At 57.3% G+C, this 57,092-nt stretch carries 55 protein-coding genes and 1 riboswitch (1 of these 56 cut by a window edge); of the genes, 15 read left to right on the top strand and 40 right to left on the bottom strand.

Translation table 11 applies throughout. The annotated features are described in order from the left end of the window. The 5 genes from AC2FFB_RS15345 to AC2FFB_RS15325 all read right to left on the bottom strand — a co-directional run. A protein-coding gene (locus tag AC2FFB_RS15345) for an MGH1-like glycoside hydrolase domain-containing protein (protein ID WP_496875133.1) crosses the window boundary here: on the bottom strand, nt 1-1,021 show its 5' portion. The gene continues 257 nt to the left of window position 1, outside the view; 1,021 of the gene's 1,278 nt are visible here — the first part of the coding sequence; the start codon lies at nt 1,019-1,021; its stop codon lies off the left edge, out of view. A gap of 12 nt (nt 1,022-1,033) precedes the next feature. Next, a complete protein-coding gene (locus AC2FFB_RS15340) occupies nt 1,034-2,074 on the bottom strand; it encodes an ABC transporter ATP-binding protein (RefSeq protein WP_496875132.1) in 1,041 nt (346 codons plus the stop codon). 23 nt (nt 2,075-2,097) lie between these two features. After that, nucleotides 2,098-2,934: a carbohydrate ABC transporter permease gene (locus tag AC2FFB_RS15335; RefSeq protein ID WP_117871523.1), complete on the bottom strand. Its 837-nt coding sequence runs from the start codon at nt 2,932-2,934 to the stop codon at nt 2,098-2,100. Beyond that, nucleotides 2,931-3,776, bottom strand: coding sequence for a carbohydrate ABC transporter permease (locus AC2FFB_RS15330; protein ID WP_496875131.1), 846 nt, complete (start codon nt 3,774-3,776; stop codon nt 2,931-2,933). Before AC2FFB_RS15330 ends, AC2FFB_RS15335 begins: the two co-directional genes overlap by 4 nt. 77 nt (nt 3,777-3,853) lie before the next feature. After that, entirely contained in the window at nt 3,854-5,122 is a 1,269-nt protein-coding gene (locus AC2FFB_RS15325) for an ABC transporter substrate-binding protein (protein ID WP_496690237.1), read from the bottom strand. A gap of 212 nt (nt 5,123-5,334) precedes the next feature. On the opposite strand from AC2FFB_RS15325, the gene AC2FFB_RS15320 reads away from it, so the two are divergent. Continuing rightward, nucleotides 5,335-6,345 carry a LacI family DNA-binding transcriptional regulator gene (locus AC2FFB_RS15320; RefSeq protein ID WP_496875130.1) on the top strand — a complete coding sequence of 337 codons (1,011 nt, stop codon included), beginning with the start codon at nt 5,335-5,337 and terminating at the stop codon, nt 6,343-6,345. 614 nt (nt 6,346-6,959) lie between these two features. Here AC2FFB_RS15320 and AC2FFB_RS15315 read toward each other — a convergent pair. The 5 genes from AC2FFB_RS15315 to AC2FFB_RS15295 form a co-directional block, all read right to left on the bottom strand. Beyond that, nucleotides 6,960-7,973 carry an alpha/beta fold hydrolase gene (locus tag AC2FFB_RS15315; protein ID WP_496690236.1) on the bottom strand — a complete coding sequence of 338 codons (1,014 nt, stop codon included), beginning with the start codon at nt 7,971-7,973 and terminating at the stop codon, nt 6,960-6,962. A gap of 9 nt (nt 7,974-7,982) precedes the next feature. Then, complete coding sequence (locus AC2FFB_RS15310; protein WP_496690235.1) at nt 7,983-9,422, bottom strand: glutamine synthetase family protein; 1,440 nt, start codon at nt 9,420-9,422, stop codon at nt 7,983-7,985. A 103-nt stretch (nt 9,423-9,525) separates the two neighbouring features. After that, nucleotides 9,526-9,924, bottom strand: coding sequence for an AraC family ligand binding domain-containing protein (locus AC2FFB_RS15305; RefSeq protein WP_496824192.1), 399 nt, complete (start codon nt 9,922-9,924; stop codon nt 9,526-9,528). A 4-nt stretch (nt 9,925-9,928) separates the two neighbouring features. After that, nucleotides 9,929-10,363 (bottom strand): lactoylglutathione lyase, encoded by a 435-nt coding sequence (gloA, locus tag AC2FFB_RS15300; RefSeq protein ID WP_085823161.1) that lies wholly within the window; start codon nt 10,361-10,363, stop codon nt 9,929-9,931. A gap of 19 nt (nt 10,364-10,382) precedes the next feature. Beyond that, a complete protein-coding gene (locus AC2FFB_RS15295; protein ID WP_142637313.1) occupies nt 10,383-11,474 on the bottom strand; it encodes an aromatic ring-hydroxylating oxygenase subunit alpha in 1,092 nt (363 codons plus the stop codon). Nucleotides 11,475-11,908: 434 nt separating this feature from the next. Here AC2FFB_RS15295 and AC2FFB_RS15290 point away from each other — a divergent pair, with 434 nt between their 5' ends. Further along, on the top strand, nt 11,909-12,445 hold the full coding sequence (locus AC2FFB_RS15290; RefSeq protein ID WP_282027507.1) for an Lrp/AsnC family transcriptional regulator: 537 nt from the start codon (nt 11,909-11,911) through the stop codon (nt 12,443-12,445). Between the two features lie 196 nt (nt 12,446-12,641). Here AC2FFB_RS15290 and AC2FFB_RS15285 read toward each other — a convergent pair whose 3' ends face one another. The 5 genes from AC2FFB_RS15285 to AC2FFB_RS15265 form a co-directional block, all read right to left on the bottom strand. Continuing rightward, nucleotides 12,642-13,271, bottom strand: coding sequence for a tyrosine-type recombinase/integrase (locus AC2FFB_RS15285; RefSeq protein WP_496875129.1), 630 nt, complete (start codon nt 13,269-13,271; stop codon nt 12,642-12,644). Nucleotides 13,272-13,383: 112 nt separating this feature from the next. Further along, nucleotides 13,384-13,830 (bottom strand): Arm DNA-binding domain-containing protein, encoded by a 447-nt coding sequence (locus AC2FFB_RS15280; RefSeq protein ID WP_496824187.1) that lies wholly within the window; start codon nt 13,828-13,830, stop codon nt 13,384-13,386. 288 nt (nt 13,831-14,118) lie between these two features. Next, complete coding sequence (locus AC2FFB_RS15275; protein ID WP_496824185.1) at nt 14,119-14,517, bottom strand: (deoxy)nucleoside triphosphate pyrophosphohydrolase; 399 nt, start codon at nt 14,515-14,517, stop codon at nt 14,119-14,121. Further along, a complete protein-coding gene (gene argJ / locus AC2FFB_RS15270) occupies nt 14,514-15,740 on the bottom strand; it encodes a bifunctional glutamate N-acetyltransferase/amino-acid acetyltransferase ArgJ (RefSeq protein ID WP_496690230.1) in 1,227 nt (408 codons plus the stop codon). The genes AC2FFB_RS15275 and argJ overlap by 4 nt, the downstream gene beginning before the upstream one ends. A gap of 4 nt (nt 15,741-15,744) precedes the next feature. Next, on the bottom strand, nt 15,745-16,593 hold the full coding sequence (locus AC2FFB_RS15265) for a peptidylprolyl isomerase (protein ID WP_496824183.1): 849 nt from the start codon (nt 16,591-16,593) through the stop codon (nt 15,745-15,747). Between the two features lie 176 nt (nt 16,594-16,769). Here AC2FFB_RS15265 and secA point away from each other — a divergent pair, with 176 nt between their 5' ends. The 3 genes from secA (at nt 16,770) to AC2FFB_RS15250 (ending at nt 22,096) form a co-directional block, all read left to right on the top strand. Continuing rightward, nucleotides 16,770-19,487 carry a preprotein translocase subunit SecA gene (secA, locus tag AC2FFB_RS15260; protein ID WP_496875128.1) on the top strand — a complete coding sequence of 906 codons (2,718 nt, stop codon included), beginning with the start codon at nt 16,770-16,772 and terminating at the stop codon, nt 19,485-19,487. A gap of 100 nt (nt 19,488-19,587) precedes the next feature. Further along, the gene (locus AC2FFB_RS15255) at nt 19,588-20,514 is read left to right on the top strand and encodes a hypothetical protein (RefSeq protein ID WP_142637323.1); all 927 of its coding nucleotides are present in this window, start codon (nt 19,588-19,590) and stop codon (nt 20,512-20,514) included. A gap of 25 nt (nt 20,515-20,539) precedes the next feature. After that, entirely contained in the window at nt 20,540-22,096 is a 1,557-nt protein-coding gene (locus AC2FFB_RS15250; RefSeq protein ID WP_496875127.1) for a phosphate ABC transporter substrate-binding/OmpA family protein, read from the top strand. A gap of 3 nt (nt 22,097-22,099) precedes the next feature. On the opposite strand, the gene radC is transcribed toward AC2FFB_RS15250, so the two are convergent. The 13 genes from radC to dnaK all read right to left on the bottom strand — a co-directional run bounded on the left by radC (nt 22,100) and on the right by dnaK (nt 33,700). Continuing rightward, nucleotides 22,100-22,855, bottom strand: coding sequence for a RadC family protein (gene radC / locus AC2FFB_RS15245; protein ID WP_496875126.1), 756 nt, complete (start codon nt 22,853-22,855; stop codon nt 22,100-22,102). 35 nt (nt 22,856-22,890) lie between these two features. Beyond that, nucleotides 22,891-23,625: an ABC transporter permease gene (locus AC2FFB_RS15240; RefSeq protein ID WP_496875125.1), complete on the bottom strand. Its 735-nt coding sequence runs from the start codon at nt 23,623-23,625 to the stop codon at nt 22,891-22,893. Next, complete coding sequence (locus AC2FFB_RS15235) at nt 23,622-24,350, bottom strand: ABC transporter ATP-binding protein (RefSeq protein ID WP_496692625.1); 729 nt, start codon at nt 24,348-24,350, stop codon at nt 23,622-23,624. Before AC2FFB_RS15235 ends, AC2FFB_RS15240 begins: the two co-directional genes overlap by 4 nt. Continuing rightward, a complete protein-coding gene (tenA, locus tag AC2FFB_RS15230; protein WP_496875124.1) occupies nt 24,347-25,021 on the bottom strand; it encodes a thiaminase II in 675 nt (224 codons plus the stop codon). Before tenA ends, AC2FFB_RS15235 begins: the two co-directional genes overlap by 4 nt. Then, nucleotides 25,018-25,953, bottom strand: a complete 936-nt coding sequence (locus tag AC2FFB_RS15225; protein WP_142637333.1) for an ABC transporter substrate-binding protein — start codon at nt 25,951-25,953, stop codon at nt 25,018-25,020. Before AC2FFB_RS15225 ends, tenA begins: the two co-directional genes overlap by 4 nt. A gap of 19 nt (nt 25,954-25,972) precedes the next feature. After that, nucleotides 25,973-26,938, bottom strand: a complete 966-nt coding sequence (locus tag AC2FFB_RS15220) for a ThiF family adenylyltransferase (protein WP_496875123.1) — start codon at nt 26,936-26,938, stop codon at nt 25,973-25,975. Then, nucleotides 26,935-27,531: a thiamine phosphate synthase gene (locus AC2FFB_RS15215; protein ID WP_496875122.1), complete on the bottom strand. Its 597-nt coding sequence runs from the start codon at nt 27,529-27,531 to the stop codon at nt 26,935-26,937. Before AC2FFB_RS15215 ends, AC2FFB_RS15220 begins: the two co-directional genes overlap by 4 nt. Beyond that, nucleotides 27,528-28,292, bottom strand: coding sequence for a thiazole synthase (locus AC2FFB_RS15210; protein ID WP_496875121.1), 765 nt, complete (start codon nt 28,290-28,292; stop codon nt 27,528-27,530). The genes AC2FFB_RS15215 and AC2FFB_RS15210 overlap by 4 nt, the downstream gene beginning before the upstream one ends. A gap of 2 nt (nt 28,293-28,294) precedes the next feature. Beyond that, nucleotides 28,295-28,489 (bottom strand): sulfur carrier protein ThiS, encoded by a 195-nt coding sequence (gene thiS / locus AC2FFB_RS15205; RefSeq protein ID WP_496875120.1) that lies wholly within the window; start codon nt 28,487-28,489, stop codon nt 28,295-28,297. Further along, the gene (locus AC2FFB_RS15200; RefSeq protein ID WP_281995830.1) at nt 28,473-29,450 is read right to left on the bottom strand and encodes an FAD-dependent oxidoreductase; all 978 of its coding nucleotides are present in this window, start codon (nt 29,448-29,450) and stop codon (nt 28,473-28,475) included. The genes thiS and AC2FFB_RS15200 overlap by 17 nt, the downstream gene beginning before the upstream one ends. Next, nucleotides 29,447-30,250 carry a bifunctional hydroxymethylpyrimidine kinase/phosphomethylpyrimidine kinase gene (gene thiD, locus AC2FFB_RS15195; RefSeq protein ID WP_281995829.1) on the bottom strand — a complete coding sequence of 268 codons (804 nt, stop codon included), beginning with the start codon at nt 30,248-30,250 and terminating at the stop codon, nt 29,447-29,449. Before thiD ends, AC2FFB_RS15200 begins: the two co-directional genes overlap by 4 nt. A gap of 47 nt (nt 30,251-30,297) precedes the next feature. Then, nucleotides 30,298-30,404: riboswitch (TPP riboswitch) on the bottom strand. Between the two features lie 165 nt (nt 30,405-30,569). Further along, nucleotides 30,570-31,718: a molecular chaperone DnaJ gene (gene dnaJ / locus AC2FFB_RS15190; protein WP_142637347.1), complete on the bottom strand. Its 1,149-nt coding sequence runs from the start codon at nt 31,716-31,718 to the stop codon at nt 30,570-30,572. A 74-nt stretch (nt 31,719-31,792) separates the two neighbouring features. Next, a complete protein-coding gene (gene dnaK, locus AC2FFB_RS15185; RefSeq protein WP_281973405.1) occupies nt 31,793-33,700 on the bottom strand; it encodes a molecular chaperone DnaK in 1,908 nt (635 codons plus the stop codon). A 211-nt stretch (nt 33,701-33,911) separates the two neighbouring features. Here dnaK and AC2FFB_RS15180 point away from each other — a divergent pair, with 211 nt between their 5' ends. Then, a complete protein-coding gene (locus AC2FFB_RS15180) occupies nt 33,912-34,514 on the top strand; it encodes an alpha-ketoglutarate-dependent dioxygenase AlkB family protein (RefSeq protein WP_142637351.1) in 603 nt (200 codons plus the stop codon). Here AC2FFB_RS15180 and AC2FFB_RS15175 read toward each other — a convergent pair. Continuing rightward, nucleotides 34,511-35,332 carry an ABC transporter permease gene (locus AC2FFB_RS15175; RefSeq protein WP_142637353.1) on the bottom strand — a complete coding sequence of 274 codons (822 nt, stop codon included), beginning with the start codon at nt 35,330-35,332 and terminating at the stop codon, nt 34,511-34,513. The two genes, AC2FFB_RS15180 and AC2FFB_RS15175, sit on opposite strands and share 4 nt — an antisense overlap. Nucleotides 35,333-35,454: 122 nt before the next feature. On the opposite strand from AC2FFB_RS15175, the gene cysQ reads away from it, so the two are divergent. The 7 genes from cysQ (at nt 35,455) to AC2FFB_RS15140 (ending at nt 43,420) form a co-directional block, all read left to right on the top strand. Beyond that, nucleotides 35,455-36,252: a 3'(2'),5'-bisphosphate nucleotidase CysQ gene (gene cysQ / locus AC2FFB_RS15170; protein WP_281995827.1), complete on the top strand. Its 798-nt coding sequence runs from the start codon at nt 35,455-35,457 to the stop codon at nt 36,250-36,252. Continuing rightward, on the top strand, nt 36,252-37,052 hold the full coding sequence (locus AC2FFB_RS15165) for a 3-deoxy-manno-octulosonate cytidylyltransferase family protein (RefSeq protein ID WP_281973403.1): 801 nt from the start codon (nt 36,252-36,254) through the stop codon (nt 37,050-37,052). The genes cysQ and AC2FFB_RS15165 overlap by 1 nt, the downstream gene beginning before the upstream one ends. A gap of 48 nt (nt 37,053-37,100) precedes the next feature. Further along, nucleotides 37,101-38,084: a UDP-glucose 4-epimerase GalE gene (galE, locus tag AC2FFB_RS15160; protein ID WP_496690223.1), complete on the top strand. Its 984-nt coding sequence runs from the start codon at nt 37,101-37,103 to the stop codon at nt 38,082-38,084. Continuing rightward, nucleotides 38,044-39,138, top strand: a complete 1,095-nt coding sequence (locus AC2FFB_RS15155) for a glycosyltransferase family 2 protein (RefSeq protein WP_496875119.1) — start codon at nt 38,044-38,046, stop codon at nt 39,136-39,138. Before galE ends, AC2FFB_RS15155 begins: the two co-directional genes overlap by 41 nt. 146 nt (nt 39,139-39,284) lie before the next feature. After that, a complete protein-coding gene (locus AC2FFB_RS15150) occupies nt 39,285-40,271 on the top strand; it encodes a glycosyltransferase family 2 protein (RefSeq protein ID WP_496690221.1) in 987 nt (328 codons plus the stop codon). Next, a complete protein-coding gene (locus AC2FFB_RS15145) occupies nt 40,268-41,968 on the top strand; it encodes a DUF5927 domain-containing protein (protein ID WP_496875118.1) in 1,701 nt (566 codons plus the stop codon). The genes AC2FFB_RS15150 and AC2FFB_RS15145 overlap by 4 nt, the downstream gene beginning before the upstream one ends. Before the next feature lie 6 nt (nt 41,969-41,974). After that, nucleotides 41,975-43,420, top strand: coding sequence for a nodulation protein NodH (locus AC2FFB_RS15140; RefSeq protein ID WP_496875117.1), 1,446 nt, complete (start codon nt 41,975-41,977; stop codon nt 43,418-43,420). Here the strand turns inward: AC2FFB_RS15140 and AC2FFB_RS15135 are convergent. The 8 genes from AC2FFB_RS15135 to hslO all read right to left on the bottom strand — a co-directional run bounded on the left by AC2FFB_RS15135 (nt 43,404) and on the right by hslO (nt 52,630). Further along, nucleotides 43,404-43,922, bottom strand: a complete 519-nt coding sequence (locus AC2FFB_RS15135) for a L,D-transpeptidase family protein (RefSeq protein ID WP_142637369.1) — start codon at nt 43,920-43,922, stop codon at nt 43,404-43,406. The genes AC2FFB_RS15140 and AC2FFB_RS15135 overlap by 17 nt on opposite strands. Nucleotides 43,923-43,980: 58 nt before the next feature. Beyond that, a complete protein-coding gene (locus tag AC2FFB_RS15130; protein ID WP_271950705.1) occupies nt 43,981-44,766 on the bottom strand; it encodes an ion transporter in 786 nt (261 codons plus the stop codon). A gap of 20 nt (nt 44,767-44,786) precedes the next feature. Beyond that, the gene (locus AC2FFB_RS15125) at nt 44,787-46,016 is read right to left on the bottom strand and encodes a class I SAM-dependent RNA methyltransferase (protein WP_496694362.1); all 1,230 of its coding nucleotides are present in this window, start codon (nt 46,014-46,016) and stop codon (nt 44,787-44,789) included. 38 nt (nt 46,017-46,054) lie between these two features. After that, nucleotides 46,055-47,887, bottom strand: coding sequence for an ABC transporter ATP-binding protein (locus tag AC2FFB_RS15120; RefSeq protein ID WP_496824153.1), 1,833 nt, complete (start codon nt 47,885-47,887; stop codon nt 46,055-46,057). After that, a complete protein-coding gene (locus AC2FFB_RS15115) occupies nt 47,884-49,722 on the bottom strand; it encodes an ABC transporter ATP-binding protein (protein ID WP_496875116.1) in 1,839 nt (612 codons plus the stop codon). The genes AC2FFB_RS15120 and AC2FFB_RS15115 overlap by 4 nt, the downstream gene beginning before the upstream one ends. Nucleotides 49,723-49,912: 190 nt before the next feature. Continuing rightward, a complete protein-coding gene (locus AC2FFB_RS15110) occupies nt 49,913-51,064 on the bottom strand; it encodes a CCA tRNA nucleotidyltransferase (protein ID WP_496875136.1) in 1,152 nt (383 codons plus the stop codon). Then, nucleotides 51,064-51,669: a CoA pyrophosphatase gene (locus tag AC2FFB_RS15105; protein WP_496690243.1), complete on the bottom strand. Its 606-nt coding sequence runs from the start codon at nt 51,667-51,669 to the stop codon at nt 51,064-51,066. The genes AC2FFB_RS15110 and AC2FFB_RS15105 overlap by 1 nt, the downstream gene beginning before the upstream one ends. Beyond that, entirely contained in the window at nt 51,653-52,630 is a 978-nt protein-coding gene (gene hslO / locus AC2FFB_RS15100; RefSeq protein ID WP_142637378.1) for an Hsp33 family molecular chaperone HslO, read from the bottom strand. Before hslO ends, AC2FFB_RS15105 begins: the two co-directional genes overlap by 17 nt. A gap of 76 nt (nt 52,631-52,706) precedes the next feature. Here hslO and AC2FFB_RS15095 point away from each other — a divergent pair, with 76 nt between their 5' ends. Continuing rightward, a complete protein-coding gene (locus AC2FFB_RS15095) occupies nt 52,707-53,150 on the top strand; it encodes an NUDIX hydrolase (protein ID WP_271950593.1) in 444 nt (147 codons plus the stop codon). On the opposite strand, the gene AC2FFB_RS15090 is transcribed toward AC2FFB_RS15095, so the two are convergent. Then, complete coding sequence (locus AC2FFB_RS15090) at nt 53,147-54,418, bottom strand: PP2C family protein-serine/threonine phosphatase (protein WP_246097238.1); 1,272 nt, start codon at nt 54,416-54,418, stop codon at nt 53,147-53,149. The two genes, AC2FFB_RS15095 and AC2FFB_RS15090, sit on opposite strands and share 4 nt — an antisense overlap. 156 nt (nt 54,419-54,574) lie before the next feature. Between AC2FFB_RS15090 and AC2FFB_RS15085 the strand changes: the two genes are divergently transcribed. Continuing rightward, on the top strand, nt 54,575-54,898 hold the full coding sequence (locus tag AC2FFB_RS15085) for an Hpt domain-containing protein (protein ID WP_496694365.1): 324 nt from the start codon (nt 54,575-54,577) through the stop codon (nt 54,896-54,898). A gap of 125 nt (nt 54,899-55,023) precedes the next feature. Here AC2FFB_RS15085 and ilvA read toward each other — a convergent pair whose 3' ends face one another. Together ilvA and AC2FFB_RS15075 are read right to left on the bottom strand one after the other, a co-directional pair. Beyond that, the gene (gene ilvA / locus AC2FFB_RS15080) at nt 55,024-56,250 is read right to left on the bottom strand and encodes a threonine ammonia-lyase IlvA (protein WP_496690213.1); all 1,227 of its coding nucleotides are present in this window, start codon (nt 56,248-56,250) and stop codon (nt 55,024-55,026) included. Between the two features lie 57 nt (nt 56,251-56,307). After that, nucleotides 56,308-57,033, bottom strand: coding sequence for a hypothetical protein (locus AC2FFB_RS15075; RefSeq protein WP_281973390.1), 726 nt, complete (start codon nt 57,031-57,033; stop codon nt 56,308-56,310). Nucleotides 57,034-57,092: the final 59 nt, after the last annotated feature.

Below are 57,092 nucleotides of genomic sequence, written 5' to 3'. Positions count from 1 at the left end.
CATCTATTGGGTCGTGACTGGGCACCAGATAGCCGCATTGCTCGGCCAACAAAGCGATCCTCCGTGCGAGCGCATCAGCTCGAACATGAGGGACATCGGCAATTGCAGCGAGCAACCCACCAATCGTGGGTGTGTCTTGCAGGCGACCGGCGGCACGATTGTAACACGTGTATTGCCCCAGCGCCGGGTTCCAGAGGCTTTCCAGCGCCGCGCGGCCATTTGCGGCCATCTCACGCGCCTCCGAAGCCATCGAAGATTCGCCTAAGAACTCGGCCAAATCCGCAACATCGTCGCAAGACCGTATCAGGATGCCGTTAAAGCCCGGATCAACGAGGCAAAAGGGCGAGGCATCGTGGAGCTTCGCATTATCCCATCCAAGCCCTCGGAAGTACTCGACCAGCCAGATATAGCACTTGTATTGCTCGTCCGACGGGCGGTGATCTGGGTTGGCGTGTGTCGTATCGCGCCGAGTAAATGGCGCGACACCCTCAATCGGCACGGCGTCCAGCCCTTCATCCCAATCCACCGAGTTGTCTCTGCCAGACTCCCACGGGTGAATGATTGCGACCAATCCCGTGCTTTTGGGATCGCGGTCGCGGTAGAACCATTTGTGCCATGCATGGACCTTGGGCAGGAGCTTGGCCAGACGCTCACGCGCGACCGCTTTGTCTTCAGTCCGATCATAAAGCTTGCGCAACGCAAAACCCGCAACCGCTGGCTGGGTAATTCCAGTCGTGGGCACATCTCGACCTGTTTGCCAGACGTCAGGACCCGGGAAATACCCATCATCAGGTTCGTGGAAAATGATATGGGGCACCATACCGTCGTCCCACTGATGGGCCATAAGAGTCTCGACCTCGACCCAGGCCCGATCCATGTCGAAATGCGAAAAGCCAAGCGCGGATAAAGCACTGTCCCAGTTCCATTGGAAAGGATAGAGGCCATGGGTAGGAACGGTGTAGGTGCCCCTATCATTTCCTTCCATGACGCCTCGGGCCTGATCGATCAGAGCTTGGCTCATCCTGTTTCCCCCTTAAGCGACGGCCAGAGTGGTTTCGGGGTCAAACCAACGCCCCCTTCCCTCTTGCGGTGCCAGGGTAAGTACATCACCAGGTTTCACGCTGAGCTCACTGTCCAGAACTGCACGGAACTGGTGCCCGTCTACATCACAAGTCACAAGTAAATGTGCGCCCAAAGGTTCTACAACCTTGGCTCGCGCTCCAAACCCCTGATCCGCAATGCGTAGATCTTCCGGGCGGATGGCCCATTTCAGATCCTTACCATTTGCCGGACCGTCAAGGTTCTGCCCGGCCACTGTCCAGCGACCAGAGCCCGCAGCTTCAGCGGGGAGGAAATTCATAGGCGGATTGCCGATGAAACTGGCCACAAACTCGGCCGCTGGATCCCGATACACCTCGATGGGCGAGGCTGCCTGAACAATTTTGCCCTGATGCATAACGCTGATCCGATCAGCCATGGACATTGCTTCAACCTGATCGTGGGTTACATAGATGGCTGTGGTCTTGCTTTCAGCCAGAACACCCTTCAGCTCGGCACGCATTTCCATCCGCAGCAGTGCGTCAAGGTTTGATAGGGGCTCGTCCATCAGAATTACGTCCGGCTCCATCGCCAAGGCACGTGCGACCGCGACCCGTTGGCGTTGACCACCTGACAATTCGCCTGAATAGCGCTTAAGGAGCTGCTCGATGTGCATTAACCCAGCAGTTCTCTCCACTCGACGTTTAACTTCATCATCGGGCAATTTTTGCATCCGCAGACCAAAGCCAATGTTCTCGAACACCGTTAGGTGCGGAAACACCGCATAATTCTGGAACACCATCGAGATGCCGCGATCCTTGGGCGATAGGTGATCCACACGACGCCCTCCGATCCAGACTTCGCCGGTTGTAGCCGTCTCAAGTCCGGCGATGATACGCAGAAGCGTAGACTTACCGCAGCCCGATGCCCCCAGAAGGACCATGAATTCCTGGTCTGCGATGGTCAGGTTGATGTCATGCAGAGCTTGGTAGGACCCAAAGTTCTTGGCGACGTTTTTGATCTGTATTTCAGCCATTTCAGTTTCCTTTCAGCCACCGCTCAGCGGTTGGCGATGCCCCACATGGCAAAGAGATATTTGCGCACTGCGAAGATGAAGATCAGCGCAGGCACCACGAGGATGAATCCGCCTGCAAACTTCAGGTGTAACGGAGCCTCACCCAGGGTTTGCAACAGGAATGCGGGCAATGTCCGGTTCTCGATCGTCAGCACAGCGGCTGCGAACACTTCGTTCCACGAGATCACGAATGCAAAGATCGCTGAGGCTGTAATCCCTGGCAGAACCAAAGGCAGGATCACTTTGGTGAAGGCGGTCAGCCGCGTGCAGCCCAGCGTCCAGGCTGCCTCTTCGAGCTCCAGCGGGATACCCGAGAAGAGCGAAAAGGTGATGAGCACTGCGAATGGGATCGCCAGGGTCGTGTGGACCAGCGCCAGACCGAAGGCCGTGTCATCCAGACCTGTGCGGATAAAGAGAACCGCAAGGGGCAGCGCCAGCAAGGGCAGCGGAAAGGCCCGGGTCAGCAGGATCAGCAGCCGGAACAGCTCTTTCCCACGGAAGTCGAACCGCGATAGGGCGTAGCCCGCGGGGGCTCCGATGGCGATGGACATCACCATCGTCATCAAAGCCACCACAACCGAGTTCCACAGCGCCCTCAGCATTCCCTGGAACCCCATGAAGAATTCCAGGGATCCCATATTGAACTCCGGGATGAAGCTCTTGGGGAAACTGTTTACCGTATCCGGTGAGGACATTGTGTTCACGAACAGTAAGTAGAGCGGTATGATCACCCAGGCACACAGCAAGATCACGCCTGCTCGATAGAGCCCCCTACCCGCCTTGCGGGCGTCAGGGGCCACAACGTCTGCTACAGCCGTCATATCGTGGCTCCTTTCGGGACGCGCAGCGCGCGCATGATGATCAGAGTGAAGACGATCGAGATAATCAGAACGATGATCGCCAGCGCTGCTGCTGCTCCACCATTTTGCAGGTCAAACTGATAAGCGTAGATCTCGCCCATAAGCACCGGGAAGATCGTGCCCCCAAGAGCTGCAACCACGGCGAAGACCTCGAAGGCCAGGATGACGCGCAGAACCAGGGCCGTTTGCAGCGACGGGCGCAATAGCGGCAGGGTGATACGCGTGAACTGTTTCCAACGCGAGGCGCCAAAAACATCCGCAGCCTCGTAGTATTCCTTGGGGATCAGGCCGATGCCCGCCACAAGGATCACAAGCATGATCGCAGTTGCGCGCCAAATCTCGGCAAGCATAATCGCCAGGAACACTACCCACGGTGTTTGATAACTCAGCAAACTTATAGGCTGGTCAGTGACACCAAGCCCGACCATCATCGAGTTCAGAAAACCCGACTGCTCGAAGATCGCCAGCCAGATGATACCGGCTGCAAGGTCAGAAATTCCCAAAGGAATGGTCCATATATACAGAACCAGATCGCGGCCCTTTTGCATCTTCGTGACCATCGTGGCCATCAGAAGTGACAGCGCCAGCTGAATTGGCACCACGGCCGCGGCCAGAAGGAAAGTGTTCTTCATCGAGATCGGGAACTTCCAGTAGCTCACGACCTCGCGAAAGTTATCCAGTGAAAAGCCGTTCCCGGTTCCAAAAGCCTGCTGCGCAACCAGCGCAAACGGATAGAGGAAAAACAGGCAAAGAAATAGCGTCACCGGGAGGATCAGAAAATAGGGCAAAAGCCGCGCTTCCATCGGACCACTCCTTTAAATTGGGATTTTGCTGGGGGAGCCGGGCCACAGCTTCGGCGGCCCGGCAGTCAGGGAAGGTCTTATTCGACCGGGCAAGCACCTTCCGATGGTGCATCTGGTGCCCAGCAAGGCGCGCCAGTTTCAGTCATGATCTTTTCCAGCTGTTTCTTTTGATCTTCCAGAACCCGCTCGATGGGCTGACCAGCCAGAACAATGCGCTCGAACGCATCTACGTAAACACGATTGAAATCCCCACCCATGCTACCCAGACCTGCAGGCAGCAGGCCAGGATTAGCATCTGGTGAGCCGCTCATCGTGGCAACCGCTTCGCCGGCAGCTTTGACCGAAGGCGGCAGATCGTCTGGCAGTTCGACTTCAACCACAGGGAAGAAGTTTGTGGCCTTCAGGGTCGCAATCTGTGTTTCGGGCTGCATCAAATAGGTCACCAACGCTTTGGCACCTTCTGCATCTGGCGCGGTGCGTGGGATGGCAACACCTGCCAGAACAGGCATGAAGCCACGGCCGGTCGGACCAGCAGGCGCCGGGAAGGCAACAAAATCGTCAGGACGCTCATTAAACGCCTGTGCAAGGCGCGAGGTGTGGTCGAAGACGATCCAGGCATCGCCGTTCAACAGCTGTTCCTGCATGAACGAGAAGTTGGTCGATGCAGGGTTTGTATGGCTCCACAGCTCTTTGAACTTCTCCCATGCTGTCACAGCCTCGGGCGATGCAAATGTCCGCACGACACCATCAGTGTAGGACGGGTAGAGGTAGCCTTGGAAGAAGCGGTGTTTTAGACCCTTGGGTCCTGCAGGAAAGCCGAATTTCTTCTGGCCAGTTGCTTCTTCTACATTCGCCGCCCATGCGATCAACTGGTCATAGGTCAGCGCATTGATGTCCGCACCTTCAGGCAGGTATTGCAGCGCTTCCTTATTGGCGGCCATGATGTAGCTCGCTTGCATCCAAGGCATGTAGTGCAGGCCGTCAGTTCCCAGCTTGGCCAGATCATTGAAAGTGTCTGAGGCCGACATGACGCCAAGATCACTGAGATCCATTAGGTCATCAGGGTTCATCGCCGAGAAGTTGCCGTGCAAAGAACCCAACAAGTCAATGCTACCCGAGCCCGCTTGTAGTTCAGCTTGCAAACGCGTCAGCCAAGGGCCGTCTTCGTTCGGCTGGTAATCCACTCCACCATCGAAGCCACCAAGAACCTCGGTCCGCATAGCCTGCGCTTCTTCGGCTGGCCGGGCCTGGGTCGACCAGAACAGAGTTTCAGCTTGCACGGTGACAGCGCCAACAAGCATGGCCACACCGGACACGGCTCCCGCTAGCTTCGAATGAATAGACATGTTTTCCTCCCTATGTCTGAGGCTGACAAAGAAACAGGCAACCTCTCTCCCTCGCCGACACCATTGGGTCAGTCCGCGGGCGAATGCAGTTAATATGATATATCGTTGTATCTTGAGTCAAGTATGTTGCCGTCAAGTATTCGCCAAAATTTGCTTGTCATTTGCAAAATCACTTGCGATCTTATGCAAACGTTATACCTCAACAGTGACCCATGACGAAAAAGCCCACCTTATCCAGCGTTGCCAAAGAAGCGGGCGTGTCGGTTCCAACCGTCAGCCAAGTTATGCGTGACACCGGCCGAATTTCAGAGAAGACACGTCAGAAAGTCCTAAGCGCTGCCAAGCGTCTGCGCTACGTCCCAAATCAAGCGGCGGCCACAATGCGGTCGGGTGACAATCGCGAAATCGGTTTTATCATTAACAAATTGGCTAATCCGTTTAACGCAGAAGTTGTCAGTGGAGCCGTCGACTTGCTCGAGACCGAAGGTTTCATGGTGTCGGTCCTCGATGCACAAGGAGACCTTCAGCGTCAGGACCGCCTCCTGGAAGCCTGCATCAGATTTGGTCGCCGTGGTTTAATTTGGGTGCCGGCGCTCGACACGAACGAGGACGCTATGGAGCTTCTGGAAACCCACGGTGTTCCCGCTGTTACTTTCATGCGCAAGGTATCGCAGTCCCTTGATCACGTCGGTGTTCTAAACACCGCGGCTCTTGCTCAAGCTACACAGCATCTGATTGATTTGGGACACAGGCACATCGCCTATTTTGGCGGCACTGAGCAAACGTCGGTGCGCGAGGAGCGAATTGCCGGTTACCTTAGTGCCTGTGAAAAGCTAGATGGCATACGCCCAGTAATCTGGCCATGTGAGGAGACCAAGCGCGCCGGATTTGACGCTGTCGCAGCGCTGCGACACAAACACCCTGAGGTGACAGGAATTGTTTGTAACGGAGATGTTGTAGCGCTTGGTGCCTGCTTCGGCTTGATCCAGTCCGAGTTGAACCCCGGGCAAGACTTTTCAGTAGTAGGCTTCGATGACATCGAAGATGCTGCCGTCTCGACCCCCGGCCTAACAACCATGGCGATCGACCCGAAAATGTTAGGCAAGCGGTTGGCCGAGATCCTTCTGGACCGAATGCGAACACCCGAACTACCAGTCCGTCATTTCGAGTATTCTGCGGTCCTGAAAGTGCGGGGAACATCCGGAGAAGCCCCAGAAATATAGAGACACGGCCTGAATTCCTACCGAAATCACTAGGCTCCAGACTCATTGATTTACAGCCAGTAGCTGCGATGGCGCTCTTGATGGGCACGATTACCCTGGCTCGTCTGACGGAATCCGAAGAAGAGGCAGACCGAGTGCTGGAAGCAGGGCGCACAGCCATAGGTTTGCTTCAGGATTATTGGCCGAAAGAAAGATCCTAACTGTGGCAGAGTATCCCGAGAATTTGACGGCTATGTTGTGGTTTGCCGTCACCCGCTGTTCGACAATGCTGCAAGGTGCACGAACGGCAGCAATGCGCAGGCTGCGCTGCAGCGTCGAGTGGTGAGGCAAACGGCTGGTTTGGGCCGTACAGGACAGGGTTTATCTTGGCTAGGCGAGTCATTCTGCGCCGCATCCGACGGTAGCAGTGAGTCCAATGTTTCGAATTCCGCGACTGGCATCGACGTCTGTTATGCGCAGTAATGCGGACTTGGCAACATCGAACGAATTACCCAGAGCGTAACTATAGCTAATCCACTGCGGTTGCAGTTCTGTTGCCGAATTGCTGCCCTTCACTTGAAGGAATGTACCAGTCGCTAATGAATGAGTACAATCTCTCATTTATTTACAAGGTCTTATTCTTCTAAGAGCTCGCGGATATTAACGTCCAACTGTGCCGCAAAGCCTTTGTCGTTACCAGGATTGGCGGCGCAATGACCCCATGGCGAGTCGTAAGGACGGAAGATGGCGTTAGGCATGTGGTGGGCCTCAATTTCATTGTCTTCAGGAGGGAAATAGAGGTCCTGAGTGCAGGGCATCAGGATGGCACGCGCCTTGATGGCACCCAGCGCCAGTTTGTAATCCCCATTGTAAAGTGGCCCGGCAGAGATGTCGCCAGCCTGCCAGGTGGCAAGCTTGGCCAGTAGATTGTTGGCATCCCAGCTCTGTACATGGTCCTGTTCCCAATCTTGCATCAGCTCTTCAATGGATTGGAATCCAAGCTGCTCATAAAGCCTCTCACGGTAAAAGGTCTGAGAGAAAGCCCAGCCTGCGTAAACCCGACCGAAGGCTTTGAGCCCGGCCTCGGGCGGGCTGTCATAATTGCCGCCGTTCCAATTCTGGTCCGCGCAAAGGGCGGCCTTGACCCCTTCGAGGAAGACAAAATTATGCGTTGAGGTTTTGGCCGAGGCGCAGAAAGGCAAGATCGCTTGTACCATATCCGGGTATTGCGCCGCCCATTGATAGGATTGACAGCCCGCCATTGACCAGCCGGCGACCAGCGCGATCTTTTCGATGCCGAGGTGATCTTGGATCAACCGATGCTGCGCCGCGATATTATCCCACATCTGCACCAACGGAAATCGCGGGCCGTCTTGAGGGGAGGGCGTATTCGAGGGCGAAGACGAACGGCCATTGCCGAACAAATTTGGACTGACGATGAAGTGGCGGCTTGGGTCAATAGCGCGACCGGGGCCGAAGAACCCTTCGTTCCGAGTATTTGTCCCCGTGTAGAAGGTCGGTAGGACGATGACATTGTCGCGGGTGGCCGACAACGTGCCGTAAGTTTGATAGGCAAGTTTGGCGTCGTGCAAAACCTGACCCGATAGAAGCGGGAAGTCTCCAAGGTCGAATGTCCTAAACTCATCCACGACCATCTTTCAGTACAGCCTCAGATACTCTTGCACTTCCCAATCAGTGACCGATTGGTGATAGCGCTCCCATTCGTCGTTTTTGTACTCGATATAGGAGTTGCGCATCACGCGCCCCATCACATGTTCGGCCATCTCGTCATGACGCAGAGCCTCAATAGCGTTGAACAAAGTTCGCGGAAGCCTGCGTATACCGAGCTCGGCAAGCTCGGATTCAGTCTTTGAGTACAAATCAAAATCTGTTGGTTTGCCCGGATCGATCTTGTTTTTGATGCCTTTTATTCCGCAGCTCAAGTGCATCGCCATCGCGAGATAGACATTCATTGTCATGTCACAGGCGCGATTTTCGATGCAGTGGCGGCTTTGCGGAAGGCGGAACTGGGCGGATCGGTTGTTGAAGCCATAGGTGATATTTGTCGGGGCCCATGTGACCGTGCCGCCTTCAAAGCCGCCAACACGTGGCACCAGACCGTTATAGGAATTCACCGTCGGACAGGTGATCGCGGTGATTGCTTCTGCATGCTGCATCAGTCCGCCAACTGCCCAGCGGCTTTCGTCACTCCAATCGCCATCCGGCGTTTCGAAAATGTTCTCGCCCGGACGGCTTTCATGCTGCATCGACATGTTGATATGCGCGCCAGACCGCCAATCGCCCACTGTCGGTTTCGGCATGAAAGTGATGAACATCCCGTGCTTTTTTGCGACTTCTTTCAGGGTGATGCGCAGGAATGCCAGCCGATCAGACATTTCCAGCATGTTGGTGTAGTGGAAATCCAGCTCGAACTGCGAATACGCACCCTCGGCCACCACGTCATGCAGGTTCCAACCCAGACCCTCGATGATGTCGATCATGTCTTTCAGAAACGCCATCGAGTCGATCGAGTATTCAACGTCATAGCCAAACGCCTGACGGCGGGGCCGAAGGCCGCTTGCAGGGTCGTCGTCAAACGCCTTCACCGGCTGACCGGCGTCGTCGTATTTCATCACAATGAATTCGGGCTCGACCCCAGCATAACCTGTGTACCCTTCCTGCGCAGCCTCGTGCATGGCACGTTTCAGGGCCTGACGCGGGCAGACATTATAGGGCGCATCTTCCCAGTAGAGGTCCGAGAAGATGATCGCCATCGAAGTATCCCACGGGCAGACATAGACGGCATCGAGATCCGGCACCACGACCTGATCGCTGTCGGCAGGGCTGAGTTCGGGCACGTAAGAAATCGAATGCACCGCAAATTGCGGTCCTTTCCCGAGGCATAGCGGTTCAAAATCACTCATCGGTACGGGTTTGGTTTTTGGAATACCGTGCAGGTCAATCCAGGCGGCCATCACGTATTTGACGCCAGCCTCCTCCAGACGTTGCCGTACCTCTGCGATACGCGGGCGGTTACGCTCGACAGCGTCATGGATAGTCTCGTAGTAGATGCGGGTGCTGGCATTGTCCTTGGGCATTCGGCGTTCTCCCATCGAATGGCAATCAGATTTGGTTCACCGAGGGTGATCCCTCAGTGTTGGTGCTGGTTTCGGTTGTTCTGTCGCTCAGCGGTTAAGATGTTCAGCCGGGGACAAAATCGTCAGGGTCGATGCCCGGAACCTGCGTGATCCCGGCAAGCTGTTTCCAGTTGTGAGGGTAGGCGGCATAGAAGATCACGCATTTGCCGTCCGACTCGTAGGAGATGTGGTTGTCCTTCGGGACAAACAGCACATCACCACGATTGCAAACATAGCTTTTGCCGCCGCAAACCAGTCGGAACGTGCCCTCAAGGCAATAAATGATCTCGTCGCAGGTCAGATCCCACGGCACCTTGATGTTGTTCAGGACGTTGATACCGCCGCACATGGACTTGCTGAATTCGCTGGTCACCATCGGTTTGATGTAAGTGTCGCTGTCGCCCATCGAGTCGTAGCGATTTTGAACCAGATCGAATTTGAAAAGTTGAGGTGTGTCACCCATTTGGTCAGCCTTCCTGTGCCAGGTGTTTCAGTATGGATTCGTTCAATTCGACCTTGTAACCGTCAGGGTCCTCGCAAAAGGCGATGACCCTTGTGCCGTTTTTCATTGGCCCCGGTGGGCGGGTGATGTTTACGCCGGCCGCAGCCAGCTGTTCGCACGCGGCATAAACATCTGGCGTTTCGATGCAGATGTGACCCCAGCCGTCGCCTTTGTCATAAGGCGTGCCCTGATCCCAATTGGCGGTCAGCTCCAGCGTGGGAAACTCGGCCTCGGGCCCATAGCCGATAAAGGTATTGGTGAATTTGCCTTCGGGGTAGTCCGTGCGCCGCTGCACTTCCATACCCAGAATTCCGCAATAGAAATCCAGTGACTTCTCCATGTCGGTGACCCGCATCATCGTATGGGCCAGACGAAACCCTTTGGATATGGACTTGTTCATCGATATTGTTCCTTCTTGCTTAAGTACCGGCCACGTCGCGCTCGATCAGATCCTGAAAGGCGCGGACGCTGTCCTCCCAAGCGGGCGACAACAGGCCCCCATCCTCGGCGACCGGGGATTTGCGGCCCTCAAACATGCGTTCAACCATCTCGTGATCTTCCTTGTGGACATCCCACCAAAGGTTTCTGAGGGCTTGTACTTCCTCGGCGCTCAGTTCCTGGCCTTCTGTCGTGTAAAGTGCTCGGTACTGGCGCATCTTTCCGGGACCAATGGGCACGTTCAGATATACGCCCAGCTGATCCGGAAAATAGCGGCCCAGAATGAAATTGGGGTACAGGGTCAGATAGCGAGAGCTGACCCCCAGACTGCCGGATGTGCCCAACTCTTCGTTCAGATCCACCGCGCTGCCGATGCAGGTGCCATCGGTGATTGTATAGTGGTTTTCCAATGGTTGATCAGTGGTTGAGGCATGGACAAACTGAACGTGGTAGGGCTCGATAAAGTTCTCCATGATCAGCTTCCAGTTGGTGCTAATCTCACCAAAGTCGAGCAGGCCAATTGGTTCCACTCTGGTGAAATCCATCCCCTCCAGCCGGCTAATCAAAGGCGCGGCATAGTCTTCGAAATCAGGCGCGTTCCCATCCAGATTGACGAAGATCCAGTCATGCCAGACATGGGTGCGTACAGGCTTGAGGCGATGATTTTTGATGTCAAAGCCGTCGAACTCCTGCTTGCCGGTTCCGGCAAAATGCGGCGCAGCCCGCAAGCGGCCATCCAGATCATAGGCCCAGGCATGATAGGGGCAGCGGATCAACTTGCCGACATTCTTAGGCTTGTCGACCAATGTCATACACCGGTGCAAGCAAACATTGTGAAACACCTGGATGTCGCCGTCACGACCGCGCACCGCCAGCAGTGGTAAGTCTGCGCAGGTAACCGGATGAGCATCACCGGGGTTAGCCATCTGATGGGCAAACCCGATGAACACCCAGTTCTTGGCCAGGACAGTCTGGCATTCCCGCTGCCAGAACTCTTCGCTGCGATACGCCCCGGCGGTCAGCCCGTGCTGAGGCCCTCCAATGGCCTGAGTTCTATCCTCGGCAATTGTCATTTGTCCTCCCTTCGACACTGCCACCTGCACCCGTCGGTCCAACGACAGGCGCATGGTTTTACCGTTTCTCGCGGTCTTCCTACTTGCGGACTCTGTCCCGCCGCGCCGGGAACTGAAGTTTCGACTGCGAATATCGCATTAGTCGCCTAACATTCTTTCGATTTTCGCGAATATTCTGGGATTTTGGGGCACGAATCAGAAATAATCTGGTCAAAAAACGGCATGGAAGTGCGAATTTCGAATAACCAGGTCGTGCGGATTGCGAGAGCCGCAATTTCAGCGGGATTTTACAGAAAATTTGGCAATAGGCCCGCGTCACGGTCCTTGGAAGCTGCGGTGTCGAGGGCAAAAGATGTCGTTTTCTGCACTTCCTGCCACAGAATTCTTAAGAGAGAATTGCGAATTTCGATGTCCTCACCTAGTCTCAGCTACGAATGCAGCAATCGAGCATCGGGTATATGGCAGTCAAAAAGCAATCAAACGTGCGCGCCTCCGCACAGAGCATTAGGTCCCCAAAGGATGACTTGAACCAGCAGATCATCCGGCTGTTGCAGCAAGATGGTCGGATGGCTTTTTCGGAAATTGCACAGCAGTTGAATGTGTCCGAAGGAACCATCCGCAACAGGGTGAGTGGTCTGCGAGACAACAACATGTTGCGGATCGTTGCGATGTCGGATCCGGTGGCCACAGAATACACAACCGACGCGATGATCGGGTTGAATGTGGCCGCTGGCGTGACCCCACGCCAGGTGGCGAAGCGCCTTGAAAAGAACCCAAGGGTTGTTTTCATCCTGTGGGTCGCGGGACGTTACGACCTGATCATTGAACTGGTCAGTGACGACGGTGACGCATTGAAGGAATTTCTAGAGCATGAAATCCATGCGAGTGACGATATCGCCAATGCCGACGTTATGCCGGGGCTGAAGAATTTCAAGAATCAGTTTCTGCTAAAGCAGGATGTGAAGGAGTGAAGAGGAAGAAGCCGATCGCTGACGTTTCTAATGCGAAAGGGTTTCAACAGGGTTTTTGGGGAGATGTTCAGCGCCGATCTTAATGCCGACCCCGACAGCCATCCGTCTTCCGAACTGCGCGAACGATGTTGTCTAATATTTCGCTTTGAATGTCAGATCCTGCAGCGAGTTACCGCTTGGGCTTCGGGCGGACGGTTCAGAAATCATCATGGATGCTTTCTTCCTCGCCGGTTACATAACGAGCCCATTCGTTCATGATTAGTCGACGTTGCTCCAGATAATCCGTCCTGCGATACGCCCTTTCGACCTGACTTCCTGCAACATGGCCAAGGCTGGTTTCTGCGACTTCCCTTGGCGCATTGGTTCGGTCCGCCACCCAATCCCGAAAGCTGGATCTGAACCCATGAGGCCTATATGGCAAACCTGCCTTGCGCATATGTTGCCCCATCGTCATATCCGAAATCACTCCTTTGCGAAGGCCGGGGAAGAGAAAACCATCACGGTAGAAGGGTTTGGTGAGGTCAACCACGCGCAGGGCTTCGCCGGACAAAGGCACGCGAAAATCCGCCGTTTGGCCTAACCGGCCCTTCATCTGATGCGCAGGGATTGTCCAAATGTCATCTTCAATTTGATCGTATCTCTTAAAGCGGAGTGGACCTGAGCGGGCTGCCGTCAGGATCAGCATCCGCAGGGCCAGATTGGTTGTCGTGAGCACTTCTAGGGTTCTGTAGAATTCTGGAACGTCAATCCACGGCATGGCAGCAATGTGTTGTGGCGTATGCCTAGATTTACCAAGAAGCGCTTTGGCTTTTTCGGTGGCTTGCAAATCTACGTCCAACCCTAGCGCCGCAGCGTGCCTTAGAGCGATGCTGAGGCGATTAATGGCTTTCCGGGCAGTTTTCCCCCTTTGGAGTGCCAAATGGGCCTCAGAGCGTCTCTTATGTCGATCTGATCGATATCTGAGCCGGGGATCTACCCAGTTTGGGTAAGACATGTAGTTCTAGAGGAGAAAACCAGCGCCCAGCTTTACCGTCGCCTTTGAGTTCGGCCTTCCGACTTTCGAACGCGTCCAATGCGACATCCGCCAAACAATGTAAATTGCGTTCAGCCTCACGCCGTTGTTTTTCGCGTTCTTTGATTGGATCAAGACCCTTCCGGGCAAAGGCGCGCCACTGTTCCGCGTGTTCTCTTGGTTCTTTGAGCGATACATCTGCAATGGACCCAAGGCCCATTTCACGCCTGCGACCGTGTACCGTGATCCTGAGGAACCATTGCCCGCCGTCATCTTGGCGCTTGTGTAACCACAATCCGGCACCATCGTTGTGCTTACCGGGGCCTGCTGCCTTCACCGCTGCGGCCGAAAGTTTACGGATAGGCCGCGCCATCCGTCCACCCTTCTATCCACCTTATTGTCTGCGGTATCCTGCTATATCCTGACACATAACGGAATAGCTAAAGTCTTAGGGTGTTGGTTTTTATAAGAAAGTGGAATGTCGTGGGGTATGGTGGTGTAATGTCTAAATGCATCTCCTGGGCACCAAACTCCAAACATCTCCCTACTTTTCAAGCGATTGCACTCGTGCGTTTTTCCGTTTCTTGCCTGCGCCTAAGCGCTGCAATAGGTTTAAATCGCGCGCTGAATTCCAGCGTCCAGACAAGATCGAACCGGGACCCTAAAGCCAATCCCGCAAAATCGGGATCAACGGCACATCTGCCGCAGGCATCGGGTAACTGCGCAGATCATTCGCACGCACCCATTTCAGCGCCTGTCCTTCCTTCGATTGTGGAATGCCCTCCCATTTCCGGCAGGCAAACAGCGGCATCAGCAGGTGAAAATCATCATAGCTGTGGCTGGCGAAGGTCAGCGGCGCAAGGCAGGAGGACCATGTGTTGATGCCCAGTTCTTCGTACAGTTCGCGGATCAGGGCGACCTCGGGCGTTTCGCCGAGTTCGATCTTGCCGCCGGGAAACTCCCAAAGTCCAGCCATGGATTTGCCTTCGGGGCGCTGCGCCAGCAGCACCCGGCCCTCAATGTCTATCAGGGCGACCGCAGAAACCAGAACTGTTTTCACGACCGGTAATCCGCGTTGATCTCGATATAGCCATGGGTCAGGTCGCAGGTCCAAACTGTGGATTTACCGGCGCCCAGCCCCAGATCGACGCCGATTACAAGGTCCTGAGCTTTCATGTATTCGGCGGCATCTTCCTCGCGGTAATCGGGGCTGACCCAGCCTTTTTCGGCCACAAGGATGTCTCCGAAAGAAATGCTCAGCAGGTCACGGTCGGCAGCTGCACCCGATTTTCCGATGGCCATGACGACGCGGCCCCAATTCGGATCTTCGCCCGCAATGGCGGTTTTTATCAGTGGTGAATTGGCAATCGCCAATCCATGCACCTTGGCGTCGGCATCGGTGACGGCCCCGGTCACACGAATTTCTACGAATTTCGTGGCGCCCTCGCCATCGCGTACCACTTGTTGGGCAAGGTCCAGCATCACGGTTTCCAAAGCCTCGGCAAAGGCGGCATTGTCTGTCGCATCCACCCCCGAAGCCCCAGTAGCACACAGCAGCAGGCTGTCCGAGGTCGAAGTGTCGCTGTCGACAGTGATGCAGTTGAAAGTGCGGTCAGTCTGCGTACCCAGCATCTGCTGCAACGCGGATTGCTCGACCTGGGCGTCGGTGAAGATATAAACCAGCATCGTCGCCATATCAGGCGCGATCATGCCAGAACCCTTGGAAATCCCCGCAATAGAGACTGTTCTTCCATCAATCTCGACCTGCGCCGAAGCTCCTTTCGGAAAGGTATCCGTGGTCATGATAGCCCGCGCTGCATCTTCGATTGCGTGGCGACTGAGGCCGGATTTCAGGGCCTCAAGCTGCGCCACGATGCGGCCATGCGGCAAGGGTTCACCGATCACACCAGTTGACGAGGTAAAAACCCGTTCGACCGGCACGCCTGTGGTCTCGGACACTGCTTGCGTCACCTCGGCGACCGAGCTTTGGCCATAATGCCCGGTAAATGCATTGGCATTGCCCGAATTCACAAGGATCGCCGCCGGCCCGTCACTTGGCCCGCCGATCTTGTCCTGACAATCCAGCACGGGTGCCGCGCGTGTGGCCGAGCGGGTAAAGACCCCAGCCACTGAAGTGCCTGGATCAAGGACCGCCAGCATCACATCAGTGCGGCCTTGATAGCGTACGCCGGCTTCGACGGTCGCAAAGCGCACACCGTCAATCGCGGGCAATTCGGGAAACGCCGCCGGGGCCAGCGGAGAGACTTTGGTGATCGAGGCCACGGGGTTACTCCTGAATCAGGTCCAACTGACGCACGATGCCCGGGGTCACATCTTCGAGCGCAGGACGTTCGATCTGTGCAGCCTGGGTCAACTCGCCGATACGGGCCTGAATAGCTTCACTTTGCAGATCCTGTGCCAGCTCGTCGCGCACCGCATCAAGTGCGGGCGCTTCGGATTTGCGCTTGTCATTCAGAATGATCACGTGCCAGCCGAACTGTGTCTGCACCGGGTCCGACACCTGATCCCTCTCAAGCGCGACAACGGCGGTTTCAAACTCGGGAACCATCTGCCCCTTGCCGAACCAACCCAGCACCCCGCCATTCGGGCCGGAAGGACCGGTTGATTTTTCTTTGGCCAGCTCGGCAAAGTCGGCGCCATCATCCAACTGAGCCTTAAGGTCTTTTGCCTCATCCTCGGTCTCGACCAGAATATGGCTGGCATTAAACTCATCTTCGCCTTCAAACTCGGCAAAGCGCGCATCATAGGCGGTCTGAATGGTTTCTGCCGTTACAACTTCGTCGATCAGGGCATTTACGGTCTGAACCGCCAGCAAAGACCGCGTCTCGTTCTCGATGGCCAAGGCGTTCAGATTGCTCAGCCCTTCTTGCTCCTGGCCCAGCAACTGCTGCTGAATCAGCTGCTCGATGATGAAATCATACAGAACATCATCTTCGACCTGCTGGTAGTTGGGGGGCAGTGTCGCAACCGTTGCGATCACATGCGCCAGAGTGATTTCTTCGCCGTTTACGCGGGCGACCACCGTGCTGGCATCGGGCTTGGTTTCGGCGGCCAATGGCAGCGCCATCACCGTTGCAAGGGCCAGCGATGGCAGAAAAGTGAGGCCTTTGGGCATGGAATCATCCTATTTCTTTGCCACGGCAGGGCGCAGCGTTGACACTCTGGAACCTGCCGCTTACATCGCTTTGAAGCCTTGGACAGGGCCGCCTTTCACCCCCCGTATCTATGGGTTGCGCGCAAGGTGGGCAAGCCTGTCAAAACCAAGACAAGAACAGATCCGCTGGAGTGAACATGCTGGGACTCGGAACGCTCGCCAAAAAGGTGTTCGGAACACCGAACGACCGCAAGATCAAGGCGACCCGCCCCCTGATCGAACAGATCAACGCGCTGGAACCCGAGTTCGAGAATCTGTCGGATGACGGCCTGATCGCAAAGACCGCCGAGCTGCGCAAACGTGCGCTGGAAGGCGAAAGCCTGGATGATCTGCTGCCCGAGGCGTTTGCCAACGTACGCGAAGGGGCAAAACGCGCGCTGGGCCTGCGTGCCTTTGATGTGCAGTTGATGGGCGGCGCCTTCCTGCATCAGGGCAATATTTCCGAGATGAAAACGGGTGAAGGCAAGACATTGGTTGCGACCCTCCCCGCCTATCTGAACGCGCTGACCGGTAAGGGCGTGCATGTGGTCACGGTGAACGAATACCTGGCCAAGCGCGACTCGGAATGGATGGGCAAGGTGTTTGCCGCCGTGGGCATGACCACCGGTGTCATCTGGTCAGGGCAGCCCGATGCCGAGAAAAAGGCTGCTTATGCCTGTGACGTGACCTATGCCACCAACAATGAGCTGGGTTTTGATTACCTGCGCGATAATATGAAGGCGGAACTGGATCAAATTTACCAGAAACACCACAATTTCGCGATCGTGGATGAGGTCGACTCGATCCTGATTGACGAGGCGCGGACGCCGCTGGTCATTTCCGGGCCCTCCGAGGACCGGTCGGACCTGTATACCGCGATTGATGCGCTAATCCCGTCATTGGGAGAAGATCACTTCACGCTGGACGAAAAGTCCCGGAACGTGACCTTCACGGATGAGGGTAACGAGTTTCTGGAGCAACAGTTGATTGCCAACGGCCTGATCCCAGAAGGCCATTCGCTGTATGATCCTGAAAGCACCACGGTCGTTCACCACGTGAACCAGGGCTTGCGCGCGCATAAGCTGTTTACACGTGACAAAGATTACATCGTGCGGGACGGCAATGTCGTTCTGATTGATGAGTTCACCGGTCGCATGATGCCAGGTCGTCGCCTGTCGGAAGGTCTTCATCAGGCCATCGAAGCCAAGGAAAACGTGCAGATCCAGCCCGAAAACGTAACATTGGCCAGCGTGACGTTCCAAAACTACTTCCGCCTGTATGACAAGCTGGGCGGCATGACCGGCACCGCGCTGACCGAGGCTGAGGAATTTGCCGAAATCTACGGTCTGGGCGTTGTCGAAGTACCAACCAACAAACCGATCGCGCGTCTGGATGAGGACGATCAGGTCTTTCGTACCGCGGCCGAAAAATACGGCGCCATGATCGACGAGACAAAGGAAGCCCAGAAAAACGGACAACCGGTCCTTCTGGGCACCACGTCCATCGAAAAGTCCGAATTGCTCAGCCAGATGCTCACCAAAGAGGGTATCCAGCACAATGTTCTGAATGCCCGCCAACACGAGCAAGAGGCGCAGATCGTTGCCGATGCGGGCCGATATGGCGCAGTAACCATCGCCACCAACATGGCCGGTCGCGGTACTGATATTCAGCTGGGCGGCAATGTGGAAATGAAGGTTCTGCAGGCGCTGGCCGAAAACCCCGAGGCAGATCCGGCCGAGCTGCGTGCCGCGGAAGAAGCCCGCCATGCTGAAGAAAAAGAAAAGGTCCTGGCTGCCGGTGGGCTGTATGTCATGGCGTCCGAACGGCACGAGAGCCGCCGTATCGACAACCAGCTGCGGGGCCGGTCCGGCCGTCAGGGTGATCCGGGCCGCACCGTGTTTTACCTCAGCCTCGAAGACGACCTAATGCGCATCTTCGGCTCGGAACGGTTGGACAAGGTTCTGACCACGCTGGGCATGAAAGAAGGTGAGGCCATCGTCCACCCTTGGGTGAACAAATCGCTGGAGCGGGCACAATCCAAGGTCGAAGGTCGCAACTTTGACATGCGCAAGAACGTTCTGAAATTCGACGATGTGATGAACGACCAACGTAAAGTGGTCTTCAGCCAGCGGCGCGAAATCATGTCCGCTGACGATCTGTCCGAAATCGTATCAGACATGCGTGAACAGGTGATCGACGATCTGATCGACGAATATATGCCGCCGAAATCCTATGCTGATCAGTGGGATACCGAGGGTTTGCACGCAGCGGTCAAGGAAAAATTGACCATTGACGCCCCGGTTCAGGATTGGGCCGCTGAGGAAGGCGTAGATGACGAGCAGGTGCGCGAACGGCTGATCAACGCCGCTGACGAGATGATGGCGCAAAAAGTGGCCGCGTTCGGCCCCGAGAACATGCGCAACATCGAAAAGCAGGTCTTGCTGAACACGATCGACAGCAAATGGCGCGAACATCTGCTGACGCTGGAACATCTGCGCTCGGTCGTGGGCTTCCGCGGCTATGCCCAGCGCGACCCGCTGAACGAATACAAGAACGAAAGCTTCCAGCTGTTCGAATCCATGCTGGATTCGTTGCGCGAAACCGTGACCCAGCAGCTGTCCCGCGTGCGACCGCTGACCGAAGAGGAGCAGCGCGAAATGCTGACCCAGATGCAAGCGCAGCAGGCACGGGCGCAGCAGGCGGTAGATCAGGCCACTGGTCACGCCGAAGCGGTGGCCGAGGCCGAAGCCTCGGGTGATGCGCGGCCTGGATTTGTCGAAGACGACCCGGCAACTTGGGGAAACCCGTCGCGCAACGACAAGTGCCCCTGCGGTTCAGGCAAGAAGTTTAAGCATTGCCATGGCCGGTTGACCTAACGTCACCACAATCGAGACACAATGAGTCCGCCTCACGGCCACATATTAGCCGTGATTCAACTGCAGGGTGCGAATCGCTCCTTCAACTGGGGAGGGTGTCTTGTTTGTAATTAAGAACTACGTAACCACTGGCGGCACCGTTGCTTGTGCATTGGCCATTGGCTACCTCATGCAGAACGGAACCCCTGCGCAACCGCGAGGGGAGCGGGCTTCTGTCGATGTGGCATCAGTTACGGATCAGGCTTCAATCATCCCCGGGTTAAGCGAAGTCGTTCTGACCTCATCTGCACCGGTTCACGGAACAAGCAAAGAGACCGGGTCCGACAACCGTTTTATCGAGTCCAGTCGGTCAGAACCTGTCAATCCCATTGACTGCACCCTCAGTGCGCGCGCTACTGCCGTTCCCGGTGCTGCCGCCCGGCTGGTCGTCAACGCCCCCTGCCACAGTAATGAATCCGTGGAAATTCACCACAGCGGTCTGACAGTCACACAGCGCACCGACGCAGTAGGGCGCATGGACATGACAATCCCGGCCCTGTCAGAATATGCGATCTTTCTGATCTCGTTTGAAGACCAGCATGGAACAGTCGCAACCACCCATATCGCTGACATTGCCAATTACGAACGCATTGCCCTGCAATGGCAGGGTGAAACTGACCTGCAAATTCATGCGCTGGAATTCGGGGCCAGCTATGGCGGCAATGGCCATGTCTCGGCCGAGACCCCGACCGAAGGCGCCGGACAGGTAGTGCGTCTGGGCAATACCGGAACCGGGGACATGAAAAACATCGAAATCTATTCGTTCCCTGCTGGTCTTTCCAACCAAAACGGGTCGATAGAAATCACTGTCGAAACCGAGGTGACTTCAGAAAATTGCGGGCGCGACCTGAACATCCAGTCGCTTGAATTGCGGGATGATCGGTTGAGATCAAAAGACAGGACGCTGAGTTTTCCTGAATGCTCCCGCACCGGAGAGTTTCTGGTGTTGAATAATCTCTTCCAAGACCTGACAATCGCCGCAAACTAAATCCGCAGGCAGGCTCGGGCATCTTATGAAATTCTTTCGTGTGGCAGCGGCTGCACTGGCTTCCGTTACAATCGCGTCGGGCGCACAGGCGCAAGACATCTCGCTTATGTCGCATGACGGCAAGGTCGAAATCACCGGTGACCTGCTGGGATTTGACGGCGAGTTCTATCGCGTGGCAACACAATTCGGCACGCTGACAGTTGATGGGACCGGTGTGACCTGTACCGGACCTGCCTGCCCAAGCCTGACCGATTTTGTGGCTGAAATCCGATTTGCCGGATCTTCGGTCATGGCGGAAAAGGTTCTACCAGCGCTGATTGTTGGCTTCGCACAGCAGCAAGGGTTGTCGGCGACCCCAAACAGGCTGACCGCCAACACATTTTCTTACGAACTGCACCAACCCGGGCGGGCAGCACCGCTGGGTCGGTTCTTCTTTGACGCAGGGAACACTGAGCGCGGATTTAGGGCGCAGGCAGAAAACCAGGCTGATATTGTTCTGGCGTTGCGCGAAATCCGACCCGAAGAGGAGCAAGCCGCACAAGCGGTAGGCCTTGGCGATCTGACCCGCACCCGCCGGGCCCGCGTCATCGCGCTTGACGCTTTGGTACCAATCGTTGCCAACTCGAACCCGTTACAGCAAATCTCGCTTGCGGAATTAACCCGGGTGTTTTCGGGCGAGATTACGAGTTGGGCCGAGTTGGGCGGACCCGATGCGCCAATTTCACTGCACCTTCCGGAAGCCGGTTCGGGTCTGGCCCAGAATGTCGAAGACAGGCTTCTGGGACCCTCCGGCACAGCCCTTTCCGAGGCGGCCATTCGGCATGACCGCAGTACTGATCTGGTGCGTACCGTTGCTGCGGATCCCTTTTCAATAGGTGTCGCAAGCCAAGCCGAAGCCAGCACCGCGCGTGCCCTGCCTTTGACCGGCGGGTGCGGTCATGCGCTGGCGGCAACTCGGCAGTCAATCAAGACCGAAGATTATCCGCTGACCTCGCCTATGTTTCTATACCTGCCGGACCGGCGATTGCCGCGTTTTGCACGTCAATTCCTGGCCTACACTCAAGGAATCGAGGCGCAGATGGCAATACGCGAAGCTGGCTTTGTCGATCAAACCCCCGAGACTATGGGTCTTGGGGTGCAAGGGGATCGACTTGCCAATGCTATCGCGTCGGGCGGATCAGAAGTTGGTTTGGAGGAACTTCAGCGGCTGGTCGAGATTTTCAGACCCATGTCCCGCCTGTCACTGTCCTTCCGGTTCGAGCCCGGTTCCTCGCGCCCGGATGCGCAGTCACGGTCCAATATCCGACATCTTGCCCTTCTTTTGGAATCCGGGACCCTCGATGCCCGAAAGCTTAGGTTTGTCGGCTTCAGCGATGGCGAAGGGGCAGCGTCAACCAATGCGCGGATCGCATTGTTGCGGGCAAAAACCGTTCGCAATGCCGTATTGGCCGAGATTGAAACCGCTATCGGGGACAGCGTCGAAATCACGGTCGACGCCTTTGGCGAGGCCATGCCCATGGCCTGCGACGACACGGAATGGGGCCGCAAGGTCAACCGCCGGGTCGAGGTCTGGGTTCAATAGCAGCTACAGATAACCCTCGGACCTAAAGCTCAGCTCGTTCGACTTTCCAATGATCAGATGGTCATGCAGCGTCAGGCCCAGTGCCAGGCAGGCATCCTGAATTCGGTTGGTCATGTCGATATCCGATTGCGACGGGGTCGGGTCACCTGACGGATGGTTATGCACAAGTATCAACGCCGAGGCATTCAGCTCCAGCGCCCGTTTGGCAACCTCACGCGGATAGACAGGGACATGATCCACCGTGCCCTTGGCCTGTTCCTCATCAGCGATCAGCACGTTTTTGCGATCCAGATAGAACACACGGAATTGTTCGGTCTCACGATGGGCCATGGTGGTGTGGCAATAGTCCAGCAATGCGTCCCATCCGGAAATCACATGTCGCCTCATCACCCGCGCGCGGGCCATGCGATGAGCGCAGGCCTCAAGGATTTTCAGATCGGTGATCACGCTATCCCCGACACCTTTGATTTGGCACAGCCGTTCCTCGGGGGCGGTCAGCACCCGATTGAAATCGCCGAACGTATCCATCAGCGCACGCGCCAGCGGTTTCACATCCTGCCGGGGGATTGAACGGAACAGCACCAACTCCAACAGCTCATAATCCGGCATGGCGGCGGACCCGCCAGACAGGAACCGTTCGCGCAGCCGCTTGCGATGATCTTTGATGTAGGAGGGTAACCGACCCGTCGGCAGCGGCTGCGCGGGAGCTTCGTCTGTATCGAATAGCATTGGGGCTTCGGAAAAGGCGTCCTGTGTCATGCTCTCAGCCTGACGCAGAATCGGTTTCCAGATGGTTAACGCACCTCACCTGCCATGCGGGCAGTGGCGCGGCGGACAACCATATGCAACACGATGGAAAACACTCCCAAGGTCAGCATCGCGGCGAACATCAGATCGGTCTTTGCACGGCCATTGGCCAACAGCATCAAATATCCCAACCCTTGCGACGAGCCGACCCATTCACCAATCACCGCCCCGATCGGCGCATAGACGGCGGCCAGCCTCATCCCCGACGCCAGCGAGGGCATCGCCGCCGGAATGCGGATATACCACAGCACTGCACGCGGACTGGCCTGCATCGTGCGCGCAAGGTCCAGATAGCCCTGCGGCGTCCGCATCAGCCCATCGAAGAAAGACGAGGTGATCGGGAAATAGATGATCAGCACCGCCATCGCGACCTTGGACCAGAGGCCATAGCCCAGCCAAAGCGTCAGCAACGGGGCCAGCGCAAAAACCGGCAGAGCCTGCGTGAACACCAGCATCGGCTGTACCAGAACTCGCACCGCCCGCGAATTGGCCAATTGCAGCGCCGTAACCACACCCAGAACCGTCCCAAAGGCCAGTCCAATCACCACCTCAACCGCAGTGATCCAAGTGTGTTCGGCGATCAGCCAACGGTTTTGCCACCAGGTCTCGGCCACCACGGCGGGGCTTGGCAGGATGAACTTAGGCAAGCCGGTCGTCCAGACGATCCCCTGCCAAATGGCAATCGCGAACACGGTGGCTGCAAGGGCTGAGAGATATTTCATGCGACCGCCTCGCGCAGCAAGCGCAACAGCGCACCTTGCGTCTCAAGCGTCTCAAGGTCGTCCACATGGCGCGGGGCAGGTGCATGCGGCGGTTCACAAGGGGTCAGGCCCTGCTGTGTCATCACCATGATGGACTGGCCCAGCCGGGCGGCCTCACCCGGGTCATGTGTCACCAGCAAAACGGTCCGGCCCTGCAACGCCTCGACCGCCAAGTCCTGCATATCGGCCCGAGTGCGGGCATCCAGCGCCGAGAACGGCTCATCCAGCAGAACAATCGGGCGATCCTCCATGAGCGTGCGGGCCAAGGCCACGCGTTGGCGTTGGCCGCCCGACAGTTCGGCGGGTTTCTTGGTCATATGATCCTGCAATCGCATGCGCTGAATCAGACGGTTGCGCCGCTCCAGATCGACCGACTTGCCCCGAAGCCGCGCACCTAACGAGACATTCTGTGCGACCGTTGCCCAGGGCAGCAGCAGATCATCCTGCGCCATATAGGCCACGCGGTCCTGCATCGGAGCACCATCGCCGGCGGTGATCTGCCCGGTGAACACGGCACCTGTATCAAGCCCGGCAATCAGACGTAGAATTGTGGTTTTACCGACGCCCGATCCGCCCAGCAGGCAAGTCCACTGCCCGGCCCCAAGGGTCAGGGTGAGCGGCGCGAACAGGGTCGTTCCGTCAATCGTGGCCGTACCTTTGATGCTCAGATCGGGCGCCGGGGTCATGGGGTCAGGCCCATTTGCCAGAAGTTGACTTCCAGCTCGGTTGCCGTGCGGAAGGTCTGGCACAGGCGGTCCCAGCGTGGGGAAGTCTGAATATCCGCACCAATGCGCCTTGTTAGAGCCTGATCCAGCAGATCTCCGACCGCTTCGCACGCGCCTTGGTAGTCGTCACTGGCATAGGTATCAATCCAATCACGATAGACCTCGGATGTAGCTTCAGAAGCCAACCGCGTGCCGATTTCGCCATAGCCCATCACACAAGGGGCCAGAGCCGCCAGCAGGTCCAGCAAATCACCGCTATACCCGGCCTCAAGCACAAAGCGTGTATAGGCCAGGTTTTCGGCGCGTTCAGGGGTTGCGAACAGCTCCTCATGGGAGATCCCAGCCGCCTCACAGATACCGATATGCAGCTGCATTTCCTCGGCAACCAGAGCATTTACCGTGGCCACGGCGGTCAGCATTTCCGAATGAGACTCGGACTTAACAACCGCCAGTGCCCAAGCACGGGAAAAATGGATCAGGAACACATAGTCCTGTCGCAGGTAATGCAGGAACGCCGTGCGCGGCAGCGTTCCGTCTTTCATCCCTTCCACAAAGGTGTGGCGAGTGTAATCCCGCCACGGCCCCTGCGCGGCATCCCGCATCAATGCGAAAGCTTTGCCGTAATTGCTCATTGCGCGGTCACATCGATGGCAATGTCGCTGACCGGGTTCAGGCTGTCGATCATGCCGCTGTTCTTCAGGAACTCCTCGAACCGCGCATAGCGACCCGCATCAAACGCCGCCGGACGCAGCGCGAACCGGGGAAGCGTGTCGACCCAGGCACGGGCATTCAGCTCATCCTTCAGCTCGGTCGAGGTGGCCGCGAAGATTTCCCAGCTTTTTTCCGGGTTGTTGACGATATACTGGGTCGCTTTCTCGGTCGCGGCCAAGAAACGGGCGATTTTGTCGGCATCCATCGTATCGGGATTGGCGACATAAATCAGCTCGTCATAGGGTGGGATGCCTTCCTCTTCGATATAGAAACAGCGACCCGCGACACCTTCGATATCCATCTGGTTCAGCTCAAAATTCCGGAACGCCCCGATAACTGCATCCACCTGACCGGTCATCAGCGACGGCGACAGCGAGAAGTTGACGTTGACCATCTCAATCTCATCCAGACCGATATCATGCTGCCCCAGCAGGGTTGTCAGGATCGCCTCTTCGACACCGGCGACCGAGAAACCGATTTTCTTGCCCCGCAGATCGGCCAGCGACTTGATCGGGCCATCATCCAGCACCAGCAGGCAGTTCAGCGGGGTGGCAACCAGCGTGCCGACCCGTTTCAGCGGCAAGCCCTCATGGATTTGCAGATGCAGCTGAGGCTGGTAGGACACTGCCAGATCGGCCTGACCAGCGGCCACCAGACGCGGCGGCGCGGAGGGGTCCGCGGGCGGAATGATTTCAACCTCAAGCCCCTGGTCGGCGAAATAGCCGTTTTCCTGTGCGACGATAATTGGACCATGGTCAGGGTTTACAAACCAATCCAACAAGACGGTCATCTTATCCTCGGCCCAGGCCGGCGCGGCAGCCAGCAGGGCGATTGCAGCGATCAGTTTCTTCATGTTTCGCGGTTCCTTCTGTTCACGAAGTTGAGGCTGCGACAAGAACAATCTCGCCCGGCCAATTCGGTTGAATTCGTTCGGCAGCGCGCCAGGCGCGCAATCCGGTAGCACAGCACAATGCCAGTCTTTTGCCCTTATTAGGGTCGATATCGCTCAGATCATCCGGCGATATCCGTTGCGCGTCAGGATGTACCGGGCGCGGGGATTCCTCGGCGCTGCGCAGCTCGATGATATGGTCATCTGTCGTCAGCTGCCCGGCCGAGAGAAACCGGAAACAGCTGTTCGGTTCGGGCGCATTATCAAAGCGGAAGGCCGTGCTGCGGAGTGTCCGACCATCGTACTGAACCATCTGACCCAGCACCGAGGGCGTCAGCCCAAGGATCAGGTTCAGCGCCATCTGTGCCTGCATCGCGCCAATCGTCCCGACGACCGGGCCCAGAACACCAGCGGTGGCGCAGCTTGCCCCGCTGTCCGGCGCGTCGGGAAACAGCGCGCGCAAGGACGGCGCGCCGCCGCAGAAACCGCCGACATAGCCCGACAGCCCAAGCACCGAGGCGCTGATCAGCGGTTTGCCTTGCGCCAGACAAGTGTCCGAGAGGATATAGCTGGCTGCATAGCTGTCTGCGCAATCCAGGATCACATCCGCCTGAGCGACCAGATTACCGGCATTTTCACTTGTTAGAGCCTGTTTTCTGCCGCTGACGTCTATTTCCCTATTGATCGCCGTGCACCGTGCCGCCGCTCGCTCGGCTTTGGGATGTCCGCAATCCGTTTCAGTAAACAAGGTCTGCCGATGCAGGTTGGACAGCTCAACCTGATCCCCATCCAGGATCGTGATCTGCCCGATCCCGGCCCCGGCCAGCAGCGGCAGGACCGGGGCGGCCAACCCGCCCGCGCCCACCACCAGCACACGTGCCGAAGACAGGCGCGCCTGCCCTTTGGCCCCTACCTCTGGCAACAGCGTCTGACGGGCATATCGGCTCATCTGGTGACCTCGATCCATTGGCGCAGACGCGCTTCGGGGTCGGTATTCAGGGTAATATCGGTCACGACCGAGACGATATCCGCCCCAGCCTGCAGGACACCCGGTGCACGCTCGACGCTCATCCCGCCGATGCCAACCAGTAGAGTATCACCAACGCGCGCTTTCCATTCTGTGACGCGGGGCAGACCCTGCTGCTGCCATTTCATCTTTTTCAGGATGGTGGGATAGACCGGGCCAAGCGCCACATAGTCGGGGTCCATGGCCAGCACGCGCTCTAACTCATCATCATCATGGGTGGACACGCCCAGTTTCAAACCCGCCTTGCGGATGGCAGTCAGATCGGCCTCGTCCAGATCCTCTTGCCCCAAATGCACCCAGTCACAGCCGGCGTCGATGGCCGCCTGCCAATAGTCATTGACCACCAGAACTGTCCCATGAGCGCGGCACAGGTCACGCGACTTGGCAATCTGGTCACGCACCACATCCATGGGCTGGTCCTTGACCCTCAGCTGTACCAGCTTGATGCCCAGCGGCAGCATCCGGCGCAGCCAGTCCGAATGATCGAAGATCGGATAAAACCGGTCGAGTGTCATGACAGAAACGCCTTTCCGATAACCGGGGTCGATGGCTCGGCCATATCGCGCGCCTCGATCGGGTCGGCCTGATGGGCCAGTTGCCCGGCCTCGATCGCGCGGGCCATTGCGCGGGCCATGAACGCGGGGTTTCCGGCACGGGCCACGGCGGTGTTCAGAAGAACGGCGTCATAGCCCAGCTCCATCGCGTGGGCCGCGTGGCTGGGCAGACCGATACCAGCGTCAATCACCAAGGGCACATCCGGGAATTCTGCCCGCATCGCCCGCAGGGCATATTCATTGTTCAGCCCCCGCCCTGACCCGATCGGCGCGCCCCATGGCATCAGTACCTCACACCCGGCGGCAAGCAGCCGTTCGCCAACAATCAGATCGTCGGTCGTATAGGGAAAGACCTGAAACCCGTCGCTGGTCAGAATGCGCGCGGCTTCGACCAGCTGGAACACATCCGGCTGCAGGCTGTCGGTATGGCCGATCAGTTCCAGCTTGATCCACTTGGTATCAAAGACCTCACGCGCCATATGGGCGGTGGTCACCGCCTCTTTGACCGTGTGGCATCCGGCGGTGTTGGGCAGCACCAACACGCCCAAATCGCGGATCATCTGCCAGAATGCTTGCCCCGCCCCGGATTCACGGCGAAGCGAGACCGTGGCAACACCCGCCCCGCTTTCGCGAAAGGCCTGCTCCAGAATAGCTGGGCTGGGATATTGCGCCGTGCCCAGCATCAGCGGGTTGGCCAATGTGGTTCCGTAAAAGGATTTCATCCTCAGCCCCCCTGCATCGGCGCGACGATTTCGATCCGATCCCCTTCAACCAAAGCATGGGCAACACGCAGCCCCGAGGGCACGAACTCTTCGTTCACCGCAGTGGCGACACGGCCCGAGTAGCCGCATTCCATCAGCAATTCCGATAAGGTCTCGGCCCGCACCTCGCGCGGCTCGCCATTAAGCACGATCTTCATCGACCATCTCCGAATGTTTGTGTTCAAGTGCCAGATCGGCAACGCCTTGGGCCATCGCCGGTGCCAGCAGGTACCCGTGGCGGTACAGCCCGTTGGCGTAAATCGTCCCGCCCCGACGCCGGATCCGAGGCAGATTGTCGGGAAAGGCCGGGCGCAGATCGACGCCGATCTCTAGCACCTCGGCCTCGCCAAAAGCGGGGTTCAACGCATAGGCCGCGCTGAGCAGTTCCAACATCGAGCGCGCGGTGATGCGGGTTTTATCCTCGGATTCAATCATCGTCGCGCCCAGCATGTAGATGCCATCGCCACGCGGCACGATGTAAAGCGGCATCCGGGGATGCAACAGGCGCACGGGCCGGGTCAGCGTCACATCAGGGCAGCGGATCACCAGCATCTCACCCTTTACGCCCCGAAGATCAGACAAGGCGTCCCGCGCCTGAAGACCACGGCAGTCAATCGCGTTCTCCAACCCAGCAGGGGCGGGTTCGCGATGAAAGGCAACGCCCCGCGCGATAAGATCGTCGAACACATCCTGCAGCGCCTTGCGTGGGTCTATATGGGCTTCGTCCTTGAAATACAGACCGTTGCCGAAACCATGTAGATCAGGCTCTAATGTGGCTAGTTCCTGCTGATTTACCTCATGATACCCCTGCGTTCGACGACCAAACCGACGCAAATCCGGCAAGTCGCGCGCACCGCAAACGACCAAAGTACCGCGCTGATGAACCTTGGTCCGGGTCGCCCACCAGTCAAAAGCACCCTGCCCCAGGCGCAAGACCGGCTCTTCGGCATTTTCGAACTCGCACCACGGGGCCAGCATTCCCCCGGCCCACCAAGAACAGCCATGCGGACCCGGCAGGCCGGCGGGGTCAAAGACCTGCACCCGTGCGCCGCGATGGGCCAATTCGGACGCAACAGCCAAACCGGCCACGCCTGCCCCTATGACAGACCAGATCCTCACGCTGGCCAGACCCGATGGAAATGATGCACCGGACCATGGCCCCGGCCCACGCACAGCCCATCAGCCTGGGCGATAGCGCCTTGCAAATAAGCATGTGCCTCTGCCACGGAATCCCGCAAGCTCAGACCTTTGGCCAGCCCGGCGGATATGGACGAGGACAAGGTGCATCCGGTCCCATGGGTGTTCTTTGTATTCCGGCGCTGCGCCGTGAATTCATCCACCAAACCCGAGCCGTCAACCAACAGATCATGACATATCTCGCCCTTACCGTGCCCGCCTTTCATCAAAACCGACGCGGCACCCTTTGCGCAAAGGGCCAGCCCCTGAGCCACCATTTCATCCGGAGACTGCGCTTCGTTCTGCTCAAGCAGCCGCCCAGCTTCGGGCAAATTGGGTGTCAGGACGGTCGCGCGTGGTATCAGAAGGTCCGTCAGGGTCTGGATCGCGTCACCGGCCAGCAAAGCATCCCCGGATTTCGCGATCATGACAGGGTCCAAGACAATGGGTCCCGCATAGCCTGACAAGGCATCTGCCACGGTCTCGATAATCTCGGGGGTTGCCAGCATGCCGATCTTGATCGCCCCAACATCCAGATCGCTCAGCACCGCGTCGATCTGTGCGCGGATCACATCAAGGGGAATGCCATGAACCGCCGTCACGGCCCGGGTGTTCTGCGCAGTCACTGCCGTAACAACGCTAGCCCCGTAAACGCCCAGCGCCGACATCGCCTTGAGATCGGCCTGAATTCCGGCCCCGCCTCCGCTGTCGGACCCTGCAATGGTCAAGGCAATAGCTGCCATGTCGTTGCTCCATCTTCTAGGGGCAACAACGGAGGATGGAAAACGTCTGTATTCATAAGACCGTTCCCTCCGCCGGAATTGCCCGGATCAGGTTCGATGGGTTGATGCAGCTGCACCTCTCAGCCTTGCGAACAAGGCACCCCAACGGTTGCGCGGACCATCTCAGGAGCGGCGACAATAATCAAGCGGAGATTTGCGAGGCTCTGCCTCGCGCTCCGAGGTATTTTTAGCCCGATGAAGAGCGGATCACCTGCTTCATCTGGCCCTAAATACCTCGGGGGAGTCGCGGGGGCAGCGCCCCCTTTTTTGGGAAAAGACTTCAGCCCTTCATCCCGTCCCAGAAGGATTTGACGGAGGAGAAAAAGCTGTTGGATTCCGGGTGATTGTCTTCACCCAGGTCGTCGAACTCGCGCAGCAGCTCTTTCTGGCGGCTGGTGAGGTTTACCGGAGTTTCCACGGCCAGCTCGATGAACATGTCGCCAACACCGCCGCCGCGCAGGGCTGGCATGCCCTTGCCGCGCAGTCGCATCTGGCGACCCGATTGGCTGCCCGCTGGAATCTGCACACGCCCGCGGCCACCGTCGATGGTCGGAACTTCGATCGAACCACCAAGCGCGGCTTTGGCCATGCTGACCGGCACGCGGCAATAGAGGTTCACGCTGTCACGCTCGAACAGCCTGTGATCTGAGACCTCTACAAAGATGTATAGATCACCCGGAGGGCCACCGCGCATTCCAGCCTCGCCTTCACCGGCCAGACGAATGCGCGTGCCGGTTTCGACACCGGCTGGAATGTTAACTGACAAAGCGCGTTCTTTTTCAACACGGCCCGCACCCTGACAGGATTTGCAGGGGTTCTTGACGATTTGACCCAGGCCCGAACAGGTCGGACAGCTGCGTTCTACTGTGAAAAAGCCTTGTTGCGCACGCACCTTGCCCATACCCGAACAGGTCGGACAGGTGGTGGGCTCAACACCGCCTTCAGCCCCAGATCCGTCGCAGGACGAACAGGCAACCGCTGCCGGGACATTGATGGTTTTCTGCTGACCTGAATACGCCTCTTCCAGCGAGACGCGCAGGTTATAGCGCAGATCCGAACCGCGTGCGGCACGACGTCCACCGCCCCCGCCCCGTTGGCCGCCCATGAAATCGCCGAACAGGTCGTCGAACACATCCGAGAATGCACTGGAAAAGTCGCCCTGACCAAAGCCAGCGCCAGGTCGGCCACCGCCGCCCATGCCATTTTCGAATGCAGCATGACCGAACCTGTCATAAGCCGCCTTGCGTTCAGCATCTTTCAGGACGTCATAGGCCTCGTTCGCTTCTTTGAACTGTGCCTCTGACTCCGGATTGTCCTTGTTGCGGTCGGGATGCAATTCTTTGGCTTTCTTACGAAAGCCTTTCTTGATCTCGTCCGCTGATGCACCCTTGGATACGCCGAGCACATCGTAATAGTCGCGTTTTGACATCAGTATTTCCTTCTGCCTCAACGTAATCGGGCCGGCCCGGTGACCGGACCGGCCCGAATTGGCCCGGTTACCCGTTAGCTACGCTTGTCGTTGTCCAGATCTTCGAACTCGGCATCGACGATGTCATCCTCGCCAGGTGCAGCATCCGCAGCGGCAGGTTCATCTTCGCCGTCTTCAGCTTGCGCTTTGTAGATGGCTTCGCCCAGCTTCATGGCCGCTTCGGTAACGTTCTGGATGCCCGACTTGATCTTGTCGGCATTCTCGGTTTCCAGCTCGTCTTTCAGCGCGGCAATCGCCAGCTCGATGGCTTCGATGGTTGTTGGATCAACCTTGTCGGCATGTTCTTCCATCGACTTTTCTGTCGAGTGGATCAGGCTTTCCGCCTGGTTCTTTGCGTCGACCAGCTCGCGGCGTTCTTTGTCGGCCTCCGCGTTCTCTTCGGCGTCCTTGACCATCTTTTCGATGTCCTCGTCGGACAGGCCGCCCGATGCCTGGATGGTGATCTTCTGCTCTTTGCCGGTGCCTTTGTCCTTGGCCGAAACCGAGACGATGCCGTTGGCGTCAATGTCAAAAGTCACCTCGATCTGCGGCATGCCGCGCGGTGCTGGCGGGATATCTTCGAGGTTGAACTGACCCAGGATCTTGTTGTCCGCAGCCATTTCACGTTCCCCTTGGAAACAGCGAATGGTCACGGCGTTCTGGTTGTCTTCGGCGGTCGAGAAGACCTGAGACTTTTTCGTCGGGATCGTGGTGTTGCGGTCGATCAGTCGGGTGAACACACCACCCAGCGTCTCGATCCCCAACGACAGCGGTGTCACGTCCAGCAAAACAACGTCTTTGACGTCACCCTGCAGAACACCGGCCTGAATAGCGGCGCCCATGGCAACCACTTCGTCCGGGTTCACACCTTTGTGCGGCTCTTTACCGAAGAATTTAGTGACCTCTTCGATCACTTTCGGCATCCGGGTCATACCACCGACCAGAACAACCTCATCTACATCGCCAGCCGACAGGCCAGCATCTTTCAGAGCAGCCGCGCAGGGCTTCATCGACTTCTTGATCAGATCACCAACCAGCGATTCCAGCTTGGCACGGGTCAGTTTCATGACCATGTGCAGCGGCTGGCCGTTGGCGCCCATCGAGATGAACGGCTGGTTGATTTCGGTTTGTGAGGTCGAGGACAGTTCGATCTTGGCTTTTTCCGCAGCTTCTTTCAGACGCTGCAGCGCCATCTTGTCCTGGGACAGATCGACACCGTGCTCCTTTTTGAACTCATCCGCCAGGTAGTTGACGATGCGCATGTCAAAGTCTTCACCACCCAGGAAGGTGTCGCCATTGGTCGATTTAACCTCGAACAACCCGTCGTCGATTTCCAGAATGGTTACGTCGAAGGTACCGCCACCAAGGTCATAAACCGCGATGGTTTGGGTTTCTTCCTTGTCCAGGCCATAGGCCAGAGCGGCAGCTGTCGGTTCGTTGATGATCCGCAGCACTTCCAGGCCGGCGATTTTACCGGCATCTTTGGTCGCCTGACGCTGTGCGTCGTTGAAATAGGCCGGAACGGTGATGACGGCTTGTGTGACTTCCTCACCCAAGTAGCTTTCAGCGGTTTCCTTCATCTTGCCCAGAGTGAAGGCCGAAATCTGGCTTGGGGAGTACTTTTCACCGCGGGCTTCGACCCACGCGTCGCCATTGCCGCCATCAACGATGGCGTATGGTACCATTTTCTTGTCTTTTTCGACTTCGGCATCATCCACACGACGACCGATCAGGCGTTTGACGCCAAAAACCGTGTTGTCGGGGTTGGTGACCGCCTGGCGTTTCGCAGGCTGACCGACCAGTCGCTCATCTTCGGTGAAGGCGACGATCGAGGGCGTGGTCCGCGCCCCTTCGGCGTTTTCGATGACCTTCGGCTGCGAACCGTCCATGATGGCAACGCACGAGTTGGTGGTGCCGAGGTCAATCCCGATTACTTTTCCCATATGTTCAATCCCTTTCTCTTCAAGGCGATGTCCCGAGGCCCGACCCGTTATGGCATCTGGCCCCGATCTGATTTGCGCAATGGTCCTACACCATCGCGCGTCCCGGCGTATATAAGGACGGGAACAGGGGCCTGCAAGCATTCACAAATGCAGGTTTTCAGGAATCTGCAGCCTTTTTAGCAAGGTTTTGGCAAGGATTGAGGAATCTAGAATGGCGCGGCTGCTTTTACGCGGTTTTGAAATCAGGAAAGCTTACCTTGACGGAGCTGCCCAGGCACAGCTGATCACGCTGTTGCGTCCGATTCTGAAATCAGCACCTTTGTTCCGCCCGACCACCCCTTCGGGCAAGGAAATGTCTGTTCGCATGACCTCGGCCGGGGCGCTGGGTTGGGTCACTGACAAGAACGGGTACAGGTACCAGCCGCACCATCCAAAGGGTATGGAATGGCCCGCCATTCCAGACTGCATTCTGGATATCTGGCGCGATCTTGCCAGCCCCGAACGTGACCCCGACTGTTGCTTGGTCAACTACTATGGCGAAGGGGCGCGAATGGGCCTGCATCAGGATAAGGACGAGGCCGATTTTTCCTGGCCGGTCCTTTCGATCTCATTAGGTGACGACGCGTTGTTCCGCATTGGCAACACGACCCGAGGGGGCAAAACGGAATCGATCTGGCTTGGCTCGGGCGATGTTGTTGTGATGGGCGGACCCGCGCGCCTAACCTATCACGGGGTAGATCGCATTCGTTTCGGGTCTTCAAAACTGCTGCCAAAGGGCGGGCGGATCAACCTGACCTTGCGCGTGGCGGGTTAACGGCGTGCGCTCCAGCTTTGCGACACATGCTGGCGGGTAAAGAAAATTCCAAGCAAGCCGATCAACAACAGAGCCAACCCGACCCAGACAGGATATTCCCAGTTGGTATTGCGCGGATAGTAATTCCGAAAAACGAAACCCCGACACTGGTCGATAATGTGAAACAACGGATTCCAGGCGAACATGGTCAACATGAACCCGCCCAGCGCATTGCCGACGAACATTTTTCCCGAGAACACCATATTCAGGCGCCGGTAAATTGTGCTCATGATCGTGGCAGTGGTCGGAAACCAGGGCTTGATCGCCATGAACACCACGCCGACCGCACAGCCCGTGAACCAGGCCAGCATCAGCATGGCAAAGGCGCCACCGGGCTCCTGAATTTCCAGCGGAGCAACCGATACGCTGTAGACAAACAGGATGATGACGATTGTCAAAACCTGAGTATACAGCGACCCGAAAGCGGCAGCCATAAGCACGACCATCATGTTCATCGGCGAATGCAGCATCATCGGGTTATTACCCGTGTCCAATCCGGAAACCGAACCGACGGCTTTAATGTGCGTCAGAAACAGGAAAACCCCAGACAGCAGATACAGAATGAACTCACCCCGGATTTTGGCAACGCGCGCGCCAAGAAGGGACATGATCACGTAAAACACACTCACCAGCACCAGAACCTGGAAAATATTGATAAGCACCGAAAGCACAGCATTGCTGTGTTGAGATCGGACATTCCGGACCACGGCGTGAAACACCAGTTCCGCCGTCGTAAACGCACCGCCTATAAGCGACCGGTTTCGCTTGTAATAAAACACCCGAAGCGTCTTTCCTGTATTATTGCCTGCAATCTGGCACGAAATTCTTGCCGTTCCGTAACCAGCACAGCATAAGGCCGTCAGGTTATTCGATCAACAAATCACAGGAACGGAGCTTTTTTGTGACCTATGATGCCCTCATCCCCGTCATCCGACGTCTGGCCCTGGAAGCGGGCGATACGATCATGGACATCTATAACTCGGATGGGTTTGACGTGAAGGTCAAATCCGATGCCAGCCCCGTGACCGAAGCAGATGAGGCCGCCGATGCGCTGATCTCGGCCGGTCTGCGCGCGGCGTTCCCCAATATCCTGCTAGTGACCGAGGAACAGGCCGCCTCGCATTCTGAAAAAGGCGATACGTTCCTGATCGTTGATCCGCTGGATGGCACCAAAGAGTTCATCAACCGGCGTGGCGATTTCACCGTTAATATCGCGCTGGTCGAAAACGGCACCCCAACGCGCGGCGTGGTTTATGCGCCAGCCCGCGGCCGGATGTTCTATACTTTGGCCGACGGGCAATCGGTCGAGGAAACCGGCGCGCTGGACAAGGATCAACCCGGCGCCGTGGCTCCGATTTCGGTCTCTGATCCAGACAATTCCGCGCTTTTGGTCGTGGCCTCGAAGTCACATCGTGACCAGGCGACCGACGATTACATCAACAAATATCAAGTGCAGGACAGCAAAAGCGCGGGCTCGTCGCTGAAGTTCTGCCTGATTGCGACGGGCGAGGCAGATATCTATCCCCGCGTTGGCCGCACGATGGAATGGGATACGGCAGCAGGTCACGCCGTGCTGACAGGTGCGGGCGGCAAAGTTGTCCGGTTCGACAATCATGCGCCGCTGACCTATGGCAAGGACGGCTATGCAAACCCGTTCTTTATCGCCTACGCTCCGGGTGTAGACCTGAAGGAGGCCTGATGTCCGTTCTGATCGCCATTCCCGCCCGCTACGCCTCGACCCGGTATCCGGGCAAACCCCTGGTGCCGCTCACCGGGGCCAGTGGCAATGCAATGACTCTGATCGAGCGGTCATGGCGCGCGGCCAGTTCGGTCTCGGGCGTGGACCGCGTTGTGGTTGCCACCGATGACGACCGCATTCGCGAGGTGGCCGAAGGGTTCGGGGCCGAGGTTGTGATGACCTCGGAAACCTGTGGCAATGGCACCGAACGCTGCGCCGAAGCGCATGATGTGCTGGGCGCAAGCTATGACATCGTGGTGAACCTGCAGGGCGATGCACCGCTGACCCCGCATTGGTTCGTCGAAGATCTGATCACCGGTCTGCGTGCCGCACCCAAGGCTGGGGTGGCCACTCCGGTTCTGCGCTGCGACGGCGATGCGCTCAACAGCCTGCTGAATGACCGCAAACACGGGCGCGTCGGTGGAACAACCGCCGTTTTCGCCGCTGATCACGGCGCGATGTATTTCTCGAAAGAGGTCGTGCCCTTTACTTCACAGGCTTATGCGGGCGGGGAGGAAACGCCGGTGTTTCACCATGTCGGCGTCTATGCCTACCGCCCTGACGCGCTGGCGGCTTATCCGTCCTGGCCTGTCGGTCCATTAGAGCAACTGGAAGGGCTGGAACAGCTGCGTTTCATGGAAAACGGGCGTAAGGTTCTGTGTGTTGAAGTCGAATCCAAAGGCCGCCAGTTCTGGGAACTAAACAATCCGCAGGACGTTCCCAAACTTGAAGAGATGATGGCCGCGATGGGGCTGGACTGAGTGCCGCAGGCTGTCGCACCCTGAAAAACCGGAATAACGGGATCTGATATGACACATATCCTTGTAACCGGCGGTGCCGGATATATCGGATCCCATGCCTGCAAGGCACTGTCTCGTGCCGGGTACACACCTGTCACCTATGACAACCTGATCACCGGTTGGCAGGACGCGGTCAAATTTGGCCCGTTCGCACAGGGTGATCTGCTGGACCGGGCGCGCCTGGATGAGGTTTTCGCCAAGTATCAACCCGCCGCCGTGATGCATTTCGCAGCGCTCAGCCAGGTGGGCGAGGCGATGTCGGAACCCGGAAGATACTGGTCGAACAATGTCACTGGTTCGCTGACCCTGATCGAGGCCGCGGTGGCGGCTGGATGTCTGGATTTCGTGTTCTCATCGACCTGCGCCACCTATGGCGAACATGACAATGTGGTGCTGGACGAGAACACGCCACAGCAGCCGCTGAACGCTTACGGCGCCTCCAAACGCGCGATCGAGGATATCCTGCGTGATTTCCAGGCCGCTCACGGGATGAACCATGTGATTTTTCGCTATTTCAACGTGGCTGGCGCCGATCCGGACGGAGAAGTAGGCGAATTCCACCGCCCCGAGACCCATCTGGTTCCGCTGATGTTGGATGCGATTGACGGCAAGCGCGACGGGCTGACTGTGTTCGGAACCGACTATGACACGCCCGATGGCACCTGTATCCGCGATTACGTGCATGTCTGCGATCTGGTTGACGCGCATGTTCTGGGGCTGCGATGGCTGGAACAGGGAAAGGACAGCCGCGTTTTCAACCTGGGCACGGGCTCTGGCTTTTCGGTGATGGAAGTGATCGACCAGTCGAAATCCGTCACCAATCGCGCGGTGCCCTATACCATCGGCCCGCGCCGCACCGGAGATTGCACCAAGCTGGTTTCGGGCTCGGACAGGGCCGGGCAAGAACTGGGCTGGTCCCCCAAAAGGTCCGTGTTAGAGACGATGATTGCCGATGCCTGGCGCTGGCATCAGAACGGGCATTACGACAGATGAGGGCCGCGTGAGCGATACCCTGCCGCCAATCGGATGGGTGCAACGCTATCGCTTGCGCCTGAAACGCAGGCGGCTGTTGTGGCGATCCTTTCGCAGCCGCCATCAGCTAACCCAACTGGTCGACCAAACCGACCAGATACGCCCGGGTGCGATACTGGTCTTTACCACCCTGCGAAATGAAATCACGCGCCTGCCCTGGTATTTCCATCACTACCGGACGCTGGGCGTTGATCATTTTCTGATCGTGGACAACGGCAGCGATGATGGCTCGGTCGCATATCTGAAAGATCAACCGGATGTATCCTTGTGGCAAACCGATGCCAGCTATCGCGCCTCACGATACGGGCTGGATTGGCTGACCTGGCTACAGATGCGATTTGGTCACGGCCATTGGACTTTGATGGTGGATGCGGATGAGTTGCTTATCTATCCCGAATGGGACAGCCATCCGCTGCAGGATTTGACCCAACAGCTAGAGGTGCAGGGGCGCGACGCTTTCGGAGCCTTGATGTTGGACCTGTACCCCAAAGATCAGCTCGGCACACAGCCCTATGACCCCGGAACCGACCCGACCGAAGTTTTGGGCTGGTTTGATCCAGGCCCGTTGCGCGCCAAACGGCAATCGCCGCTGGGCAATCTCTGGGTTCAGGGCGGTGCACGGGAACGCGTGTTTTTTGCTGACCGGCCCGAGCGGTCACCAACTTTAAACAAAATACCGCTGGTACGCTGGTCGCGGCACTATGCTTACGTGAACTCCTGCCATTCCGCCCTGCCCCGAGGTTTGAACGCCACCTATGACGGACCGGGGAGCCACGGCCCTTCGGGCGTGCTACTGCACACAAAGTTCCTGCCCGAGGTGGTCATCAAATCAAGAATCGAGAAAACCCGAGCGCAGCATTTTCACGACCCGGCGGAGTTCGACAGCTATTATGACGGCATAATTAACCGCCCGATCATGTGGGATCCACAATCGGTGGAATATATCGGATGGCGCCAACTGTGTGAGCTTGGCTTGATGGGCAAAACTGACTGGAAAAACAACGTTTCGGACTAACTACTTTTAAATGCGTTGCTTCATTAGATGGTAAAGTGGCATAAAATGGCATTCGCCCGGCTCCACTCTGGCTTGTTCAGGCCCCGGGTATGCTCGCGTATAAACAAAGGTTGGGCAGTCGCGTGAGCCTGTTGGATTCATACCGAATGAGATTGCGGCGCAAGCGCCGCCTGTTGCGTTGCGTTCGCAAACGACGCGAATTAGAAGCGGTTTCCGACAAAACCAACGCTATTCAACCCGGTGACATCCTGTTGATGAGCGTGGTGCGAAACGAAAAAATCCGCCTGCCCTATTTTCTGGAATACTACCGAAAACTTGGCGTCGATCGCTTTTTGTTTGTGGACAACAACAGCGACGACGGCACCCGCGAGTTTCTGAGTAGTCAGCCGGACGTATCGGTCTGGCAGTCCAACGGCAGCTATAAGCGGGCCACATATGGCACTGATTGGTCGAACTATCTGCTGCGCAAATACGCCGATGGGCACTGGGTTCTGACGGTCGATCCGGATGAGTTCTTCATCTATCCGTTCTGCGACACGCGGCCCATTCGTGCCCTGACCGACTGGCTTGATGGCTGTGCCGTCCGCAGTTTCGGCACCATGCTGATCGACATGTACCCGCAGGGCCCGGTAGATGCCGAACCCTATCGTGAGGGGCAAGACCCCTTCGAGATTGCCCGTTGGTTCGATGCCGGGAATTATGTGATCAGCAAAAACCCTGAATACGGGAATCTCTGGATACAGGGTGGGCCGCGCGCCCGTGTCTTTTTCCGCCAGGCTCCGGAAAAGGCGCCTGCGTTGAACAAGATACCGCTGGTCAAGTGGGACCGTCGGTATGTCTATGTCAGTTCGACCCATTCGCTGCTGCCACGCGGGCTGAACCAGGTCTATGACGATTGGGGCGGCGAAAAAACCAGCGGGGCGTTGCTGCATGCCAAGCTGATCAACACCTTGGGCGACAAGGCACATGAAGAGATGGAGCGGCGTCAGCACTATCGCGGGTCCGGCGAATATCGCGCCTATGCCGAAGGGCTGAACGACCGTCCGGTGTTTTGGTGCGACTGGTCCGAGGCATATATCAACTGGCGACAGCTTGAGATTCTTGGCCTCATGTCGAAAGGGAACTGGGCATGAGCAGCCTTGGCGTCATCATGCTGGTGCACGCCGCGCTTCCAAGGGCGCAACAGGTCGCGCGCCATTGGGCGGCATCCGGCTGCCCGGTGGTGATCCATGTCGACCGCAAGGTTGCGGACACTGTTTTTGATGACTTTGTAGCCTCCTGTGCGGACGAACCTCTGATCCGGTTCTCGGAGCGCCACACCTGCAACTGGGGCGGTTGGGGCATTGTTGCAGCCTCGCAATCAGCGGCTGAACTGATGCTGGAGGCCTTTCCCGATGTACACCATATCTTTCTGGCCTCGGGCGCCTGCCTGCCGCTACGGCCCGTCGATGAGCTGGTCACATATCTAGCGGAACGGCCCCGTGTCGACTTTATCGAAAGCGCGACAACAGCTGATGTAAGCTGGACGATCGGCGGACTGGATCAGGAACGATTTACGCTGAGATTTCCGTTCTCGTGGCGTAAACAGCGCAAATTGTTCGACGCTTACGTAAAGCTACAGCGGACCATCGGAATCCGACGGTCGATACCCGAAGGTCTGGTGCCGCATATGGGCAGTCAATGGTGGTGCCTGACCCGTCAAACGCTGTCGGCCATTCTGCAAGATCCCAAACGCAAAACATATGACCGCTATTTTCGGCGCGTCTGGATTCCCGACGAAAGCTATTTTCAGACCCTAACCCGGCTTTATTCAACACATATCGAAAGTCGCTCCCTGACGCTGTCCAAATTTGATTATCAAGGTCGCCCGCATATCTTTTATGACGATCATCTACAGCTATTGCGACGGTCGGACTGTTTTGTAGCACGCAAGATCTGGCCCCGGGCCAATCGGCTTTATCAGGCGTTTCTGACCAACCAGGCACAGGCGATGAAGCCTACAGAACCCAACCCGGGCAAGATCGACCGGTTATTCTCGAAAGCGGTCGAGCGCAGGACACGAGGCCGGGATGGCCTGTATATGCAAAGCCGCTTTCCCCGCCACGGCAGCGAAAACGGACTGACGTCGTTCCCCTATTCGGTATTTCAGGGGTTTACCGAACTGTTCGCAGATTTCGAGCCCTGGCTGTCGGAAGCCACCGGAACAAAGGTCCACGGTCACCTCTTTGGTCCCGAACGGGCGGAATTCGCCGGCGGGGCGCCTCTGGTCAACGGCGCACTAAGCGATTGTGCCAGCCTGCGGGACTATAATCCTACGGCGTTTTTGTCGAATCTGATCTGGAATACTCGGGGCGAGAGGCAGTGCTTTCAATTTGGCCCCACGGATACGCAGGATATCAACTGGTTTCTGGCGCGCGACAGAAATGCGCAGATTTCAGTTGTCACAGGCGCCTGGGCCATTCCCCTGTTCCGTTCGAATGGAAATTTCGCGGATATCCGTAACGAAGCCGCCCGCCTGCAACAAATCGAGACCAAACAGCTTGAGGTTTTAACTTCGGTCTGGACCAAGGCCAAAGTGCGCACCTGGTCGCTGGCCGAGTTTGTGGAATCTCCGATGGAGCCTCTGCAATCAATTCTGGAAGAAACCGGATGCCAGAATCCCAGCCACCTGACCCAAGCCCCTACGATGGTCGACCTGTCCGGGTTCGGGAAGTTCCTGCAAAACCTGAAGAACCAGGGTATGCACCCTTATCTTATGGGAGATTTTCCAGCCGATGACATTTTTGGCCGGCAACTCAGGCCTTATCGAAAACCATATCTGGTGCAATAGCGTTTCATGTCATCCAAATTCGACTATTTCGTAATACTTGCCGCCATGCGGACCGGATCGAACCTGCTTGAGGCAAATCTGAACGCATTGGAAGGTGTCTCCAGCCATGGTGAGGCCTTCAATCCTCATTTCATTGGCAGGCTAAAGGGGGACAGCCTGTTGGGCGTCACTCTCGAAGAACGCGACAATGACCCTAAAGCCCTGCTGAACGCCATCCGATCAGCTGACGGTGAAATGAACGGGTTTCGCTTTTTCCAGGGCCACGATCCGCGTGTGTTAGAGCCTGTTTTGGATGACCCGAGTTGCGCCAAGATCATTCTGACGCGCAACCCTCTGGACAGCTATATCTCATTGAAGATCGCGCGCGAGACCAAGCAATGGCAGCTGAAAAACGTCAAACGGCGGCGCACCGAGCAGATCGCCTTCAACCCTCGTGAGTTCGAAACCTATCTGGACCAGCAACAGGCCTTTCAACTGACTTTGCTGCATCATCTTCAGGCCAGCGGGCAAACCGCCTTTTTCATCGCTTACGACGATCTGAACCGGCTCGACAGCCTGAACGGCCTGGCGGCCTGGCTTGGGGTATCGGGCCGGTTGACCACGATCGACGACACGCTCAAACCCCAGAACCCTGAGCCGGCCTTGTCCAAGGTGACAAACCCTGATGAGACCGAACAGGCCTTGTCGCGCATCGACAGTTTCAGCCTGCACAGAACTCCGAATTTTGAACCCCGGCGTGGCGCGGCCGTTGCGACCTATGTCGCCACGCCGAAAACCCCGTTAATGTATCTGCCCGTGCGGAGCGGCATCGAAGGGGTTGTGAAGCAATGGATGGCTGCGCTTGATTCAATCAGTGCGGATGACCTGATCACTGATCAAAACCGCAAAAAGACCCGCCAGTGGTTACAGGATCATCCGGGGCATCGCAAATTCACCGTGGTGCGGCACCCGCTGGTGCGCGCACATTCGGCCTTTTGTTCCTATATCCTCAGCACCGAGCCCGGCGCCTATCTGAAAATCCGCAATATGCTGCGCAACCGGTTCAAGCTTCCGATCCCCGGACAGTTACGCGCTGAAAACTACCCCATCGAGCAGCATTATAAGGCATTCTCGGCTTTTCTGACCTTCCTGCGGCAAAACCTGGCGGGACAAACCCCTGTGCGCGTTGACGGCGTTTGGTGCAGTCAGGCGCAGGTGTTGGAGGGCGTAGTCGGTTTTGCCCTGCCGGATCTAATCCTGCGCGAGGAAGAAATTGCAACTGCCCTGCCGGATCTGGCGCGGCGGCTGGGTCATGACAGCCCGCCCGCGCCCGGCAATACCAGACCAGATATCCCGTTTTCACTGAGCGATATCTATGACACCAAACTTGAGGCGCTGGCGGCCGAAACCTACCAGCGCGACTATATGCAATTCGGGTTTGACGTCTGGAAGCCGGCTACGGGCGCAGCGTAATCACTGTGCCGCGATTCACCATCGCATAGATCTCTTCGATCTCTTCATTCTTGACAGCGATGCACCCTGCCGTCCAATCCGATTGCTTCTTGGCACGCTTTTTCTCGGACCGGGTTTTCGGCTCGCCGTGGATGAAAATGTCACCGCCCGGATCAACGCCCGCAGCCTTGGCCTCTGCGATATCCTTCGAATCCGGATAGGAAATCCCCAGCGACAGGTGATAGCGGCTTTTGGGATTGCGCCGGTCGATCAAATAGGTGCCCTCTGGCGTGCGGCCGTCGCCGCGTTTTGTTTTGGTGCCATTGGGGGCAAAGCCAAGATCGACCTTATATTCCTTGAGGACATGTTCATTGTGCAGAAGATAAAGCTTCCGCGCGCTTTTGTTGATGACCATAGAGGTCACCTCGGGGCCATCATAGGCCAAAAATCTGGGGTTGGCCGAGGCGCAGGCCGAAAGACCCAGCGTAGCCACAGCACCCATTCCAAATGCTCGACGATCCATGTTTAATGCCTGCTTCTGCTTTTTTTTGTGATTATGCCAGAAATCCAGAAAACTGAAATCACTTTTTGCTGTTCGACTGCTCAAGCAAGCGGCGTTCGATGGATTCCAGCCTTTCCAGCACCTCATCACGATAGGCATCGGTTTTCACCTCATCCTCGGCGTGATGGGCATCCTGCATTGAATTCACAATCAGACCAACCAACAGGTTCACCACTGCAAATGTCGTAACCATGATGAATGGCACAAAGAATATCCACGCATAGGGATAAACCTCCATCACCGGGCGCACGATGCCCATGGACCAGCTTTCCAGCGTCATGATCTGGAACAACGTATAGGCCGACAGGCCCAAATCGCCAAACCAGTCCGGGAATGTGCCCGAGAACAGCTTGGTCGAGATTACCGCGCCGATGTAAAACAGAATCGCCATCAGCAGGAAAACGCTGGCCATACCCGGCAAAGCTGAGATGAAACCCTCGACCACCCGACGCAGCCGTGGCGCGACTGAAATTACCCGCAACACCCGTAGGATCCGCAGCGCCCGCAGCACCGACAGACCGCCGGCGCTTGGGATCAGAGCGATGCCAACAACGATGAAGTCAAACAGGTTCCAACCATTGGTAAAGAACCGGCGCCCTGTGGCGACCAGTTTCATCGCAATCTCGGCCACGAAAATCGTTAGGCAAAGGCTGTCCAACACCACGATCAAGGGACCCGCGGCCTCCATCAGCGTCGGTGAGGTTTCCATGCCGAGCAGGATGGCGTTGAAGATGATGACACCTGTGATGAACCGACCGAAGGTCGGGTTTTCAGTGATATCATGCAGGCGCTGGGCAAGCCCCATTCTGAAACTCTCCTGTTTGGTCATGATGCGGGGTTCAGTGCAAACCGCGCGGCAAGTTCCGTGTGTGACGACCATCGAAATTGGTCCACCACCTGTACCCATTCAAGGGTATAGCCTGCGTTAATCAGGTTTTTTGCATCCCGCGCAAAGGTCACGGGGTTGCATGAGACATAGGCGATGACCGGGGGCAGCGCTTGCGCCAGCTCGGCCACCTGCGCCTCGGCCCCGGCGCGGGGCGGGTCCAGGACAACCGCGTCAAAGTTCTTCAGCTCATCAGGCATCAATGGGCGGCGGTACAGGTCGCGCGCCTCGGTCGTGACCCGTTTCAGACCTTGCGCGCGACGCCAGCCTTGATCCAGAGCGGTGGTCATCAGGGCCTCACCCTCAACCGCGTGTACTTCGGCGTCCTCGGCCAGTGGCAATGAGAATGTCCCGCAACCCGCAAACAGGTCCACAACCCGCTTGGCGCCCTTGGTTGCCTGCAGAACTGCCTGTAATAGAGCCTGTTCTCCGTCCTTCGTGGCCTGCAGGAATGCCCCTGGAGGCGGCACGACAGCCGCCACGCCAAATCGCTGAATCGGGGCGTGACGCGAAGCGATCACCTCGCCATCCCAGCTGAGCCGCGCAAGCCCATGTGCCTCGGTCGCCTGTGCCAGGGCCAGTTCCAATGGACCGTCCAGCGGTTTGCCGCCTTTGACGGCGACATCCAAACCGCCATCAGAAAGGGTCAGCGTGACCGCCAGCGCCCCTTTGCGGCTACCACCCAAAACGGCAAGCGCCTCGGCCACGGGGACGGCTGCAATCAGGGCCGGATCAAGCAGATGACAATTAGAGATTTCGGTAATCGTGTCTGAGGCACGGCCATGAAACCCGGCCATAGTGCCTTTTTTGGTCCGTCGAACCGCAATCGTAGCCCGTCGCCGTGATCGTTCCGGCGAGGTATGGATCGGCCGCATCGGGGCATCGAGCCCCTGCGCGGCCAGCGCGTTGCGCACGACCTCAACCTTCCAATCAGCAACGAAATTATCCGCGGCATGCTGTAGCTGACATCCGCCGCAGGCTTTGTAGTGCCGGCACGGTGCTTTGACCCGCTGGTCCGAGGGGGTCTCGACCCGAATGTCGCTCAGCACTTGACCAACCAATATCCCGCTGACCACCTCCCCCGGCAAGGTGCGGGGGGCGTAGATCGGTCCAGCGGCGATGCCGTCGCCCTGATGACCAAGGCGTAAAATGCTGTAATGCTGCGTCATGAGGGCCTGATAGCTGGGCTTTACCCACAACAAAACCCTTATTCGGCGGCGGCGGCCTGAATAAACCCGCCCGATTGGCGATCCCAGAACCGGGCATAAAGCCCGCCCTGCTCCAGCAAGTCGTCATGGCTTCCCATTTCAACGATCTGCCCTTGATCCAGAACGACAATCCGGTCCATCTCGCTTAGCGTCGACAGCCGATGTGCAATCGCCAATACCGTTTTGCCCTGCATCACCCGATGCAACGCGGTCTGGATCGAGGCTTCGACCTCGGAATCCAAGGCCGAGGTCGCCTCATCCAGCACCAGAATCGGCGCGTTTTTCAGGATGGCGCGTGCAAGCGCAATCCGCTGCCGCTGACCGCCGCTCAGTTTGACGCCGCGCTCGCCCAGATGCGCATCATAGCCCTTGCGACCATGGGCATCCCGCAGGCCAAGGATAAATTCATGCGCCTCGGCCTTTTGCGCCGCGGCGATCATATCGTCTTCCAAGGCATCAGGGCGGCCATATAGGATATTCTCGCGCGCCGAGCGGTTGAACATCGCAGTTTCCTGCGTGACCATTCCGATTTGACTGCGCAGACTGTCCTGCGTCACCTGTGACACATCCTGCCCATCAATCCGAATTGCGCCGTTTTCCCCTTCATAGAGCCTGAGTAGAAGCGAAACGAGCGTAGATTTCCCCGCACCCGATGCCCCGACGATACCCAGCTTTTCGCCAGGATGTACGGTCATGTGCACGTCGGTCACGCCGCCGATGTCACCGCCATAAGCAAAGCTGACATGGTTAAACTCGATCTGACCTTCTGGCACGCTCAGCCTAGCTGCCCCTGCCGCATCCTCGACCCGGTCACGCTTGGCTAGCGTCTTCATGCCATTCTCGATCTCGCCGACATTGGCATAAAGCCCCATCAGCGTGAAACTGACCCAGCCTGTCATCTGCGAAATTCGCACGGACATCGCGCCCGCCGCAACGATATCACCAGCGCTGGCCATCCCGGACCGCCACAGCAGCAAGGTCACCCCCAGCAGCAGCACGGGCAACACCCCGGCCAGAACCATCAGTATGAACCTAAAACTGGCGGAGAGCTTGCCAAAGGCCAGCATCTTGTGGCGCAGATCGACCATCGAGTTTCGGGCCGCCTGATCCTCGAACTCGGAATGGGCGAACAGCTTGACGGTTTTGATATTGGTGATCGTGTCGACCACCTGCCCCGACACCATCGCCCGCGCCCCGGCCCGCGCCGCTGAGCGTGCCCGGATGCGTGGCAAATACCAGCGGATCAGCAGGAAATACACCGCCAACCAGGCGGCGAAGGGCAGCATGACCAGCAGATGAATAGATCCTAACAAAAGCAAAGTCCCTGCCAGAGACGCCAGCGCAAAAACCATTGCGCTTATCGTCTCGGACACGACCGAGGCCATCGCGTTCGAAGTTTGCATCTGTTTCTGAGCGATCCGCCCGGCAAAATCGTCGTCGAAATAGGTCACAGACTGACCCAAAGTCCACCGGTTCAGCTTGGCCAGAACCAGGGGCGGGATATTGGGCATGACAATATAGTTGTTGGAAAAGGCCGAAAGACCAAACAGCGCTGGTCGCAGCAGCATGAAAAATGCGGCGACCCCTCCAATTATCCAAAGATTGCCCGCCGTCAGAACCCCATCCGGCCCGCTTTCGTTTGCCATGTCGATCACCAGACCCAGCATCCAGGCGGTTCCGGCCTCCATCGCCCCGGCAGAGGCCGAAAACACGGAGGCGACAAGGATCATCGGCCAAGCTCCGGACAGGCACCAGCGAATGAACGCCCCCAGCCTTTGCGGCGGGGGCGTTTCGGTGGGTTTGAACGGATCTATGAGATCGGCAAGTTTCACTCAGCTGCCTCCGTGTTCAGGAAGCCTCCAGATTGCCGTGCCCAGAACTGGGCGTAAAGCCCGCCGTGTGACAGCAATTCGGAATGGGTGCCCTGCTCGACGATCCGGCCGCCATCCATCACCAGGATGCGATCCATTTGGGCAATGGTGCTGAGGCGGTGGGCAATCGCGATCACGGATTTGCCCTGCATCATGCCATAGAGCGTTTCCTGAATCGATGCTTCGACCTCGGAATCCAGCGCCGAGGTCGCCTCATCCAGCAACAGGATCGGCGCGTCCTTCAGGATCACCCGCGCCAGCGTCACCCGCTGCCGCTGACCACCTGACAACTTCACGCCCCGCTCGCCCACATGCGCATCATAGCCGGTACGCCCCTTCGGGTCCTGCAGGTCAAGGATGAACTCATGCGCCTCGGCCTGTTTGGCCGCGGCAATCATCTGCTCTTCGGAAGCCTCGGGGCGGCCATAGAGGATATTGTCGCGCACCGAGCGGTGCAGCAACGCGCTGTCCTGTTGCACCATACCGATATGGATGCGCAAGCTGTCCTGAGTGACCCGGGCAATGTCCTGATCGTCGATCAAAATGGCCCCCTGCTCCACATCGTAGAACCGAAGTAGGAGCTTAACTAGGGTCGACTTACCAGCTCCCGACCGTCCGATCAGACCGATCTTTTCGCCCGGCTCGATGGTCAGGTTGATATGGTCCAGCCCGCCGGTCTTGCGACCGTAATGATGCGACAGATCACGAACCTCGATCTTGCCGTTGGACAGATGCAGGAGTTTGGCCTGCGGCGCATCCAGCAGGTCGATCGGCTGAGCGATCGTCTCCATACCTTCGGCAACGACACCAAGCTGGCGGAAAAAACTGGTCAGCGCCCACATGATCCATCCGGTCATCGCGTTCAGGCGCAGGGTCAGGGCTGTGGCCGCCGCGACCACACCGACCGTAGCACTACCCTGCATCCACAGCGCAATTGCCCAGCCCACCACACCAACGATCAGCAACCCGTTCAATGCAACCAGAACCGCATCCATAATGGTGAAAATCCGCATCTCAGCCTGAAAGGTACGGCGGGTTTCCTCGATCGCTTCGCGCGCATAATCCAATTCCTGTGCTCCATGGGCAAACATCTTTACGGAATGGATATTGGTATAGCTGTCCACAACCCGGCCCGTTACGGCCGAGCGCGCGTCTGAGGCCGCCTTCGAAGCCGGTCCCACCCGCTGCACCGTCCAATGCACCAGAAACCCATACAGCACGAGCCAGATCAACAACGGCAACAGCAGCCGGGCATCAGCCGTCATCAACAAAAAGGCTGCGCCGATCAGGTATGCCAGCGAGAAGGAAATCGCATCAAACACCTGAAACACGGCCTCACCCGCAGCGGGCGGCGTCTGCATGATCCGGTTGGCAATGCGGCCTGCAAAATCATTCTCGAACCAGCCCACCGATTGCCGCAACACGTGCTTATGCGCGCGCCAACGGATCAGAGTGCCAAAATTCGGCAGGATCGTGTTGTTGAGCAACAGCACGTCAACGACATGCAGCATGGGTCGCAGCAGCAGCACAAATAGCGCCACCAGGATCAGTTCCGTACTATGGGTCTGCCAAACTTCGTCCGGCGGGGCGGACAGCAAGTCAACAACGCGACCCATATAATAGATCAGACCGACCTCAACCGCGGCCACCACGACCGAAATCAATCCGGCCCAGAAGAACACCCGCATAAAAGGGCGGGAATAGTTCAACATAAAGGGCCACAGCCGTGTCGGCGGCGTGTCGGTTTCTTCGTAGTCGACAAAAGGGTCGACGAGATTTTCGAAATAGCGAAACATAGAGAGTGCTCCGATTGAGCAGATAACAAGTCATGCGAAAAAAGATGGCGCCAGAACACCACCCCTACGGGTCAAGTGTTATGGCTTTAGCCGAACCAGATCCCGTAATACATTCGCATCCCTCCATTCATGTTACAGGCGCAAGAAAACACAAACGATCCGGCTTGTCATCCCCTTTTGAGACTTCAATTTACTCGACCAGCAACTCGGAGCGCGTCAGGGTGAAACCCGAGGCGATCCAGCGCGCCTCGAGCTCGGCCAGTTTCTTGCCCAGCGCCGGGCCGGTAAAGTCAGGGATCAGGTCAGCGGCCCGCACGGGAAAATCCGCTGCTGCCCCGTCCCGGAGCGCTTGCCGCTTATCCTCGGACCAGGGCTGTTCCAACAAAGCACAACGCAGCAGAACTTCGTGCAGGCCGTCCTCTTCGCCATAACGGAACCCAAGCTCGGCAGTGCCCGCGGTTCCCGCGGCCTCATCCCGCATCCGTGTCAGGCGTTGCATCTGGGCCTTGCTCAGACGCAGGGTCTGGGCAATCTCAGGCGTGGCGATGGAGGAAAGTCGCCGGACCGGCTCGGGCTTTGCCCCAGCCTGCTGTTCCAAGGCGATCAGCGGGGCAAGTGATCGATCCTCAACCCCCGGCAATATCTGTGCCAGAACGCCCGTGCTGCGCATGGCAGCGACCGAAGGCGCAGGGTCAGGCGCGGTCAGCAATTTCATAAACTCGGCCCCAACCCGTTCGCGCGACAGGCCTGCCAATCCGACCAGATTGGTTGAAATGGCCGACAGCGCTTCGGGATCAAACCCGGCTTCGGCATCCCCATACCAGGCGTGAAACCGAAAATAGCGCAGAGACCGCAGATAGTCTTCGCGGATGCGATGCTGGGCGTTGCCTATGAACCGAACCTTTCGGGCCTTTAGATCGGACAATCCATTCAGCGGGTCCAAAAGCGTCCCATCCGGGCCGGCATACAGCGCGTTCATGGTGAAATCGCGCCGCCTGGCATCTTCATCAACATTGTCCGAGAACGCCACAACAGCTCGGCGGCCATCGGTTTCGACATCTCGCCGGAAGGTCGTGATCTCATGCGGGATGCTTTGGCTGACAACGGTTATCGTGCCATGCTCGATCCCAGTTGGGATGGCCTTCAACCCCGCCGCCCGCATCAAATCCAGCACCTGCTGGGGCGGAGCGTCCGTGGCAATATCCAGATCCGAGACCGGCGCCCCCAAAAGCGCGTTGCGGACGCAACCGCCGACGAAAAGCGCCTGAAAACCGGCATCGATCAAAACGGCGCAGACTGTCTGGGTTGCCGGATTTGTAACCCAGCTTTCTGATAGCTTCATCATTCACTCACCCGCGCAGCCAAGCCCCGCAACATCCGGGCCGTAGCCCCCCAGATGTAATAAGGGCCATAGGGCACGGTGAAATAATACCGCCGCTGGCCCCGCCAGCGACGCGACTCAACGATATAATTCGCAGGGTTTAGAACATGCGCAAGTGGGACTGAAAAAACTTCGTCAACTTCACCCGGCTCAGGAATTGGGTCGAACCCGTCTCGTAGGATCGCGACAACCGGGGTTACGACAAAAGACGTCACGGTTTCATGGGTAGGCAAATGCCCGAGAATTTCAGGCATATCCGAGGAAAGGCCAATCTCTTCCTGTGCTTCCCGCAGGGCGGTTGCGGTTACATCCGGATCAGTCTCATCCTGTTTTCCGCCGGGAAAGGCGATCTGGCCGGGATGGTGTTTCAGCGCCGATGAGCGCTTGGTCAAAAGCAGGCGCGGGGCCTCATTCGTCACAAGAATCGGAACCAGAACCCCGGCTGGACGCAGCTTGCGCCCCGCTGGCAAAACCGCATCAGGGTTCAGATCGAAATCACTGGACCCGTTGCCGGGGCGGCTCAGGGCCGCCCGCAGCTGTTCTGTTGGATCAGGCTTCACCGGCATCGAAGCCAACGGTGACGGGGTCCAATACGTAATGGGCACCACAGAACTGACAATCGGCGGTGACCTGGCCTTCGGGAGTTGTCATCTTTTCGATGTCGCGCGCCGAATAGATCGACAGGCTTTGGCGCACGCGCTCTTCCGAGCAGGTGCAGCCGAACTGAACCGATTGCGCATCATAAACACGTGGCTGTTCTTCGTGAAACAGCCGGATCAACAGGTCGGTTGGCGCAATCGAAGGACCGATCAGTTCAAGGTCATCAACAGTATCCAGAAGGATATTGACGCGCCCCCAATTTTCACCTTCCTCACCGTCAACCAGATCATCCGCCGACAGAATCTGACCGTCACCCTCTGCATTGGCTACAAATGGTGACGCTTTGGGCATGTGCTGCAGCATGATGCCGCCTGCGCGCCAGTGCTCACCGACGCCAGGTTCAGTTGATTTGCCGAAACTCAGTGAAAACCGCGTCGGCAACTGTTCGGACTGTGCGAAATACGCCTCAGCGCATGCGCTGAGAGAGCCGCCAGCCAGCGGTGTGATCCCCTGGTAAGGCTGCGTGCCCTCGCCCTGGTCAATCATGATGGCGAAATAGCCTTCACCCACCTGATCAAACGGTGTGGAATCGGTCAGGCGGTCCGGGTCAAAACTGGCATAGGCGCGGATGCGGGCCAGTTCGCCCTCGGCCTGCGGAGCGTAGTAATCGGTTGCGATCATCCGAACGGCGCCTTTGGACTGAACCTGAAGCGACAGCTTCCAGCGCAGCGAGACGGTCTGGCCGATCAGAGCAGTCAGCAAGGCCATCTCGGCCACCAAAGCCTCGACCTTTTCGGGATAGTCGTGCTGTTTCAGAATGCCATCCAACACTCCGTCCAGCCGCGCCACACGTCCGCGCATATCCGGTATATCAAGTTGAAAGGGCAGGACGGTGTCGTCCCACGCGATTTTTGTTCCAAGAGACATGGGGTTTCCTTAAACGCCACAGATTGGCATACCGCCAGCATATAGGTCGAAGATTTCGGGTTGTAAGGGGCCATACATGATCAGACGGTTCGGTGAAACCCCACAAGCGGGGCGCAAATACACACGACGTGTGGGTGTATACGCATTGTTGCCTCGAGGACGACATCTGTTGCTGACCTGCCAGACAGAGCCCGGCCCTGATCTGCAGTTGCCGGGTGGCGGTATTGACCCGGGCGAATCGCCCATCACCGCCCTGCATCGCGAAGTCTTTGAAGAAACCGGCTGGTTGATTGCCAGCCCGCGGCGGGTCGGCGCCTTTCGCCGTTTCACATACATGCCCGAATATGACCTGTGGGCCGAAAAGGTCTGTTTGATATATCGAGCCCGCCCTGTGCGCCGCATAGGTCCACCTTCAGAGCCATTCCACGAAGCCCTTTGGCTGGACAGTGCGGATGCCGCGCAGATGCTGGGCAACAGCGGCGACCGACATTTCGCTTCGGGACACCTGATGGGGCTTTAAGGCCCGCTGTATTCAAAGAAAACCGCAGATACGTCATCATCCATACCCTGGTCCGGATCCATGGCCTGTGTCAGCCGCCAGAACATATCGTCCAGAAATTCGGGCCCGCTGAGATCGATGGCACAATCCGTCACCATTCTGCACAGCCCCTCTTCTTCCAGCAGGGATCCATCCGCCATCCGGCATTCCGTGAACCCGTCTGAATATAGCAACAGCTTGTCACCGGGCTTCATGTAGGTATCGGTTCGCTGAAACGTGACATCCGGCAACAGTCCGATGGGCAAACCACCTTGCCCCAGATACTCGGTCCCACCATCCTGTCGCAACAACAGCGGATGCGGATGCCCTGCCTGCACCATCTTGAGATGTCCGTTTCGCAGGTCGATAATGGCATAGACCATGGTAAAATACTCTTCGACGCCAGCATCGGCCATAAGGCGGGAATTGAGCATCTCTGCCACCTGATCAGGTGGTAGCAATGCGTAAAATTTATCGAACCGCTTTTCCATCGCCACGTTCTGATCGAAATGTTTGCTGGACAGATACCCGCCCAGCCGTGCTGTCATCATCGCCGAGGTGATGCCGTGGCCGGACACATCGATGCTGTAAAACCCCACTCGGTTGACCCCCGGTGAAAACATTCCCACCAGATCGCCACCGATATGCCCACAAGGTTTCAGCAACATGCTGATACGCGACCTACCGAAATCACGCGTGAGTTCGGGGACCAAAGATTCCTGTATCTTACGCGCCTGAATCAGGTCTTTGTCGATCGCATCATGGACCACTTTCAGTTCTTCGAGCGCGGTCTCGATCATTCGGTTCTTATCAGACAGCTCACGCTGCATATCCAATATCCGTGCGCCCGCAGATATGCGCGCCCGCAATTCATCGGCCTCAAGAGGTTTGATCAGAAAATCATCCGCCCCGGCATCCAGTCCGCGCGCAACCTCCTGCTTTTCGCTTTTTGAAGTCAGAAGGATGAAATAGCTGTATTCGTCATTCTCCAGCGCCCGAAATGCCTGACAGAATTCCAGCCCGCTCATCCCCGGCATGACCCAGTCGCTCAGGACCAGATCGGGGGACATGGCAGCACAGATTTCGATGGCGGCCTCTCCGCTATCGGCCTCGAGCACCTCAAAGCCCCATTTCTTCAGCGAGGCCACAAGGATGCGACGTTGCAGACGACTGTCATCAACGACCAGCACCTTGCGAATCGCACCAAAATCCAGCTCTGCCTTTGTTTCTGCCTGACTGACCTCTGCCACCTGACCCTCAGCTCTGCCACACAATGCGGAACGGGACGACCCTAGCGCACGGCTGTTTAACATCCTGTGAAGGTCGTAAATGCATCCATCTTAACCACGGATTTACCAACGGCCTGTAGTGATAATCGGGTCGTTATCTTTAGGGAAAGGATGGCCATGATCGACTGGTCCTGGGTCAGACAGCTGCGGGACGAGGTCGGCGCCGACGAGTTTGACGAAGTAGTGGAAATCTTTCTCGATGAGGTGCAACAAGGCCTGGAGCATTTGCTGGTCGATGATGATCGGTCTGACTTCGAACAGCATCTACACTCCTTGAAGGGCAGCGCGCTTAGTCTGGGATTCAGGACATTGGCCAGGCTCTGCCAGGATGGTGAGCGCCATTCGGCACAGGGTCAGGCCGCAACCGTCGATATCGCCGAAATAGTCGGCACATTCCGGACCTCAGCAACGGAGTTTCAGGCAGGATTGAACGAGCTCTGAGCGGCGCCGTACAGGCAGCAAACAGGTACACTAGCGATGGGTGACAACCCGGCCCCGTATATTGTCTGTTTCAAACGCAGCTGATCCATCGCCGCGACAGACAACATTGCAGTATGGTCATTTGCTCAGATCACAAACTGGGCGAGGGTCTCGTCCTCGGTGATATCCGTAAAAGTGAACCCGGCTTCATCCAGATGCGCGAACAGACGGGCAAAGTTTTCGGGCTTGCGGGTTTCGATACCAATCAGAACCGAGCCGAAGTTACGTGCCGATTTCTTCATGTATTCAAACCGCGCAATGTCATCCTCGGGGCCAAGGATGTTCAGGAACTCTTTCAATGCGCCAGGGCGCTGTGGCAGGCGCAGGATGAAGTATTTCTTCACCCCCAGATAGCGCTGCGCGCGTTCCTTGACCTCGGGCAGACGTTCGAAATCGAAGTTGCCGCCAGAGGTTACGCAGACAACGGTTTTCCCTCGGATAAAACTCTGAATATCGCTCAGCGCCTCAATCGCGAGGGCCCCGGCGGGTTCCAGAACGATGCCCTCGACATTCAGCATCTCGATCATGGTTGTGCAGATTCGGTCTTCGGACAGGACCAGAGCATCCGACAGATGACGGGATTTCAGCAATTCGAACGGTTTTTCACCGATCCGACCAACCGCAGCACCGTCAACGAAATTGTCCACCTGATCCAATGCCACCGGATGTCCTGCTGCCATTGCCGCGTGCAGACAGGCACCGCCTTTGGGTTCCACAAACAGGCAATGGGTCCGATCGCCAAACCACGTAGCCACGCCCGCAGACATGCCGCCACCGCCTACTGGCAAAAGGATGTGGTCCGGCAACCCACCCAACTGCGTTTCGATCTCAACCGCGAGCGAGGCTTGCCCCTCGATCACATCAACATCGTCAAAGGGCGACAGAAAATGGCCGCCCTGTTCGGTGCACCACGCCTGCGCGGCGGCCAACGTGTCATCGAAATAGTCGCCGGTCAGATGAATCTCGATATTGTCGCCGCCGAAGATACGAGTTTTCTGGATTTTCTGCTGCGGCGTCGTCACGGGCATGAAGATCACACCCTTCACATCCATGTGCTTGCACATAAAGGCCACGCCCTGCGCATGATTTCCCGCGCTGGCGCAGACAAACAGGTTCTGCCCCTGCTGTTTGCGCATGGCGTTGAACGCACCGCGGATCTTGTAGGACCGCACCGGGCTGAGGTCCTCACGTTTCAGCCAGATATCGGCCCCGAAACGATCAGACAGATGGGCATTGCGCTGCAGAGGCGTCACCGGAAACACAGAGCGCATCGCCTGTTCGGCAGCGCGGGCGCGGGTCATGAAATCACTCATGCCGGTTTCCCTGCCCCATCATCGCTGAAAGAGCAAGGAATACATATGTGTACGAGTTCAGGTCAGCTGGCGCTTTTCAACGAACACGCCGTACATGGTGGTCAAGATACTGACATTGATCAGCGGCAAAACCAGAACCCCAAAGAACAGTGAGAGCAAAACACCCAGAACCGGGATGAAAGCGAGCGCTGTAAAGACCAACTGGACCACGACCTGGAACACAAAGCTTACAAGCAAAAGAACGATGATCGCACCACCCGCACCGGCGGTGTTGTTCCAAGCTTGCCCAAGTGTCAACGGTTGCCCAATCGCTGCTGCAGGCAGGATTATGGACAAACGGTAGAAGCCGATGATGAGGAAGACGACAAGGACAATGACAAACACAACTGACAATGCTCCACCGCCCAGCGCTGAAAGTACCGCGCCCGCCGGCAGGAACGCGATGGCCATCAGGATACCCAACAGAAGAACCCGCCCGAAATAGGCCAGAATTCTATCGAACCGGAAGGTTGGGAAAATACCTCTTGGATATTCCTCAAGCAGGACAAAGCGGTGCCACGACACCACAATCCAGAACATCGTCACAAATATCACGACCATAAAGCCCACCAGGAAGCCAATCGCCGATCCGCTCGAAACGCCCGCAGGCAACTCTCCGGTGGTTGTATTGAGTTGATCCAGCGGAACGTCCAATACAAAAAACAGTGCGACAATCACCGCTGTCGCAACCAAAGATGGCCCGAACGTAATCTGCAAAACCTGTTTGAGATTCCCAATAACCATCCGCACCGAATGTGCAAAAATCTTCCAACCCAGCATCTGAAATCTATCCCTTCAACCAA

It is taken from the genome of Ruegeria sp. YTSA219 (assembly GCF_059609985.1).
Note: the sequence above shows the minus strand (reverse complement) of the source record. Positions and strands in the feature narration are given on the sequence as shown.

Bases quoted from the DNA above. Each gene is read 5' to 3' on its own strand.
- AC2FFB_RS15340 (WP_496875132.1), bottom strand. From the start codon at position 2,074: ATGGCTGAAATACAGATCAAAAACGTCGCCAAGAACTTTGGGTCCTAC.
- AC2FFB_RS15335 (WP_117871523.1), bottom strand. From the start codon at position 2,934: ATGACGGCTGTAGCAGACGTTGTGGCCCCTGACGCCCGCAAGGCGGGT.
- AC2FFB_RS15330 (WP_496875131.1), bottom strand. From the start codon at position 3,776: ATGGAAGCGCGGCTTTTGCCCTATTTTCTGATCCTCCCGGTGACGCTA.
- AC2FFB_RS15325 (WP_496690237.1), bottom strand. From the start codon at position 5,122: ATGTCTATTCATTCGAAGCTAGCGGGAGCCGTGTCCGGTGTGGCCATG.
- AC2FFB_RS15320 (WP_496875130.1), top strand. From the start codon at position 5,335: ATGACGAAAAAGCCCACCTTATCCAGCGTTGCCAAAGAAGCGGGCGTG.
- AC2FFB_RS15310 (WP_496690235.1), bottom strand. From the start codon at position 9,422: ATGCCCAAGGACAATGCCAGCACCCGCATCTACTACGAGACTATCCAT.
- AC2FFB_RS15305 (WP_496824192.1), bottom strand. From the start codon at position 9,924: ATGGGTGACACACCTCAACTTTTCAAATTCGATCTGGTTCAAAATCGC.
- gloA (WP_085823161.1), bottom strand. From the start codon at position 10,363: ATGAACAAGTCCATATCCAAAGGGTTTCGTCTGGCCCATACGATGATG.
- AC2FFB_RS15295 (WP_142637313.1), bottom strand. From the start codon at position 11,474: ATGACAATTGCCGAGGATAGAACTCAGGCCATTGGAGGGCCTCAGCAC.
- AC2FFB_RS15290 (WP_282027507.1), top strand. From the start codon at position 11,909: ATGCAGCAATCGAGCATCGGGTATATGGCAGTCAAAAAGCAATCAAAC.
- AC2FFB_RS15280 (WP_496824187.1), bottom strand. From the start codon at position 13,830: ATGGCGCGGCCTATCCGTAAACTTTCGGCCGCAGCGGTGAAGGCAGCA.
- AC2FFB_RS15265 (WP_496824183.1), bottom strand. From the start codon at position 16,593: ATGCCCAAAGGCCTCACTTTTCTGCCATCGCTGGCCCTTGCAACGGTG.
- secA (WP_496875128.1), top strand. From the start codon at position 16,770: ATGCTGGGACTCGGAACGCTCGCCAAAAAGGTGTTCGGAACACCGAAC.
- AC2FFB_RS15250 (WP_496875127.1), top strand. From the start codon at position 20,540: ATGAAATTCTTTCGTGTGGCAGCGGCTGCACTGGCTTCCGTTACAATC.
- radC (WP_496875126.1), bottom strand. From the start codon at position 22,855: ATGACACAGGACGCCTTTTCCGAAGCCCCAATGCTATTCGATACAGAC.
- AC2FFB_RS15240 (WP_496875125.1), bottom strand. From the start codon at position 23,625: ATGAAATATCTCTCAGCCCTTGCAGCCACCGTGTTCGCGATTGCCATT.
- AC2FFB_RS15235 (WP_496692625.1), bottom strand. From the start codon at position 24,350: ATGACCCCGGCGCCCGATCTGAGCATCAAAGGTACGGCCACGATTGAC.
- tenA (WP_496875124.1), bottom strand. From the start codon at position 25,021: ATGAGCAATTACGGCAAAGCTTTCGCATTGATGCGGGATGCCGCGCAG.
- AC2FFB_RS15225 (WP_142637333.1), bottom strand. From the start codon at position 25,953: ATGAAGAAACTGATCGCTGCAATCGCCCTGCTGGCTGCCGCGCCGGCC.
- AC2FFB_RS15220 (WP_496875123.1), bottom strand. From the start codon at position 26,938: ATGAGCCGATATGCCCGTCAGACGCTGTTGCCAGAGGTAGGGGCCAAA.
- AC2FFB_RS15215 (WP_496875122.1), bottom strand. From the start codon at position 27,531: ATGACACTCGACCGGTTTTATCCGATCTTCGATCATTCGGACTGGCTG.
- AC2FFB_RS15210 (WP_496875121.1), bottom strand. From the start codon at position 28,292: ATGAAATCCTTTTACGGAACCACATTGGCCAACCCGCTGATGCTGGGC.
- thiS (WP_496875120.1), bottom strand. From the start codon at position 28,489: ATGAAGATCGTGCTTAATGGCGAGCCGCGCGAGGTGCGGGCCGAGACC.
- thiD (WP_281995829.1), bottom strand. From the start codon at position 30,250: ATGGCAGCTATTGCCTTGACCATTGCAGGGTCCGACAGCGGAGGCGGG.
- dnaJ (WP_142637347.1), bottom strand. From the start codon at position 31,718: ATGTCAAAACGCGACTATTACGATGTGCTCGGCGTATCCAAGGGTGCA.
- dnaK (WP_281973405.1), bottom strand. From the start codon at position 33,700: ATGGGAAAAGTAATCGGGATTGACCTCGGCACCACCAACTCGTGCGTT.
- AC2FFB_RS15180 (WP_142637351.1), top strand. From the start codon at position 33,912: ATGGCGCGGCTGCTTTTACGCGGTTTTGAAATCAGGAAAGCTTACCTT.
- AC2FFB_RS15165 (WP_281973403.1), top strand. From the start codon at position 36,252: ATGTCCGTTCTGATCGCCATTCCCGCCCGCTACGCCTCGACCCGGTAT.
- galE (WP_496690223.1), top strand. From the start codon at position 37,101: ATGACACATATCCTTGTAACCGGCGGTGCCGGATATATCGGATCCCAT.
- AC2FFB_RS15155 (WP_496875119.1), top strand. From the start codon at position 38,044: ATGCCTGGCGCTGGCATCAGAACGGGCATTACGACAGATGAGGGCCGC.
- AC2FFB_RS15150 (WP_496690221.1), top strand. From the start codon at position 39,285: ATGAGATTGCGGCGCAAGCGCCGCCTGTTGCGTTGCGTTCGCAAACGA.
- AC2FFB_RS15145 (WP_496875118.1), top strand. From the start codon at position 40,268: ATGAGCAGCCTTGGCGTCATCATGCTGGTGCACGCCGCGCTTCCAAGG.
- AC2FFB_RS15140 (WP_496875117.1), top strand. From the start codon at position 41,975: ATGTCATCCAAATTCGACTATTTCGTAATACTTGCCGCCATGCGGACC.
- AC2FFB_RS15135 (WP_142637369.1), bottom strand. From the start codon at position 43,922: ATGGATCGTCGAGCATTTGGAATGGGTGCTGTGGCTACGCTGGGTCTT.
- AC2FFB_RS15130 (WP_271950705.1), bottom strand. From the start codon at position 44,766: ATGGGGCTTGCCCAGCGCCTGCATGATATCACTGAAAACCCGACCTTC.
- AC2FFB_RS15125 (WP_496694362.1), bottom strand. From the start codon at position 46,016: ATGACGCAGCATTACAGCATTTTACGCCTTGGTCATCAGGGCGACGGC.
- AC2FFB_RS15115 (WP_496875116.1), bottom strand. From the start codon at position 49,722: ATGTTTCGCTATTTCGAAAATCTCGTCGACCCTTTTGTCGACTACGAA.
- AC2FFB_RS15110 (WP_496875136.1), bottom strand. From the start codon at position 51,064: ATGAAGCTATCAGAAAGCTGGGTTACAAATCCGGCAACCCAGACAGTC.
- AC2FFB_RS15105 (WP_496690243.1), bottom strand. From the start codon at position 51,669: ATGCCGGTGAAGCCTGATCCAACAGAACAGCTGCGGGCGGCCCTGAGC.
- hslO (WP_142637378.1), bottom strand. From the start codon at position 52,630: ATGTCTCTTGGAACAAAAATCGCGTGGGACGACACCGTCCTGCCCTTT.
- AC2FFB_RS15095 (WP_271950593.1), top strand. From the start codon at position 52,707: ATGATCAGACGGTTCGGTGAAACCCCACAAGCGGGGCGCAAATACACA.
- AC2FFB_RS15085 (WP_496694365.1), top strand. From the start codon at position 54,575: ATGATCGACTGGTCCTGGGTCAGACAGCTGCGGGACGAGGTCGGCGCC.
- ilvA (WP_496690213.1), bottom strand. From the start codon at position 56,250: ATGAGTGATTTCATGACCCGCGCCCGCGCTGCCGAACAGGCGATGCGC.
- AC2FFB_RS15075 (WP_281973390.1), bottom strand. From the start codon at position 57,033: ATGGTTATTGGGAATCTCAAACAGGTTTTGCAGATTACGTTCGGGCCA.